Below are 43,114 nucleotides of genomic sequence, written 5' to 3'. Positions count from 1 at the left end.
ACGCGCAATCTGATGAGCCGCGACGAAGGCCGGGTCCAGGTCGAGCATGAAGGCCAGCAGGGTCATGACTTCCAGCCCTCCGGGCGCATAGGCAAGCATGGCCTGGCCGAAAGGTATGTGCACCAATTCGGCGACGATCCATGCACCGCAGAGCGACGTCAGGAAAGCCGCCCCGAAGGCCGCAATTGAAGCTCCGAGCACGCTGACGAACTGGCGCGGTGTCATGGAACCGAAGCGGCAACCGATGTGTGCCCCCATCATGACAAAACACGGCAGGACAACATAGGGCGGCAAGGACAGCGTCAGCAGTCCGGAAGCATTCAGGCCGGCGCTCATGAAAAACGCCCCGGTCATCCAGCCGCCCGGGATCTTGATCTTCACCGCCAGCCAGCTCGCGGCCAGACACAATGGTATGCCGATCAGGAAATCTGTTGGGCTCGAGATCATTCTCGCATCCTCCACTCCGGGAACCGTGCCGTTGGAGGAAACAACGGCAAAGGGCAGGATCGCCACCAGCACGAGCAGGCGGAGCGACTGGTTGGAAGCAATCCGCGGCAGGTCGGCGCCCCGGTCGCTGGCGAGCGCGATCACATAGGAGAGAGCGCCTGGGATCGCACCGAAATAGGCGGTTTCCTTCGACCATTTCGCGCCGTAGTACAGAACGGCAAATCCGACAAACGTCACGCTCGCCGTTACGGCAAACAGCATGGCCATCGACACCGGCCACTCGCCAATGCGTTCCACGACATCCGGGCGCACGCCCGAGCCCATGGAGATACCGATCAGCGTGAAGAGCGCATCCCTGATGCGGACCGGCATGAGCGTCGGCACGCCCGCCAGTGTCGCAAAGGCCACGAACACCATGGCACCGGAAAGCCAGGCCGCAGGAAGCGCCAGGTAGTTGAAAACGGCTCCTCCGATAGTGGCAATAAGAAGTGTGACGGTGAGCCGCCCGGCGGCAGTTTCTGGAAGAAAAAAGGACATAGGGAACCATAGAGCAAAGCAAGACTTCATGGTCCTATAGATCCTTGCCGCGTCCGTTGCATGGTTGATTGCATCGATCAATATGATCAACTCATATGCAATCAGGCCGTCGTACCCGGCAGGAGCACCGGTCGGGGCGTGGTGAAGGGTGCGCCTTCGATCTGCTCCAGTTCACTTGCTTTCCTCACGGCCGGACGCTGTTCCAGGATCTCCAGCAGCTCAAACAGGCGAGGCGTTTCCGACAAGGTCCACCGTCCCTCGTTGCGGTAGATTTGTGCCCAGCGCGCGCAAGCCGCGAGATAATGGTCCGCGCAGGTCAGCTCCTGCCCCATCAAATAGGGACCACCCCGGCCGGCAAGCTCCTGTTCAAGAAAGCCGAATCCTTGCCCGATCCGCCGGGTCAATTCGTCATGAAAGCCCGCAAGCGCCGCTCCGGTCACGCCATACCGCTCCGGTTTGAAGGAGATCCTGAGGTCCGAATGGAGCGTGTTGGAAAGAAAGAAAAGCCACTTCAGGAAACGTCCCCGTTCAGGGGAAGCCGGAACCGGTGCAAGCGTTTCATGCGTATCCACGAGAAAAAGCAGGATCGCGCCGGTTTCGAACAAGGGCGCATCCTGGCCTGGCACCTCCAACACCGGAAGAAGTCCCTGCGGGTTGAGACGCCGGTACGCATCCGACTTGTGCTCTGAGGTCGACCGGTCGACCGGCACGGTCTCATAGGCAAGGCCGAGTTCTTCCAGAATCATGCGAACAACAAAGTTGGCGCTGTCCGGTGACCCATGCAACCTGTACCGCCCGGGGGTCCCGCTCGCGCCGTCTTGTGCATGTGTCTTGATAGGCCGATTGCACAAAACACACCTCCAAACTCGTTTCCGGCGACTTCACTTGAGCAATATCAAGGCAACCCGCCGCTGTTACGGAAAATATGCGCGCATGATGAAAGATCCGCTCTCCCATGCCATGCGCAACGTACCGCGCTACACCAGTTATCCGACCGCGCCGCATTTTCATGACGGCGTGACGGCTCAGACCTATGCGGACTGGCTCGACGCAATCACGCTTGAGGATTCGCTGTCGCTTTATCTGCATGTGCCCTTTTGCAAGGAGCTTTGCCATTATTGCGGCTGTCACACCAAGGCGACGCGTCAGGAAGCGCCGCTGGTGGCCTATGGTGCGACACTGGGCAAGGAAATCAACCTGGTCGCCAGGCACCTGAAAACCGCAGGTCCTGTCCGCCACATCCACTGGGGTGGTGGAACACCGAGCCTCTTGCCACGCCAGAGCCTGATCGACCTCGCCGGCTTGCTTCGGGTCAATTTTGACCTGGCACCCGACCTGGAACACGCCATCGAACTGGACCCCCGGCTTGTTACGGCACAGCTCGCAGACACACTTGCGACGATCGGGGTCAACCGGGCGAGCCTCGGAGTTCAGGACTTTGATCTGGCCGTTCAGAAAGCCATCGGCCGGGTTCAGCCCTATGAAGTGGTCGCAAGGGCGACGGATCATCTGCGTTCTGCAGGCCTGACGGCACTGAATTTCGACCTCATGTACGGTCTTCCGGGTCAGACACCCGCGACGATCCTGGACTCGGTCGAAAAGACCCTGTCGCTGGCCCCGGGGCGGATTGCCCTTTTCGGCTATGCGCATGTTCCCTGGATGCGCAAGCATCAGCGACTGATCGACGAAAGCGCGCTTCCCTCTGCGGCCGAGCGGCTTGAACTTGCCGATCTTGCCCGGACGGAACTGCAGAAGGCGGGCTATGTCGCAATCGGCCTCGACCATTTCGCCCGCCCCGACGACAGCATGGCGATCGCGCTCGCCGATGGCAGCCTGAAGCGCAACTTCCAGGGCTACACGACCGACCAGGGCGAACAACTGATCGGATTTGGCGTATCCTCCATCGGGAAACTGTCAAAGGGCTATATCCAGAACATGCTCGATGTCGGCAACTGGCGCCGCAGCATCGAAAATGGCGAACTGCCCGTCTCCAAGGGCCTTGCCCTTTCCGTGGATGACCGCGCACGCGGCCGGATCATCGAGGAACTGATGACCAACTATGCCTGTGACCTGGCCCCTGTTTGCCAGGCCTACGGCTTGTCCACGCAAGATCTTGCAGACGCCTTCCCGGCCCTTGAAGACCTGGCAGCCGACGGCCTCGTTCACCTCGACCGCAGCGCCAACGACAATGCGCGTGTCCGGGTCACCGAAGCCGGACGGCCCTATGTCCGGCTCGCCGCTGCCGCCTTCGACGCCTATCTGGCCGACAGTCAGGCAGCTGGCAAGGCAAGACATTCAGCAGCCGTGTAACGCCCCGCGAACTCGCCATCAAATCGGGCGCGGCGATACCGTTGCATGTTGAAGGAACCGGGCAACCGGAACGACAAAAAGGCCGCGAGCTTCTCGCGGCCTTTCAACGTCTTGCGGTTTGGGAAATCCCGCTGCGGTCAAAACCCGCGGTCAATACCCCTTGACATAACGCACCCGCCAATCCCTTGGCCGGGAACGAAAAAAGGCCGCGTCAGATGCGCGGCCTTTTCGGAAAACACTCTGTCTCTAGTGAATGCCAGTCATCTGGCAAAGGCTGCAGACCCGGTTGAGGTGGATCTTGTCAGCCTTGTCGACACGGATGACACCCCGGCGTTTCAGGTCGGAGACCACCCGGCTGACCGTTTCGATGGTCAGTCCAAGATAGTCCGCAATTTCCTGCCGGGTCATGTAAAGCTGCAGATCGCAGCTGTCGTCGCTCTCATGAAAGGGGCCGACACATCCGACGCCGCCACGGTCGGGGACCAGGTGCATCAGGAAGCTGGCAACCCGCTCGACCGCGGATTTTCGGCCCAGCAACACTGCATGCTCGTGCAGAACACGCATCTGGTTGGTCAGGCAGCGCGTCAGGGTGCGTTGCAGCTTGTCCGACATTTCGACCTGTTTCAGATCGATCTCCTGGATTTCGCTGCTGGTCAGCGTTTCCGCGGTGCAATCGTTTTCCTCGCTGCCGGCCAGTCCGAAGATATCGCCGGGCCGCAGAACCTCCACCACCTGACGGCGTCCGTCGGGCAGCAGTTTGTAGAGCATCACCGATCCCTTCACCAGCTCGTAAAGCCGCTTGGCGGGATCGCCCTCATAGTAGATGACCGAATGCGTATCGTATTGGGCCGTCTTGCCGCCAAAATCGGACAGCGCGGTCCTGTTGGTCTCACAAACAGGCGCACCACCCCGTGGTGCGGCAGCACCTTGGCTCGCAGTGCCAGCGTCGAAATAAGCCATTTGTCCCTCCTTCGCGCATCATTGCACGGCCTGAATTGCAAAGTCGGCTGCACTATCTGCCACCCGTCCGTCCACGTCTACACGCTATACGGGTACCAGGTGCGGCCGCTGCCGGACATCCCGTCCGATGTCCGTTGCTTGCATTTCAATCTTTAAACAGTTCAATGCGTTATGGGAATTCGGTCGACTGCGTAAGATAAACTACATATGGGTTGTAATGACGCAGAGACTAAAGTCGAAAAGACCAGGCCTACAACCGCATTCCCGCTCCGGGGCATTACTTATGCCAGCGCGGCAAAGAGCATTTCGATCGAAAGGGGCTTGCGCAGAATCGTCAGGCCCGGAAGGTCACGCAACAGGCGCACCAGGCTGACATAGGGTTTGCCGGTGATGGCAACGACCCTCGGAGGATCAGGTTGCTCCTTCAGCTGCCGGACAAGATCCGACCCGCTGATGCCGGGCAGACCAAGATCCACAATGACCCAATCCCCTGCGCTCCAACTAGCACAGGAGAGGAAGGTTTCGCCATCGGAGTAGGTCTTGGGATGATGATCCATATTCTCAAGAGCGATAGCCAACGCATCCGCCACCGCGTCATCATCCTCAACGATATGAACGACCACCTCAGTACATCCTCAAGGCCGGCGGCATTGCCGGATCCGTCGATAAAAGATAATCGAGAAACCGCCTTTCGGATGTACGCAGTAATACTGTTTCAGGAAACAACTTTTCGCGACATCAGCCGGCGTTGCATCACCCGGTCGTCAGCCCGCCTGAGCGCCGCCCAAAACGATCCGGACCAGATCGGCTGCGTTGCGCGCACCCAGCTTTTCCATGATGCGGGCACGGTGGACTTCAACCGTTCGCGGACTTATGCCGAGCGTTCTGCCGGCCTCCTTGTTGGAAGCACCGTCGGTGATTTCCTTCAGGACTTCCAGTTCCCGCCGCGTGAGCATGTCCGCCCCCTGGAACGCCGGCAAAGACGCCTCCGGGGATTGGCGCTGCTTCATGGCGGAAATGCCTTCCTTGACGCGCTCGAGAACGACGTCGGCCGAAAACGGCTTTTCGACGAAATCAAAGGCGCCGTTGCGAATGGCCTCGACTGCCATGGGAATATCGCCCTGGCCCGAGATGATGAAGATGGGCGCCGGGTAATTTTCCGCGTTCAGGGCCTTGAGGATCTCGATACCCGACCGGCCCGGCATATGAACATCGAGCATGACGCAGGCGGGGACCGCCTTGCTGGCGGAACTGATGAAGGCATCGCCGTCGGAAAAGGTTTCGACGACATAGCCTTCCATGTTGAACAGAACTGACAGCGCATCGCGCACCGCAGGGTCATCATCGACGATGTAAATGGCCTCCGCGTCAGTCATCATTTGCGTCTATTCCTCACCTGTATCTTCTTCGGCTGCAGACCTGTCTGTCCAGGCCTCATACTCTTTCGTCAGCTCAACCGGCAAGGTAAGCAAAAAGGATGCCCCGCCCTCCTCCGGTCTGGGTTCGAGTTTCAGGTCGCCGCCGTGGTTTTGCGCAATGGACCTGGATATCGCCAGCCCCAGTCCGACGCCTTTCTGTTTCTTGCCCGAGAAGGCTTTGAACAGGCTGTCGGTGACATCGTCAGGAACCCCAGGCCCGTTGTCCGTCACGCGGAACTCCAGCACGTTGCGGTCCCTGCGGACGGACAGGGTAACTTTCTTGTTTTCGACATCCGCGACCGCTTCACGCGCATTGCGCAGGAGATTGATCAACACCTGGCGGATCTGCACGGGGTCGGCCGCAAGCGAAGGCAGATTGTCGGCAACGTCGCCTTTCAGGAAGGACGCGCCCTCGCCGCTGCCCAGCTCGGCCATTTCCAGGCAATTCCTGACCAGGTCAGCAACATTGATCGTCTCGCGCGCCGGCGCCTTCTTCTCAACCAGTTGCCGCATGCGCTGGATGATTTCACCGGCCCTTTCCGCCTCGCGGACGGCCTTTTCGATCACACCCAGAATATTGGGCTCAACGGACCCATCCGTTTTTGCCTTGCGGGACACTGATTGCAGATAGAGGAGCACGGCGGTCAGAGGCTGATTGAGCTCATGGGCGATTGCCGCGCCCATCTCGTCCATGGCGCTCATGCGTGTCATGTGCAGAAGCTGTGCCTGCGCCTTCGAAAGCCTCTCTTCGATCTGCTTGCGTGGTCGCAGATCCCGGAGAATGCCGATGAACTGGCGCCCGGCCGGCGTTGCTGCCTCGCCCACGGACAGTTCGATCGGGAAAACCGTCCCGTCCTTGTGCCGCCCCTGCACTTCCCGGCCGATACCGATGATCTTCTTCTCGCCCGTATCCAGATAGTTCTGCACGTAGCTGTCATGCTCTCTGGCATAGTCCGCGGGCATGATACGGCTGACGTTCCGGCCGAGCAGGTCGATTGCTTCGTAGCCGAACAGCTTTTCGCAGGCCTTGTTGAAGGCAAGAACCTGACCCCGGTCGTTGATCACAACGATACCGTCTACCGCCGTATCGAAAACGCTTGCCAGGCGTGCTTCCGACTCGGCCGCGGTTCCTTCGTCATGATCAATGGACCCTTCACGCGACATACTGGCAACCCAATTGAACTAATCTTCAGATTAGGTTTAAGGGGTTTCACGTATGCCAGCAACCCATCAACGTCTAAATCTCTGGCAACCAAGTGCTTATTCGGTGAATTGCGTCTTCCAGATGGTCCTGCCGCCTTGCGTAGCAAAGCCGCAGGTAGTTCTCCCCCCCCTTGCCGAAGGCTGTCCCCGGTGCCAGCCCGACCCCGGTGTGGCGCACGAGATCAAGGGCAAAGCGTCGTGTATCGCTAATTCCGTCGATGGCAAAAAACAGGTAGAACGCGCCTTCCGGCGGGGACAGCCTGACCCGGTTCAGTGCCCCCAGCCCTTGCAGGACGCAGGCCCGGCCCTGTCTGGCCCGTTCGACTTGTTTTTCAAGAAAGGCTCCGCCTTCCGTGAGGGCGGCCACAGCGCCCCATTGCGAGAAGGACGGCACGCCGGAGGTGGAATACTGGATCAGGTTTTCAAACACCTGGCCAAGAGCTGGCGGCGCCGAGATCCAGCCGATACGCCAGCCGGTCATCGCCCAGTTCTTCGACATGGAATTGACGAAGACGATCTGGTCCTCTTCATCGGCGATATCGTAGAAGGAAGGCGCGCGCGGCCCGTCACCGTAATAAAAGAGGGCGTAGATCTCATCCGCGACGATCCACAGGCCGCGCCTGCGCGCAAGTGACAGCACGTCCTTAAGATCTTCCAGACCCGCAACCCAACCTGTCGGATTGCAGGGGGAATTCAGAAAAATCGCGGTGGTATCCGGCGTGATGGCCGCTTCGATATCCTCCGCGTGCAACCGCCAACCGCCACTGTCCTCGCGCAGGGGCACGGAAACCGCCCGGGCGCCGTGCACTTCGATGGCCGCGGTAATGTTCGGCCATGCCGGCGTCGGCACGATCATTTCCTTGCCACAGCCGACGACCGCCTGGACAGCCAGCTGAATGGCCTGCATGCCTGAACCGGTCACGTAGAATCGTTCCGAGGAAAAATCCTTGCCGTAAAGCTGGCGATGATAGCCGGCAAGAGCCTCTCTCAACTGCGGTATGCCGCGTTGATAGGTATAGAAGGTTTCGCCCCTGTCGAGGGAGGCTTTGGCCGCGTCGCAGATGAATTGCGGCGTCGGCAGATCCCCTTCCCCGGCCCAGAGCGGAATGAGATCGTTCCGGCCCTGTCCGGCGTTGAACACTTCAACGATTCCACTTTCCGGCGCCTGTTTCGCTTCCAGGCTCAGTCGATCAATCAGGCTGGTCACCAGATATGTCCCTCGGTTCCATAGTCACACGCTGACACAAATCATATCGGGTTAGGCAGTGGAAGTTTCATGAAAGGATTTGAAGGCAACTTCACCAACTGTGATCGATTGCCCGCTCAAGTCCGGTCTGCGCAGCCATGCCGCTTTCGACTTGTCCGCATGGCGAATAGACAGATAGTTTCAGCTGTGGTCGGATTTGGCATGGCGGCCGACGGCCAGCCAAAGCCGGAACGTGCCCGTCAAGAGGCACGGCAATAGCCTTCAGGGAGGACGGTACGCCGTTTTGTGATGCACGGTTGGATCGTGATTTTGGCCGCAGCGGCCTATATCCTGCTTTTGTTCGCGATCGCCAGCTACGGCGACCGGACGCCCCGGCGCTACTCCTCCCGGAACGGCGGACGGCCCTTTATCTATGCGCTGTCCCTGTCGGTCTACTGCACATCCTGGACCTTTTTCGGCTCGGTCGGCAACGCCAGCCGGAACGGTGCGGAATTCCTGACGATCTACCTCGGGCCTTTCCTGGTCTTTGCGCTCGGATACCCGCTGATCAACCGGATCATTCAAATCTCCAAGACCGAAAGCATCACGTCGATCGCCGACTTCATCGGAGCACGTTACGGCAAGAGCCAGTCGGTCGCGGCCCTCGCAACACTGATCGCCGTGATCGGAATCATTCCCTATATCGCTCTTCAGCTCAAAGCCGTTTCGCTGTCGATCACCACCATGATCGGCCCGCTGATCGGGCCGGGAGACAACTTCAATCTCGTTTTCGACGACGTCACGCTGCTGATCGCGCTCGGCATGGCCATTTTCAGCTGGGCCTTCGGCACCCGCCATATTGACGCCACCGAACACCAGGAAGGCCTGATGCTGGCGATTGCCGCAGAGGCTATCGTCAAGCTTGTCGCCTTCATCGCAGTCGGTGTTTGGGTCACCTTCTTCCTGTTCGACGGCCCCTTCGACATGTTCCGGGCGATCACGGAAGCTCCGGAAGTCGCCGCTGTATTTCAACGCCCCTTCAATATCGACAACTGGGTGGTGATGTCGGTTCTGTCGGCCTTCGCGGTGATTTTGCTGCCGCGCCAGTTCCACGTCACGGTGACGGAAAACAACTCGGACGAGGAAGTGCGCCGGGCCAGATGGATGTTTCCGCTATACCTGGTGCTCATCAACCTGTTCGTCATTCCGATCGCGGCCGCCGGGCTGCATCGCTTCGGCCAGGACGTCAACCCGGACACTTTCGTTCTCGCCCTGCCGATCGACGCCCAGCAACACTGGCTGGCACTCTTTGCCTTCATCGGCGGCCTGTCGGCGGCAACCGCCATGGTGATCGTTGCGACGGTCGCCCTCTCCATCATGATTTCCAACGACATCGTGGTGCCGCTGCTGCTGCGCCGCCACGGCGAAGATGAGATCATCAATTCCAGCGGCCGGGACATGAGCAGCCAGCTCCTGACCATCCGGCGCCTGGCGATCTTCGCGATCCTGCTCCTGGCCTATGCCTACTACAAGGCCGCGGGCGATACCGCCGCGCTTGTTTCCATCGGCCTTCTGTCCTTTGCCGCCATCGCCCAGTTCGCCCCCGCCTTCGTCGGCGCCCTGTTCTGGCGGCGAGCCACCTCGCTGGGTGCCCTTGCCGGCCTCAGCGGCGGCTTCCTCACCTGGGGCTACACGCTGCTGCTGCCAACCTTCGCTCAATCCGGGCTGATTTCCTCCGGGTTCCTGGACACCGGCCCGTTCGGCATCGGTCTTCTGAAACCGCAAGCGCTTCTCGGCCTCAGCGTCGATCCGTTCATTCACGGAACGCTGTGGAGCCTCTTCATCAATATCGTGCTCTTCGCAGGTTTCTCCTTCTTGAGAAAACCGCTGCCGGCCGAGACCCTTCAGGCCAATGTCTTCGTACCGGCCGAACTTTCTCCCGCCCCCAATCTGCGCTACTGGCGCACTTCGGTGACCGCCGGCGACCTGCAGGCCACAGTCGCCCGCTATCTCGGGGAAGAACGCACGGAAAGATCGTTCCACCGCTTTGCCAGCGAACGGGGCATTCAGCTCGACCCCAATACGCTCGCCGATGCCAACCTGCTGCGGTTTTCCGAACAGCTCCTGGCAAGCGCCATCGGTGCCGCCTCTTCCAGGCTGGTCCTGACCCTGATGCTGAAGCGGCACGACCCCTCGACGAAGGGAGCGGTAAAACTGCTGGACGATGCCTCGATCGCCATCCAGTACAACCGCGACCTTCTGCAGACGGCGCTCAATCAGGTTCGCCAGGGCATCGGCGTTTTCGACCGGGATCTCCGCCTCATCTGCTGGAACCGGCAGTTCCGCGACCTCCTCGGCTTGCCTGCCGAATATGGCCAGGTAGGCACGACCCTGGACACGATCCTGAGGTTCAACGCCGAACGCGGTGAACACGGTCCCGGCCCCGTGGAAACCCTCGTCGCCGACCGGATCGAAAAACTCGTCATGATCCAGGAAACCTATCAGGAGCGGCTGGCCTCCAGCGGCTCGGTTCTGGAAGTCAGAATCAGCCCGATGCCGGATGGCGGTATCGTGACCACCTACACCGACATCACCGAACGCGTCATGGCGGAAGAAGCGCTGGCGCGGGCGAACGAAACGCTTGAGAGGCGCGTGCGCGAGCGCACGGAGGAACTGACCCACGTCAACGAACGTCTCGTCGAGGCCACCCGCGCCGCTGAAGAGGCCAACATCGGCAAGACCCGTTTCCTGGCTGCAGCCGGCCACGACATCCTGCAGCCCCTGAATGCGGCCCGCCTTTATGCCTCGGTGCTGGTCGACAAGCTCAAGGAAGGCAACGACGGCTCTCTCGTCCGGAATGTGGAATCCGCTCTGGAATCGGTCGAGGACATCCTGGGCGCCGTGCTCGACATCTCCCGCCTGGACACCGGGGCGCTGAAGCCGGAACCAACGGTCTTCCGCCTGGATGAAATGTTCCGCGGGCTGGCGCTGGACTTTAAGCCCGTTGCCGAGGATAAGGGCCTTGAACTCAGGATCGTCCCGACATCCGTCTCCGTGCGCACCGACCGGCGGCTCTTACGCCGCCTCCTGCAGAATCTGGTCTCCAATGCGCTCAAATACACCCAGCAGGGCAAGGTTCTGATCGGGTGCCGGCGGCGGGGGAATCGGGTTCTGGTCGAAGTTCACGACACCGGAATGGGCATTCCGAAAAACAAGCAGAAGGCGATCTTCCAGGAATTTCACCGTCTGGACGACGGCATGCGCATGGCCAAGGGCCTGGGGCTGGGCCTGTCCATCGTCGAGCGGATCAGCCACGTCCTCAAGCACCCGGTCGAACTGCGCTCCGAGGACAATCGCGGCTCGTGCTTTTCTGTTGAACTGCCGCGCTCCGCGGCCATGCCGGATCTCGTACCGGTACAGCAAACGCCGGCATCCGTCGGCCATCTGGACGGCCTCGTCGTCGTCGCGCTCGACAATGAGCCGGACATCCTGAGCGGCATGCGGCACCTGCTTGCCAACTGGAACTGCAAGGTATTCACCGCGGCCGACGACATCGAAGCCGCTGCGGTCCTGCACGAGGCGGGAATGGTGCCGGACGTGATTCTCGCCGACTATCACCTGGATGACGGCACCGGGATCGAGGCTATCGTGAAACTGAGATGGAAGTTCGGCCGCCAGATACCGGCCATTCTGATCACGGCGGACAGGAGCCGCGCGGTACGCACCGAAGCGGAGGAAAAAGACATCGCCTTTTTCAACAAGCCGGTCAAACCCGCCGCCTTGCGGGCACATCTGGCCCGCTGCCAGGCCGGCCAGGCAGCAGAATGACCTGCTACCTGGCGAAGACGGTCAGGAAACGGACTTCAGGGAGCCGGAAGTCGCCGAATCCGGCTTGGTTTCCGTGTCCTGCCAATGGGTAGGGCCAAGCGAGGTGATGTTCATCGGGTTTGGATCGGGCCTGCCGAAAAAGTACCCCTGCATGGTATCGCAGCCGAGCGTCCTCAGCGCGTCGACCTGGAACTTGCGCTCGACCCCTTCCGCCGTCACTTCCAGGCCGAGATTATGCGCAAGGGCGATGATCGCGGAAATGATGGCAAGCCCGTCGCTGCGCTCGCCGATTTCGTCCACGAAGGACTTGTCGATCTTGATTTTGTCGAACTTGTACTTGCGCAGGTACGACAGCGACGAATAACCCGTGCCGAAATCGTCCAGCGCGACCCGGATTCCTAGGTCCCGGAGTTTTTCAAGTTTCCGCGATGCACTTCCCTGATCGCGCAGGAAAACAGACTCGGTGATTTCCAGCACCAGCCGTTCCGGCGGGAAACCGGTCTCCGCCAGGATTCCGGAAACGACGCCGACCAGATTGGGGTCCATGAACTGCACGGGAGACAGATTGACCGCTATACTGTCGAGTTCCGGGCATTGCGCCGCCGCCGCGCAGGCTTTTCGGAGCACCCAGTTGCCAAGCGGCAGGATCAACCCGGCATGTTCGGCAATCGGAATGAAAGTATCGGGCGGAACTTCACCGCGTACCGGGTGCAGCCAGCGCAGCAGCACCTCGCTCGAGACGACCTTGCCGCTGCGGGAATCGACGATCGGCTGAAAGTCGACATTCAACCTGCCGTATTCGAACGCTTCGCGAAGATCGGCTTCCAGCTCCCGCTTTTCTCTCACTTCGCGTTCCATCTCGGTCTCGAACGCGAGTGCCCGGCCACGACCGCTCTCCTTGGCCTTGTAGAGCGCGATATCGGCCTTGCGCATCAGGTCGTCGACGGTGTCCAACCTGTCGCGCAAACGGGTAAAGCCGACGGTTGCGCCGATCGCGAAGTCCCGGCTGCCAATCGTGAACGGTTTGCGGGTCACGTTGACGAGATCCTCGGCAAACGCGGTGGCGGCCTGATCACTGACGAACTTGCCGAGGGCGGCGAATTCATCGCCGCCAAAGCGGGCAAGCACGGTTCGTCCTTCGCTGAGGGCGGTGAACCTGTCGGCGACCTGCCGCAACAGCTCGTCGCCCGCCGGATGGCCACAGGTGTCGTTCACGACCTTGAAATTGTCGAGATCGATGAGGAACAGCGTGAGCGTTGCGTGTCCCTCGCGCTTCTGGTCCTCCAGCAGCAATTCCGCCTGTTTCAGAAACCAGCTCCGATTGCCGATGCCGGTCAGGGAATCATGTTCGGCAAGATGGGAGACGAGTGCGCTGGCACGTTTGGATTCGGTAATGTCGGACGCCACGCCGCGATAACCGGCAAACCCGCCCCTGTGATCGTGGACGGGCCGGGCCGCCAGCGACCACCAGCGTTCCTCCCCGTTCACCTCGACGCCGACAACGATGTCCCGGAACGCCGCGCGGCTGCGCGTCACCGTTTCCAGTTCAACCGCCCCGGTCTGCGCATCCTCGTGATCGAGCGAACAGGCCAGGTCAATCATGCCCATGGTGTGCAGTTCCATGTGCGTTCGCCCGCTGGCGGCGAGAAACCGTTCCGAAACGTTGCGCAGGTTGCCCCTGCTGTCGGCTTCCCACACCCAGTCGCTGTCCTTTTCCTCGAACTCGTTCATCAGAAGCGCTATGAGCTCGTCCCGCTGTTCAAGCTCGGCCTCGGCCAGGAAGTGGCTGGCAAAAAGCCAGCCAGTGGAGGCGACGCTGCCGATCACCACTGCGGTGTAGCTTGCCAACAGGAACAGGAGCAGCCAGGAGGCCTCAACCGGATTGATGATCAGGGCGCCCGCCGATGCCACAAAAAGGATGGCCACCCACCGGAACGCGGCCTGGGGAACGGTGGCGAGCGCAAATCCACCGCCGCAAATCATGGCGGTCGTTACACACGAAGCAATCCATATGCCGGCCGTATCTCCCCCCGCGAATGCGCCGAGAGGAACGGCAGCCCAAAGCAGACTGAATCCTGTAGCGTACAATACCGCCTTTGCAGGTCCCCTAGGGGAAGTTTCCAGAATCGGACACTGCCTGTTCCTCAACCAGTTCCTGACAGTCAGGCCAAGAAGCACCGTGATAGCCGCCAGCCAGAGCGTCACGTAGGAAACGGGCTGGAACCTCATGAACACCGGTGCGACGACAATGGCATTGATGAAATTTGCAGCGACAACGAAAGGCGTCAGGCGGGCGATTCCGGCAATCTGCGCGGCACGTACCTTGCGCGCAAGATGCTCCTCCACCACCGGATAGCCGAATGCCAGGAGAAATGCTCGCAGAGTTCCACCATCTCCCTGCACCATTTCAGGCGGGATAATTTTCCTGGCACTTGAAGTCGTACTGTACCCTGGAGACAGGATGGCCATGCAGACGACACGCAGGACCAGTTTCCATTTGGCTTCAAGCCGCATCTCGTCTCCGAACTCATTACACCTAAAACGCGCTTGCAGACGGCGCGCATGGTTCCGCAATAAGCCAATTCCCTGAAATTACAGTAAAAGCGGCAACCTAAAAGTCACCAGTTGGCCGGAGGAAAACTGCCGGTGCGACTCGCGGCGGCAACAGGCGCGCACGAATGCCCAGGCGTCCGGCACTCCGTGCGCCACGGTCAGAGTGAAATCCATGGAAGGCGGAGAGAAAATGCGCCGTGGGGTCCCGGCGCCGTTTCCCGTTCCTATTGGGCTTCAGCGGTTTCCTGGTCTTCGCCGCCGAGCTGCCATTGACCCGCTTCGATTTTCGACGCGGCAATCACCGCCTGTGTCCGGCTTTCAACGCCAAGCTTCTGCAGGATGGCGGACACGTGAGCCTTCACGGTCGCTTCGGACACGGAGAGCTCGTAGGCAATCTGCTTGTTCAGGAGCCCTTCGGACAGCATCATCAAAACGCGGACCTGCTGGGGTGTCAGGGTTGCCAGCCGCTGCACCAGATCGCCACTGCCGTCATCCGCGCTCAGGTCCACATCCGGCGGTGTCCACATATTGCCGGCCATGACTTCGGAAATGGCCTGCCGGATCACGTCGATCCCGTGGGACTTCGGGATAAAGCCCGACGCCCCGAATTCGACGGCCCTGCGGATAGCCTGCGGATCCTCATTTGCCGAGACAACCACGACCGGAACACCGGAATATTGTGCCCGAAGATACATCAGGCCGGAGAAGCCACGCATGCCGGGCATGGTCAGATCCAGGAGAATCAGGTCGATATCGCCGTCCTTCTCCAGACGCGCGGTTACGTCTTCCAGAGCGCCGGCTTCCTCGATAAGCGCGTCGGGATACTGGGTTTCGAGTGTTTGGCGCAGGGCTCCGCGGAACAAGGGATGATCATCCGCGATGATAAACCGATATGTTGTCGCCGACACGTTGCTTTTCCTCCCTCAACGGTCATCTTTCCGCTTCAAGACACTTCATTGCCGGGCGCATCGCTGTCCGCGCGCTCCATTCGTTATCGGTTTTTTGGGCAACGAAACCTGTGTTGCGGCTTTCGGAAAGTATGTTTGCATTACCGATTGCACGCAAGTCAAACCATGCTTTTGACCAACGCGGCCGCTCCGGGCCGCTTCATCGCCGTTCGGGGAGCTTCCGCGACCGCAACCTGACAACAAATCGGGGCATTATTGAATAATTCAACTTGAAGTAAACTTAAAAAACTCCAACAACAATTACGATTCAGTTAGACAATTGAATCAGAAGCGGTATCCCCGAAAACATATTGAATTTATTGTTGAAACTTAACGCAAAGTCGGCAAAAAATGTACTATTCAAAAAACTCTCAACAACACCATAACTGGCACCGAAATTAAAGAAAATGACAATTCAGGAAACTTTATATTCATTTGTTAATCGCTGGGAATGTGACGAAAACGATCACCTCAACGTTCAGTTTTATTTCAGCCGGTTCGATGAGGCGGACCGGCAGTTCCGCCTGATATCGGGTCTGAACGAAACCCTGGTCGGGGCCCGCCGTGTGCGGCACGTCCGCTACCACCGGGAACTTAGAACCGGCGACCTGATCACCGTTCAATCCTGCATAGCCTTCGACGGACCGCACATGCTGACGGTCGTGCACGAGATGCGCAATGCAGGCGCCGGTACGCTGGTTGCGACAGCTGTGGACGGGTACGAACCGAGCGCCAATTCCGCCAAGGTGCTGCGTCAGAGGTTCAAGGACTTTCAATGCCCGATGATAGCGGAAGCAACGCCGCGCGGCATCCCTTCCAGTCCGTTTGCACTGCGCACCAATCTGGCGGGCCTGTTGTCGAATGGCGCCGAAATCTGCTTTCGGGGCACCGTGCTGCCGCGTGACATCGGCGTCGACGGCAAGGCTGATGACCGCTACGCCCTTTCCTGCTGCACGGACGGCGTTGCACATGTCTGGCAGCGCACGCCGATGACACACGCTTTTCTGACTGAAAACGGTTACGGCCGCGTCGCAGTCGAAATGAAACTGACCTGGGCAACCCCGCTCAAGTCGGGAGATACCGTTGTGGTCGCAACCGGGTTCACCGGCGCGGGGTCCAGGACCTTCAACATGCGGCACCACGTGTTCGAAAGCCGGACCGGGCGGCTGGCGGCCACCCTGGACGTGGTGGCGCTGACCATGAATCTGACAACACGCAAGGCGGTCGAATTGCCGGCAGACGCGCAACAGCGCATCAACAAGATGCTGATCGACTAGGGTACGGACTCATAAAATTGTTCTTTCAGGCACCAATCGGGGGCAGAAAAGCAAGGAAAAGCCTTCAGAACCATGCTGGCGCATGGTGCAAAGGTTTTGACGCCGCAGTTCAAAACCCGATTTGGCGTCTTTCGGATCGATCTGGAAAGAACCGCCTCCTGCGTTGAGAAAGCTTGGAAACCAGCCATGTTTCCGTGCGCTTCCCCGCCTTGGATGCTGTCCTTTACAGATCGACCTGAAGGTAGAATTTTATGGGTCCGCGCCCTGAGCTACGGGATCACGCAGATGGCGGTTGTCGTCATTGGTGCCAGCCGCCAGCGGCGCTGTGTGGATCAGTTCCCGGTCTCGTCGTCAAATTCCTTCTGCAACTCCCGAACCATACCGAAAAACCTGCGCATGGCGCTTTCCGTGAAGGTCAGAACCTTTTCCAGTTCCTCTTCCTCCTTGTCGAGCAATCTGGGTTTGCCGGACGGTTTCTCACCGTCCCCCGGAGAACTTTCGGACCGGCCGGTTTCCGTTTCCGGAGCCGGTCCAGTTCCATCCGCATCGCTTTCCAGCTCTGCGAGCCGCGCCTTCAGCCGGTCCACTTCTGCGGCCAGATCGTTGATTTCGGCCAGATAGGCGTCCTCGGCGAGCGGCACCGGATTGCAGCGCCAGGCGTCGCTCTGCTCCATGCAGATTGTGACGGTTCCGTTTTGCCGGTCGACCCTCAGAATGCCACCGTCGACGGCAACGAGCGAAAACCGGTCCGGGTCGCCATCGGTAACCTTCACCGTAACTTCCGGACTGACCTTGTCCTGTGCAGCACCTGCGCTCACGGCAATTAGCAGAGCGGCAGAACCTCCAAGAAGGGTCGCAAACAAGGACTTGCGGATCGACATGCTGTTTCTCCGGTTGCCGGCAGGAAAAATGCCGGATTTCTTTCACAACTAGGTGCCACGATTCCGTGGCCAAAGCACGGCTGGCAGCCGATTTTTCAATAACTATTCCTCTTCAACCGCTCTTCTTGTCCGGGTTTGGCAGCAGTTTTTCCAGAAATTCGATCCGATCCGCTTCCGACGGCGGCTTGTCCCACCTCAGTCTGGAGATCCTCGGAAACCGCATCGCAACACCGGACTTGTGCCGTCCCGATCGGTTCAGCCCCTCGAAAGCGACTTCAAGCACCAGTCCCCTGCCGGGTTCATGCGCGACTTCCCGAACCGGACCGAAGCGATTGACCGTATGGCTGCGCACGAAACGGTCGATTTCCCGAAGCTCTTCGTCGGTGAAACCAAAGTAGGCCTTGCCCACCGGAACCAGCTCCGCGCCCGTTTCCCCTTCCTTCCAGACACCGAATGTGTAATCGGAATAAAAGGACGATCGTTTGCCATGACCGCGCTGAGCGTACATCAGCACCGCATCCACGAGAAACGGCTCCCGTTTCCACTTGTACCACAACCCCTTCGGACGGCCCGTGACATACGCCGAGTCGCGGCGTTTCAGCATCACCCCCTCGACGGCCTCCGCAACGGCCGGGTCCAGATGTGCATGCGGATCGGAGCGTGCCGCCGCGATACCCTCCCAGGTATCGGCCGCAACCAGCGGCGACAGGTCGATCCTGGACGTTTTCAGCTCCGCGATGAAACGCTCCAGCCGTTTCCGCCTTTCTGCGAAGGGAAGACCACGCAGGTCTTCGCCCTCCAGGTGAAGCAGGTCGTAGGCCCGGATGGCGGCAGGGTATTCCCGCAAGAGCTTTGGACCGGCGGTCTTGCGGTTCAACCGTTTCTGAAGATCGGAGAAGGGCCTTACCTTGCCTTCCGACAGGATCAGCAGTTCACCGTCGAGACATGCATCGAAGGAAAGCGCCTCGACGATATCGGGAAACGCGCGGGAAATGTCCTCCCCTGTCCGGCTGTAGAGGCGTTGCACCGTTTCGCCCGAACCCGTTTTTCCGGCGGAAGCCTGAACGCGGATTCCGTCCCACTTCCATTCGACCGCAAAGTCAGCGGCGGCGAGTTGATGCGGGTCCCTGTCCTCTTCCAGTGGGTGAGCCAGCATCACCGGACGAAAGGGGGCCGGATTCTCGCACTCGGGCGGTCCGGCCCGCCCTTCCGCCCAGGCAAACAGTGCCTGAGAAGGGACCTCCAGCCCGTGCCAGACTTCCTCGACCGCCGAAACGTCAAGCCCGCCCAACCGGGCCACCGCCGTCTTGGCGAGGCGTGCGGAGACACCAACGCGCAAACCTCCGGTTACCAGTTTCAGCAGCGCCCAGCGGCCGGTCTCGTCCAGCCGGTCCAGCCAGCCCGACAGCAGGCGCGGCACATCCGTCCTGCCCGCGCCGTCAAGCTCGCCGACGATGCCGGAGAGACTGGGCTCCGGGGTGCTCTCCGCGCCGGCACAACAATTGGCCTGCGGCCACATCAGGGCGATGGTTTCGGAAAGGTCGCCGACGAAGTCATAGGACAACGCGAAAAGATGCGGATCGGCCCGTTCGCCGATCAGCTCCCGAAGCAGCGCCGGCTTGGCGTGTTTGAAATCGAGTTCGCCTGTCAGCGCCGCCAATGCATAGCCCCGGTCGGGATCCGGGACTTCCTGAAAATAACGAACCAGAAGCCTTTCCTTGGCAAGCCGGCGCGGCTCCAGCGAAAGGCGGTCCAACAGGTGAGAAAAAGCACGCATTGCTAAAGAAAACCGGGAAAGCGGGCTGCGCACAAGCCCTGCCGGAACAACCGGGATGGACGCCAGCCGCTTTTGCCTGTATAAGCCGCGGCCATCCATGGGCCGAGGACTGGTTGGCCCGATCCGGTAGACTGCTGACTGGCACGCAGATGATCCGGAGCAGTTGAAAGATTCCTATGACTGATTTGACTTCCGTCGCCCCGGCCCTGTCGGCCGCGCTGGCGAAACGGGGCTATGAAAGCCTCACTCCCGTTCAGGAAAGCGTCCTGAAGGATGCCCCCGCAGAAGCCGACCTTCTCGTTTCCGCGCAAACCGGATCCGGCAAGACCGTCGCCTTCGGCCTGGCTCTCGCCCCCACCTTGTTGCGCGGCGAGGAGCATATGGGCAAGGCGGCGGCTCCCGTCGCCCTTGCCATCGCGCCGACTCGCGAACTCGCTCTTCAGGTAAAGGAAGAGCTGACCTGGCTTTACGAGGAAGCCGGTGCGGTCACCACGTCCTGCGTTGGCGGCATGGACCCGCGCTCGGAGCGGCGCGCACTGGAACGCGGTGCCCATATTGTCGTGGGCACACCCGGCCGTCTGCGCGACCACATCGAACGCGGCGCGCTCGATCTCTCCGAACTGCGCGCCGTCGTGCTCGACGAAGCCGACGAGATGCTCGACATGGGCTTCCGCGAAGATCTGGAGTTCATTCTGGACGCGGCTCCCGAAACCCGCCGGACGCTGATGTTCTCGGCCACCGTGCCGAAGCCGATCGCGGAACTGGCCAAGCGGTTCCAGAAGGACGCCGTGCGCCTCAGCACCATCAATGCCCGCGAACAGCATGGCGACATCGACTACGTCGCTCATCCGGTTGCGCCGAACGAGCGCGAAAACGCCATCATCAACGTGCTGCGCCTGCATGAAGCGGAAAAGGCAATCGTCTTCTGCTCCACCCGCGAAGCCGTCAGCCGCCTGACCTCCCGTCTTGCCAACCGCGGTTTTTCCATCGTGTCGCTCTCCGGCGAACTCAGCCAGGAACAACGCTCCAGCGCGCTGGCGGCCATGAAGGACGGCCGGGCCCGTGTGTGTGTCGCCACCGACGTTGCCGCCCGCGGCATCGACCTGCCCAATCTGGATCTCGTCATCCACGCGGATCTTCCGACCGGCAAGGCCGCCCTTCTGCACCGCTCCGGCCGGACCGGCCGCGCCGGGCGCAAGGGCACCTGCGTACTCATGGTTCCCTTCCCGCGCCGACGCCAGGCCGAACGGGTGCTGCATTTTGCGGGCATCAAGGCGACCTGGACCGGTGCTCCGACCGCCGACGATATCCGGGCCAAGGACAAGGAGCGCCTGCTGGCCGATCCGGCACTTGCCGTGGAGTTGGAGGAAGAGGACAGGGCCATTGCCATGGAACTGCTCGCCCTTCACAGCGCCGAACAGCTGGCATCCGCCTTCGTGAAGCTGCGCCAGTCCCGACTGCCTGCGCCGGAAGATGTCTCCGAACTCGACGAAACCTCGCTCAAGGGCCGCGACGCCGGAGCGCGCGGCGGCCGCAGCGCGGAAATCACCGGAAAATTCGAGGACGGCATCTGGTTCTCGCTCTCCCTCGGCCACCGCCAACGCGCGGAACCGCGCTGGATCCTGCCGATGATCTGCCGGGCCGGTCATGTGACCAAAAGGGAAGTCGGCGCGATCAAGATCTTCCAGAACCAGCTGTACTTCGAAATTGCCGGCAGCCACGGCAAGCGCTTCTCGGAGGTGATCAAGCGCGAGGGTACGGGTGAGGACAACGTCGTCATCGAGCTTCTGGATGCGCGCGGCGGCAAGGTGCCGGCTCCTCCGAAGGAAGACTTCGGCCGCCGGGAACGCAGCGGGCCTCCCAAGCGCCGTTTCAACAAGGCTGATGCCCCGGACTACGAGAGCCTCGGCCCGGAGGACACGCTGAAGCAGGACCGGCCGAAGCGTGGCCCAAAGAGGGACTTCGACGCGCCGCGCGGCAAGAAGAAACGCCGCTTCGGCGACGACGAGGCTGCCCCTCATCACCCGGCCTATGAGCCGCTCGACATGAAGGCGCTCGCCAAGGATCTCGAGGGCGGTGATCGCGCGTCTCCCAGAAAACCCCGCACATCGAACCGGCAGGACAGCGGCGAGGACCACGAGCCACGCAAACACGCCGGGGCAAAACCCGTCCAGGGGAAAAAGAAGCCCGCAAAGAAGAACAAACCGTCCCGTTCCGAACGCAAGGCGGTCAAGGCAGGGAAATAAGCAAGAAGCCGGTAGCAGAGACTACCGGCTTTTTTTCGAAATGATGGCAATACACAGCCCGTGTTGCGGCCTGGCTCGTACCCGCACACTGCGGACGACGACCGCCCTACCCGGCGGCGATGGGTTCCGACCGGTTTCAGGGTTTTGCCGCCTCGTACCAAAGTGAATTGGTTAGCTCCCGTTTGATGGACCATTCCTGCCTGCCGGACGGTGTTGCGCCGCCAGCACGGTCAACCAGACCCCGCTGCGCAAGGCGCCTCGCCGTGATCCATCAAATGAGTCCTCATCAACTCTCTTTGCTATTGTCCTCCAGACCGGCCTTGCGCAGCCCCTCGAGCAGATGGGCAAGATCATGGTCGGAGACATTCCATTTGCGCATCTCCTCGACCGGCGACAAGCCGCTTTTCAGGCTGCCGATCCGTGCCAGCGAAACCGCAGCCTCCGGCCGTCCGAGCTGCCCCTGTGCAGCAGCGTTCAGAATGTGAACCCAGTAGAACCCCGGCATTCCGATCCGTGCCACGTCGACCAGGACGCGTTCATATTCGCACTGGTTGTAATGATACCGCGCCGCGCTGAAATGATACCAGCCGGGATGCAGCGGATTCAGTTGCTGCGCTCTCTGCGACAGCTCCACGCCCCGATCATAGTCCCCCATGAACGACAGGTAATGGCCCGCCTCGGCAAGTATCTCGGGGTCGTTCGGGTTGAGGTCGAGCGCCCGCTGCATTTCGGCCTGGAATTTGTCGTTGTCCTTGCGGAAGAAATGCGTGATCGCGAGCCAGCAGCGCGCGTAGGCGCTCTGCGGATCGAGTTCTGTCGCCCGTTGGGCGGTCGCCAGCGCACGGTCGAGCGGATCCGGACGCGGGTTGGCCCCGAAGCGGTATTCGGCAAGATAGACATTGGCCAGAAGCGCATGGGCCTCCGCGTAGGCCGGATCCAGCATGACGGCCCGTTCCAGAAGATCACGTGCCTCGGCATGAACGCTGTCATCCAGCGTGCTGGTATAGCGCCGGGCCCGCAGGAGGCAGTCATAGGCATTGAATTCCGGCCAGCTTTTCTGCAGGGCACGCGACAATGTGGTGTCCTGCACCTGGATCCCCAGGGATGCGGCGACCATGCGGGTCATCTCATCCTGAACGGCGAAGATATCCGCTGCCTGGCGGTCGTACCGCCCCGCCCAGAGCACGACCCCGGAGGCCGCGTCGACCAGTTGGACCGAGATCCTCAGGCGGCCCGCCTCGTTCCATGCACTCCCTGTTACGATGAAATCGGCCCCGAGCGTCCGGGCAATATCGAGAGGCGACATGTCACTGGCGCTGAAGTGGAACGACGTTCCGCCGGCGATAACCCGAAGCTCGCGAAACCGTGTCAGATTTGCAATCACGTCTCCGGTCAGACCGTCGCAGATGTATTTGTCGGTTCCGGCGCTGGCAGGCTTGAAGGGAAGCACCAGCAGTTTGGGAGGGTGGGCGACGAGAGTTGCAGGCTGATCGCTTCTGTGCTGCCCGCCGGCTTGATCATCGCCGGTCACCGCGGAGTGCTGAGCTCCCCCGCTGCAGAAGACCTCCGCCACGAAACGAAAACCGCGGCGCGGTATCGTCCGGACATAAGACTGTTCCGTGCCGGTGTCGCCAAGCACCTGACGCAGGGCGAAAATCCGGCTGCTGATTGTCGTGTCCGCGACCGCCCGCCCCTGCCAGACGGCATCGATGAGTTCGTCCCGCGTGACAATCCTGCCGTGGTTCTGAAGAAGACAGAGAAGAATATTGAACACCAGCGGTTCAACAGTCAGCACATCGCCATCCCTGCTCAGTTCAAACAGGTCGGAATTGGCCGTGAACGGGCCGAATGTGTAAATCATTGCAAGCGTTCGTCCATTCCGTGACCGAAAAAGGATGAAATCCGAATAGTTTCAGCATGCGGGCGACAAGCGGCAATGTCGAGACAGAACTATCGTCAGCACCAGTGGACATCCTGATGAAAGGAAATTTCAGATGACCTGGTCACTTGCCGGAACCTACTTCGAAAGCTGCAACTGCGACACGGCATGCCCCTGCCTGTTCCTGAGCCCCCCGACGCAGGACGACTGCACCGCGCTTGTCGGCTGGCACATCGAGCGGGGTGAACATGACGGCGTCTCTCTTTCCGGGCTGAACGTCGCGCTGGCCGTCCATTCCGAAGGCCATATGGCAACGACGAAATGGACGGTCTCGGTCTATGTCGACGACCGCGCCGACGAGAGGCAGAACGCAGCCCTGATGCAGATCTTCGGCGGTCAGGCGGGAGGCCACCCTGCACGATTGGCGTCACATATCGGCGCGATCACCGGAGTGCGCTCCGTTCCGATAAGGTTTTCCGTCGAAGGCGGCCGGCACCGGCTGGAAATCCCGGAAATCGCGGATGTCGAAATCGAACCGGTGACGGGCCAGGGTGACGGTCCGGTCACCCTGCAGGGTCATCCGCTATGCATCGCGCCGGGTTTTCCCGGAACCATTTCGAAGAGCAATCACCTGACCTATTCGGATCATGGCATGTCGTGGTCCCTGACCGACAAGTCCGGCCTCTTTTCGCCCTTCGAATATTCGGACCGGACATGATGAGGACCGCCGGGTCTTTGCAGGGCCGACCGGAACCTCTCCGGCCGGTCCGGCTTTCGCTGCTTGTCGCCGCACCTGTGGCAGCGACAATCGGTTCATGGGCCTGGCTAGGCCTGATGATCGGGGATATGTCCAATATCCCCGGCATGGCGTCCATGATGATGGCCCCTCGCCTGGTCACGCCCGAAATGCTTTTCGGCCTGTTCATCATGTGGGCGGTCATGATGGCCGCGATGATGCTCCCGACGGCAGCCCCGATGGTCCTGGCCTTCGCGCGCATGGAAGGAAGCGGCCCGACACCTGGAAAGGGCTGGGTTCCGGTCACGGCGTTTTCTGCAGGCTACGTGATCGTCTGGGGCGGCTTCAGTATCGCCGCTGCCGGGTTGCAGGCGGCACTGACCAATCTCGCGCTGATGTCGCCCATGATGATGAAGACGGCCGGACCGGTCTCGGGCGCCATCCTGATCCTCGCCGGTCTCTATCAGTTCAGCCCGCTCAAGCGATCCTGCCTGAACCTGTGCCGCTCGCCGATGAGCTTCCTGATGACACGGTGGCGCAACGGCCCGCTCGGGGCTCTCAGGATGGGCCTGAGCCACGGCGCTTATTGCGTCGGGTGTTGCTGGGCACTGATGGGGGTCCTGTTTGCCGTCGGCGTCATGAACACCGCCTGGATTATGGCAATCACGGCCTATGTCCTGCTTGAAAAAACCGTCCCGCACGGCGAGCTGATCTCGAAAGGCACGGGAGGCTGTCTGATCGGACTTGGCCTCTGGATCATTGCCGGGCCGATTGCTCTTTAACGGGATTCATTCCCGCGGGAACCAGCGGTGTTCAGGTGACTATCAGCCTGAACAGGCAGGAAGAACGACAGGAGACCTGCCACGACTTCCGCTGGGGAACTTACCGTCGACGTGATAATGTAGCTGTGCCGCAAGGGTCGGCGGGTGTCGTTTTGGCAACCAGATAACGGCCGGAGAAGGAAACACCATGAAAAGTCTTTGCATTCTGTCAGTCGCATTGGTGCTCGGTACTGGCTCAGCCACAATAGCGTTCGCCGACGACTACGATCTGGACGCGCTGCGAGCCGCAACCGAAAAATACAAAGACGTGAATGTCGCCCTCGCCGAGGGCTTCATCCAGGATCCAACCGGGCATTGCGTGACCGCAGGCGCGGAAGGTCTGCCCGCGGAATGGGGCGGAATGGGCATTCATTATCTCAGGCCGGATCTCCTGAAACTCGCCGCCCCGTCGGAAAGGGTCGATGGCACCGGCACCCATACGGATTTCACACAGCCGGCGATCCTGCTCTACGAACCGCAGGCGGACGGATCCCTGGAACTGGTCGCAATCGAAAATCTGGTCTTCAAAAAGGCCTGGGACGCGGCGGGACATGGCGGGCCGCCGATGATAAACGGCCGATCCTGGGATCACATGGCCGACAACCCCGACACGGACGCGGATGAAGCGCACAATTTCATGCCGCATTATGACCAGCACGTCTGGCTATTCCGGAAAAATCCATCCGGCGACCTGATGCCGTTCAATCCGGCCGTGAACTGCGATCACCACAGCAAGTGACCTTTGGCGGTTAAATCTAGCTGTCGCGCATTCCCCCGGGTTCCGGGCTCTCAGGCCGGAACCCGGGCCGAAAAGCCCGACACCCCGGTTGATGGAGGAAAGTTGTGTCGGAGTCCTTTTTCTTGCCATTCAACTACGTGGATCATCTCACCAGTCCGGGTCTTCATACCAGTGCCGGTCCTGTCAGGCTGTGCCAGTACCTGTGCAAGGACCGCGGCAACGGCGGCAATGACAGCGCCAACAGTTTTTACAAGAATTTCCGCTGGATCAAGGATGCGAACGGCATCACCCTGAACCAGCATGTCGGCGGCCGGGAGATCGACCTTGCCCTGAAGGGACAGGGGAACGACAAGACTTTCGTCAAGATCTGGAACTTCATGCTGAAGAACAAGGACCTTCTGGACAAATACAAGGTCGAGGTCTGCGGCCGAGCCAAGAAGGACGGCTCCAAGGATGTGGATCAGAAGGGCAAGATCAAACAGATCTACTTCGACAAGATGTCGGATCAGGCGGCTCTGCAGCAAATGGTTCTGGACCGCTTCTTCGGCATGGACTGCATCGGCTTCATCGCCAATTTCCTGATCTTTTGCGGAGAGTGGGACAAGTATTACGGCGTCTCGCCGAAACGTTATCCGGACCGTGTCGCCAAGATCAACATCGACGATGTATCCGAAGTCAAACCGCTCGATTTCATGGTCTGGAACGGCCACGTGGCAATTGTCGACTGGGTCTGGGAGCAGGTCGACGACAAGCGCGCGCGCATCGACATGTGCCAGAGCTCAAGCGGCGGCCCGCAATGCAACGAATATGTCATCCTGCGCGAGACGGGCGGCAAGGGCATCAACGGTGGCAGGGAGTTTACCATTGACGGCGGCACCCCGGCCCCACCCGTCCGGGGGCACTTCACGATCTGGCGCCGCGAAGGGTTCTGGTACTGACGGGAACCTACGCTTGGCTGGCAACCATCCACATTGCACCGGACAGGAGAACACTCTGCCCCTGAACGTATGGGGTCAAGGCCTCACGCATCGACGCCACCGCGGCGGCATGGGTTTCCTCGGGCTGATCGCGCAGCCAACTGTTGATGGCCCCGATCTTGGTCAGTTGCGTCAAGGCTTCATCAATCCCGCCACCTGCCGCGATATCGAAGGTAACATCGAGCCGTTCAAGGCGTGGTTGTTTCCATCCTGCTTCCGTCAGAAATTCCGTGACGTGATCCGGCTCCGCAAAAGCGAACATTCCGGGTGCGCGCGGGTCTCCCTTCGGACGTGGCGGAATATGCGGCAGGACGGCCTGCATCGGCACCCCGATCCACGGGTTTTCGTCAAGGCCCCGCCAGCAGACGAACACCATGCGGGCACCGGGTGCAGCCGCACGATGCAGGTTCACGAACGCCGGCACCGGGTCACCGAAAAACATCAGGCCGCAGTTTGAAACCAGCAAATCGTATTCATCCAGTTCCGCAGTCGCCGCGTCAGCTTCCAGCCAGTCGATATGCGCAAGACCACGGGCTTCCGCACGCGCCGCCGCCTCAGCAAGCATCGGCACGGAGATGTCGAGTGCCCGCACGCGACCCGAAGGGCCGACGGCGCGTGCCACCTCCAGGGTGGAAGCCCCGCAACCGCATCCGACATCCAGAACCCTTTCGCCGGGGCGCGGCGCGGCAAACGACAGCAGTTTTCTGGTGACCGGCTCCAGGACACGATCGGTGTGGTCCTGCCGCTCCACCCAGGTCCGGCCACCGACGCCATTCCAGAAGGCAAGTTGATCGGCATTGACGCGCGTCGGATCAGGCATGTTCGACATCCTTCATGGCACCTGGAAGCATCCTGCGCCAACTCCGGGTGCAAGAATACAAATTTCGCGTTTGGCCGCGCGCGCCCTGACCGCGCGGGGCACCAGTCAGATTTGCGGTGAAGTCACTCGTTGACCACGCAGGCAATCAGCCATTCGGCACCGTCCTGGATCAGCTGATAGTGGCAGGTAAACTCCAGAACCGCCTCGCCGGTGTCGGTTTCCTGCACCCAGTCGAGCGTGACAAGTGCCGCCGATCCCGAAACGTGACTGGAAACGACCTGGAAGTCGGAATGAGTCACGCCTTCCTTTTCCAGGGCGTTCAAAAGCGCCTCGATGTTTTCGATCAGCTCGTCCTCATCGTTGAAGACATGCCCCTTGTCGTGCTGCCAGATGACGGCAGGCAGGGCGAAGCAATCGCAGATCTGCTCTACATCGTAGTCGTTGAAGCCGGTTTGATAGTCATCGAAGAGCTGGGCGATCGCCTCTTCGGCATCGCCGTTCAGTCCCGATCCGGAACCGTTGTTCCTGTCGTTGCCAGTGCTGGCAATTCCACCGTCGTCCGCCATGGCCGCCTCCTTGAAGACTGTGGACCATCGACCGGTCATTCGGCCTTCCGTCGGACGTCACTCCGGAACGTCAGGCTCCTGTTTCCGGTGCGAGGTCCGCATCCTCGCCATCGTCATAGCCTATCATATTGAGAGGACGGGCCTTTCGTCCATTTAATTCGCACCAGTGGACAAGCGCCTCCTCCGCACCATGGGTCACCCAGATCCGCCCGGCCCCCGTTTCCAGTATCGTGCGGCAGAGATCATCCCAGTCCGCATGGTCGGAGAGGATCAGCGGCAGCTCCGCACCGCGCTGGCGCGCCCGCGCCCGCACGCGCATCCAGCCGGAGGCCATTGCTGTTACAGGATCTCCGAACCGGCGCGCCCAGCGGTCGTTCAACTGTCCCGGCGGGCACATCACGATCTCGCCCTGAAGCTCCTTGCCGCGCTCGCCGACCGTCTTCACTTCCCCCAGATCGACGCCCTGGTTCCGGTAATAGGCAGTCAGCTTCTCCAGTGCGCCATGAAGATAAATGGTCTTGCCGTATCCGGCAGCCCGGAGCTCCGCGATTACCCGCTGCGCTTTTCCGAGAGCATAGGCACCGACCAGATGTGTCTGTTCCGGAAAAAGCTCCAGCGATGTGAGCAGCTTGGCGATCTCCTGCCCCGCCGGCGGATGGCGGAAGACAGGCAGGCCGAAGGTCGCCTCGGTCACGAAGGTATCGCAGGCAACCAGCTCAAACGGCGCGCAGGTCGGATCCGCCTGCCGTTTATAATCACCCGATACCACTGTCCGCCCGCTGTCCGCGGCGACAAGCACTTGCGCAGACCCGAGAACATGACCGGCCGGGTGAAGGGAAATCGCGGCATCGCCGACCTTCACAACCTCGCCATAGGCGGCCGCCTGCGCCGATCCGCAAAACCCGTCGCCGTAACGGATGGCCATGATGTCCAGCGTCTGCCGGGTGGCCAGCACGGCGCCGTGACCCGCGCGCGCGTGGTCGGCGTGGCCATGGGTGATGATGGCTTTATCGACCGGCCGCACCGGGTCGATATGCACATCGGCCCGCGGGCAGAAAAGGCCTTCGGGTGTCAGCGTGAGGAGTTCGGTCATCAGCTCTGGTTAGGGTCTCGCAAAACTCGGACTGGTTGCTTGAACGTGTACTCAAGGAAAGCAGCAAATCCGCCTGTTGCAAACCGTGTTTCACCAACAGGAACACAATGAGAACATTTTAAGTGTCCTCCTCTCGCCTTTTTGCGGGTCCTATCCTAAAAAGGGGCCATGGATGCAGCGCTTTTACCCAATCGGTTTCAAAGCTGGTTCGCCTCACGGGGCTGGACCGCGCGCCCGCATCAGCTGCAGCTCATCGATCATCTCGCGGCCAGCCATTCCACGCTGCTGATCGCTCCGACCGGGGCCGGCAAGACGCTGGCCGGCTTTCTGCCGAGCCTGGTGGAGCTGGAGGCACGGGGCAAACGCAGACCCGGCGCGGCGTTCGAGGGCATTCACACGCTCTACATCTCTCCCCTAAAGGCGCTCGCCGTCGATATCGCCCGAAATCTCGAGGCCCCGGTCTCCGAAATGGGCCTGCCGGTCAGGCTGGAAACCCGTACCGGCGACACGCCCTCCCACAAGCGCCAGCGGCAAAAGCTCAATCCGCCGGACATTCTACTGACGACACCGGAACAGATCGCCTTGCTGCTGTCAGATCCGGCCTCGGCGCGTCTGTTCGCTTCGCTCAAGACCGTCATCCTCGATGAACTGCACGCACTGGTCACCTCCAAACGGGGGGATCTTCTGGCACTCGGCCTGGCACGATTGCGCCGCCTTGCGCCAGACTTGAGAACTGTCGGCCTGTCGGCGACGGTGGCCGAGCCGGATGACCTCAGAGCCTATCTGGTGGACCAGCCCGACCCGGAACGCCGCGCCCTTTCTCATGTCGTCGAGGTCTCGGGCGGGGCGCAACCGGACATTTCCATCCTCGATTCCGAGGAACGCCTGCCCTGGTCCGGTCACTCCTCGCGCTACGCGATCCCCGACATCTACCGGATGATCAAGGACCACAACGTATCCCTGCTCTTCGTGAACACGCGCAGCCAGGCGGAACTGGTGTTTCAGGAACTGTGGCGGATCAACGAGGACACGCTGCCGATCGCGCTGCATCACGGTTCGCTCGATGTCGGCCAGCGCCGCAAGGTTGAAGCGGCCATGGCGTCAGGCGCCTTGCGTGCCGTTGTGGCGACTTCCTCGCTCGACATGGGCATCGACTGGGGCGACATCGATCTGGTGGTCAACATCGGCGCCCCCAAGGGCGCGAGCCGCCTGGCGCAGCGGATCGGACGCGCCAATCACCGCATGGACGAACCCTCCAAGGCCATTCTCATCCCCTCCAACCGGTTCGAAGTGCTGGAATGCCAGGCGGCGCTTGCCGCTTCCCGGCGCGGCGACCAGGACACGCCGCCCTTGCGCAAGGGCGCGCTCGACGTGCTTGCCCAGCATATCCTTGGGCTCGCCTGCGCCGATCCGCTGGATGCGCTCGCCACCTTCGACGAGATCCGCTCCACCGAGACCTATCGTCATCTCGACTGGGAGACCTTTGAGCGTGTGCTCGATTTTGTCGCCACAGGTGGCTATGCGCTGAAGAGCTATGAACAATACGCCAAACTGCGCAAGGCCAAGGACGGGCTCTGGCGCATTTCGCACCCGAAGATCGCCCAGCAATACCGGCTGAATGTCGGCACCATCGTCGAGGCGCCCAAATTGAAGGTGCGGCTGGTTCGCTCCAAAGCCGACGGCCGGCGCACGCCGGTCGGGCGCGGTGGCCGCATGCTGGGCGAGATCGAGGAGTATTTCATCGACCAGATGACGCCCGGCGACACCTTCCTCTTCGGCGGTGAGGTGGTGCGCTTCGAGGGCCTTCGGGAAAACGAGGCATATGTCTCAAGGGCCAAGAGCGACAACCCGATGATCCCTGCCTATATGGGCGGCAAGTTCCCGCTGTCCACCTATCTCGCCGAGGGCGTCCGCTCGACGCTTGCGAACCGGTCGTCCTGGAAGGATCTGCCCGTGCAGGTGCGCGACTGGCTGGAACTTCAAAGGGACAAGTCCGTGCTGCCGGCAAAGGACGGTCTTCTGGTCGAGACCTTTCCCCGCGCAGGCAAGCACTACATGGTCTGCTATCCCTTCGAGGGACGCCTCGCCCACCAGACACTCGGCATGCTTCTGACGAAGCGGCTGGAGCGCATGGGGGCGCAACCGATGGGATTTGTCGCCAATGATTATGCTCTTTCGGTCTGGGGGCTCCGTGACCTGTCGATGCTCTTCTCCTCCGGCCGTATCCCGCTGGACCAGCTCTTCGAGGAGGACATCCTCGGCGACGACCTCGACGCCTGGCTGGCCGAATCCAGCCTGATGAAGCGAACCTTCCGGAACTGTGCTGTCATCGCCGGGCTGATCGAGCGCCGCCATCCGGGACAGGAAAAATCCGGACGTCAGATTACCGTCTCGACCGACCTGATCTATGACGTCCTGCGCTCCCACGAACCGGACCACATTCTTCTGAAAGCCACCTGGAACGATGCCGCGGAAGGACTTCTGGATATCTCGCGATTAGGGGAACTTCTGACGCGAATCCGGGGACGAATCACGCATAGTGAGCTTCCGCACGTTTCTCCCCTCGCCGTTCCGATCCTCCTGGAAATCGGAAAAGAACCGGTTTACGGAGAGGCCATGGATTCGATCCTGGCCGTGGCGGCCCAAGAGCTGGTTCTGGAGGCAATGGAATGAATGCACTCACGTCACATTTGCGCAAATATACCGCTGCGCCGGTGTGTCATGACATTCAGGTCAACGGCCAGCTTGTCGGTCTGCACGACAGCGGCGTGCTCTGGTGGCCGGACGAGGCTACCCTCATCGTCGCCGATCTCCATCTGGAAAAGGGCTCCAGCTATGCCCGGCGCGGCGTACTGCTGCCGCCCTACGACACCGGCGCGACACTGGAAAAACTTGCCGGCGTGATGGACGCCTTCGACCCGGCGCGGGTCATCTGCCTTGGCGACAGTTTTCACGACACCAACGGGTCCGACCGGCTGCCCGCACACTACCGTGCCATGCTGACCACTCTGCAACTCGGCCGGGAGTGGATCTGGGTGACCGGCAACCACGATCCAATCGCCCCGGTCCGGCTGTGCGGCGAGACCGTCGACGAAGTGTCCATCGGCCCGCTCACCTTCCGCCACGAACCGGTGGAGAAAATCGGCGCCGAGGACGCCGCGGGCGAAATCTGCGGCCACCTGCATCCGGCTGCGCGCGTGCGCCGCTTCGGCCGCTCGATCCGCCGGTCCTGTTTTGCCACCGACGGCACCCGCCTCGTCCTGCCGGCCTTCGGCGCCCTGACCGGCGGGTTGAACGTCACCGACGAGGCCTACGGCCTGATCTTCCGCCGCCGCCAGTTCTCCGTCTTCCTGCTCGGCAACGACCGCCTGTTCCCCTTCACGGCCAGCCGGCTGGTCGGGGACTGAGGCCCCAGGGGTGGCATGCTTGTGAAAGCAGCCGCAGTTGGCTAAGCCTGAAAGATGCCGACAGTCCCGATCCCCGCCCAGCGAGAAGCCCCCGCCTCTGAAAGAGAGCCGCATATCGGCGCATTGGCCGACGCCCTGAAGGAATTTGCGCCGGCTAACGGTGTCACCCCCTCTCCGATCGGCTCGGTCTGGGCCCTGCGTGTATCCAATTGCCTTCCTTATCATCGTGGCCGCAATAGGGGGCTGTCGGTGACCGTCGCAGTCACTGGCCGAAAGATCGTCACGCTTGGCGACCGGCAGATCCTCAACGACCGGGGTCATGTCATCGCCATACATGGCGATACCGCCTACCAGGCGGCCGTCCAGGCCAGTCCCGCAGAGCCATACCTGGCCCTGAAGTTGCAGCTACCGCTGGAACTGATTGCTCAAACTCTTGTCAGGTTTGCGGAAACCGGTATCCAACCGCCAGCTACAGGCAGCTCCACGGTTCTCTCCTGCGAACCGCTGGAGAAAACCCTTGCGGCTCCACTGCTGCGCCTTCTGGAGTGTTTTCGCGATCCGGCCGACTGCCACATGCTGGCCCCGCTCCATCTGCAGGAGATCAGTTACCGCCTCCTCCGTTCGGAAGCGTTTGGTGTCCTGAAATCGCTGGTGACTGGCGCGGAAACCCGACTTGTCGGGGCGCTTCGGTATATTGAGGCCGAGGCGCACCGGTCTGATCTCACCGTGTCGGAAATCGCCTCGGAAGTAGCCATGAGCCCGTCAAACTTCGCCCATCGCTTCACGACGCTTTTCGGCCAATCACCCATGCAGTACCGGAAACACGTGCGCCTCGACCTTGCCCGGCAGCAATTGCTGTCCACCGGCTGGAGCGTCGCCGCCGTGGCGCAGGCGGCCGGTTATGCCAGCACGTCGCACTTCACCCGTGACTTCAAAACCGCCTTCGGCCTGGCCCCGCGCCGCTATGCCGAGGCCATGCGGACTGCCGGGTTTGCCGCCAGCTGACGCACCTTCGCAGGATCGGGCAGGTCTTTGACAGAATTGGATCTGTCACGCTGCAGTAGGCACGCTTATTCCTTCACGCATACCGAAGACAAACTCGTGGAAGGATTAGCACATGGCCGTGAAAGTCGTCGTTCAATTCAAGGTTCGCGAAGACAGCCAAGCCGCATTCGAGAGCATCATGCGATCCGTTGCAACCGACCTGCCCGCCGTTGCCGGATGCACCAACGTCGAAGTGCTTCAGCAGAGCGACGACGCCGGCCGCTTTGTTTTGGTGGAGACCTGGGACAGTCGTGAAGTCCACCAGTCCCATGTCAACGGTCTGGTCGCCGACGGCACCTGGGCCTCGCTTGCCACTCATCTTGCCGAGGACCCGGTCACCGGATATTTCCGGAGTATCTAACCGGGTCCCCCCTCCTCCCGCACCTTCACCCAGGCGATCACCAGCTCATAAAATACCGCCAGGATGACCGGCCCGAGAAACAGGCCGATCATGCCGTAGGCGATGGTGCCGCCAAGGACACCGATCAGGATGACAAGCATCGGCACGTCGAGTCCTCGCGACATCAAGATGGGCTTCAGCACGTTGTCGATCAGCATCACCGGCACCATCAGCACGGTGAAAAGAAGCGCGGGCATCACGTCCCAGGAGCTCCAGGCCCAGATGATCGTGGGCACGATCACCAGCGCCGGTCCGATCTGGATGATGCACAGGAACAGGGCGACAAAGGTGAGAACGCCTGCAAGCGGCACGGAGAAGGCAATCAGTACGACGCCGGTAAGCAGCCCCTGGATGACGGCAACGCCGATCACGCCGCGCGAGACACCGCGGATGGTGGCGCCGGCCAGGTCAACGAACTCGGCGCCGCGCGGGGCGATGATGCGGTCGGCGAAACGTTTCGCGCCCATGGCCAGTTTCGGCCCGGGCACAAACAGGAACCCGGACAGGATGATAGAGACAACGAAGAACAGCACGCTGCCGCTCAACGAGGCAAGCGTGGCGAGAATGCGTCCGCCAGCCGGAACCAGCATTGGCGCGATCTTTGTAAAGACCAGCTCCAGACTGCTACTTGTCAGATGCCAGAGATCGGAAATCTTGTCGCCAACCACGGGCAGGGAGGCGAGTTTCGGGGGCAGCTCGGGCAACTTGAGCGCGCCATCTGCAAGGCCGTGGTACCAGCCGGTCAGCGTTTCAACGAGGCTGACGACCAGAACCGCGACGGGCCCGATGACGATTGCAAGGCACACAAGGGTCACCAGAACCGCCGACAGGGTCTTGCGTCCGCCGAGCCTGGCGGCAAGCCAGCAATAGACCGGATAGAGCGCCGCGGTCAGCACCACCGCCCACAGCAGGAACAGGACAAACGGCGCGATCAGTTGCAGTGAGAAATAGGCGAAGATCCCGAGCACTCCGAGCCGGATGGCGATGTCGATCACCCTGGCGTCGAGCGTGGTATCCGCTCGGGCCGGCTTGCTTTCCGAAGATGCTGAAGAAGACTGATCGCTCATGCTGCCCCGCCGCTGCTTTCAAGAATTGCACCTGAACCGAGAGTAGCGGCGGCGGCGGAGAGTTCCAGCGGAAAGTGTGCCCCGTGCCGTGCGGGCAAGAGGGCGGCGGCGTGCGCTTGCTTCAATCACGCCTGAAGATCACACCGGCCAGCCAGCCGGTGAAGATGGCAAGCGACACGGCAAGCAGGCCGTAGAACAGCGGATAGTTCTGGGCCAATTGAAAAGTGAATTGCTCGAAACCGATCTTGGCGACCGCAAGCGTGGCTTCTGTCCGGGCGATGACCTCTCCATGATGGAAGAGGAAGCTCTTCACCTTGTAGTCCCCGACCGGGATGTTGGCGGGCAGCGGGATCTTGGTCCGGAACATGGTTTCGGTCAGAAACTCGATCGACGTCTGCTGTTCCGAATAGAGCCCCATTTCCTCGCGCAGCCGGACGAATGCCTTGCGGAAATCGTCCCGGTCTGAAAGGGCAACGTTGGACACGCCCGAGACCGCCAGATTGAGGTGATTGAGGCCGATACCCAGTTCGTCGAGAAGCGCCCGGTCGGCCATGCTGCCGATATTGACGGTGCTGGCCACCGCATAAAAGGACGGCACATTCTGAAAACGTTCGGCCTCCCTGTTCACCCAGACACCGAGAAACCGCCCCTTGCGCCGCGTGGTGATGTCCTGCGGCGGCCCTTCCACGACAATGGCGAGTTCATAGCTGCCCTGATCGTCCGGCTGGCGTTCGATATCGCTGGCCTGCCCGAAAATCACGATCTCCGTGCCGGTGAAATTCGACTGGATCGAAATCATGTCCGACGACAGTGCCGTTACGAGATCGCTGCTGTCCTGCGCCCGAACCGCGCTGCCGGCGGCGAGCATGAGGAGGCAGGCAAGGGCGGCCCGGAGCGTCATGAACCGGCCCCCTTGCGGATGGCGATGGAATAGAGGTCGTCCGGCACCAGCAGCAGGTCGACCGCGAAGCGCATACCGACGGCCAGCACAAGCAAAGCCAGGAGCAGGCGCAGCTGGTCGCCGCGCAGGTTCTGGCCCATGCGTGCACCGAACTGGGCGCCGATCACCCCGCCGATCATCAGCGTCATGGCGAGCACTATATCGACGGTTTTCGTACCCATGGAATGAAACACGGTTGCCGCGGCCATGGTGAAGAGAATCTGGAAAAGCGACGTACCGATGACGATGCCTGTCGGCACCCTGAGCAGATAGATCAGCGCCGGGACCATCATGAAGCCGCCGCCAATACCGAGGACCGTCCCGAGAAAGCCGATGATGGCGCCAAGTCCCACCACGGGAATGACGCTGACATAGAGCTTGGAGCGGCGGAAGCGGATCTTCAGCGGCAGGCCATGGATCCAGTTGTGCTGCCCCGGTTTGCGGGCTTGCGGCGCTGCACCCGCTTTCCGTCGCCGGATCGCTCTGACCGATTCAAACAGCATCAGGCCGCCGATCGTTCCGAGGAAGGTGACGTAGGAAAGAGAGATGACCACATCGAGTTGGCCGAGGGACTGAAGCACCTGGAACAGGACGACGCCGATCAGGGAACCAAGAACACCGCCCATAAGAAGGACGACGGCCAATTTGAGGTCGATCGCCTTCCGCCGCCAGTAGGTGACCACGGCCGAAGCCGAGGAAGCGACCACCTGGGTGGTGACGGTAGCCACGGAAACAGCAGGGGGAATGCCTGAGAAGATCAGCAAGGGTGTCAGAAGAAATCCGCCGCCGATCCCGAAGAGCCCGGAAAGGAACCCCACAGCTCCGCCCATGCCCAGAAGCACAAAGATGTTCACCGGGAGTTCGGCTATGGGCAGGTATAATTGCACAGGATCACGCCGGAACAGACAGCAGGTAAGACTGCGAAAAGACTACATTAAAATTGTTAAAGACCCGTGCCCGCTGGGTGTCAACCAGCGGGCGGGTCAGTTTGGTTCGGTTCGGCGGTTTTATGACGGGATAAGGCGCTTTTCGGTCAGATCGCCTGGCTGTTGAGCTCGTCGATCAGGCGCTTGTCGACTTCCCCGGTTTCCGGCAGCCCAAGGCTGCGCTGGAACGCACGGATGGCACTGCGGGTACGCGGTCCCATCTGACCGTCCGGGGTTCCGGTGTCGAAGCCGAGATAATTCAGCTTGTCCTGGGCCTCGCGGATCATGTCGGTGTTCTCCATGATCTTGACCGCTGCCTTTTCCGCAGGCAGGGAGGCGCTGTCCGACCAGCCCGGCTCCAGCGACACCTTGTTGGCGGCGGCATCCGGCGTCTTCAACTTGAAGGTTTCCACCGCAAGACGTGCGTTGGCGAGCATTGCCTGATCCATCATGTTGGCAACGTCGTCCCGCCGTTTGGCCGCTTCCGGGTCCCCCTGGTCGGCGGCAATCGCGAACCACTTGTAGCTGGCCACAAGGTCCTTATCGACACCGATACCTCCGGCGTAGAGAATGCCGAGATTGAACAGGCTGTCCTTCACGCCGAAGTTTGCGGCCTGTTCAAACCATTTTGCAGCCGCCGCGTAATCGGGCTGTTCGCCGCCACCCTCGGCATAGAGCACGGCCAGATTGTGCATGGCCTTGGCATTGCCGGCCTGGGCAGCCTTCGTATACCAGGCCTTGGCCTTGGAGATGTCCTTTTCGACACCCCTGCCCTTTTCATAAAGGCTCGCGAGACGGTACTGCGCCGGGCCCAGTCCCTTCTCGGCCGCTTTATGATACCAGACGGCAGCCTTGGCGAGATCAGCGGGAACCCCCTTGCCTTCCGTGTATTTCACACCGACCAGGAATTCCGCTGCCGGATTGCCGCCTGCTGCGGCAGACCTCAGAGCCATCGGGCCGATGCCTTCAGGCGGAAGATTGGCAATGATGTCGGAGGGAGCTGTCCCTGCACCGGCGTCGGTGCCGGACGGGGTAAGACCTGGTGCGACACCGGCAGGCTTTGTGCCGAACCCGTTGGCGACACCGGCCGGCGGTGCGAAGGCCAGTTCCGTATCCGGTGCCAGCGAACCGGAAGCCGAAGCTTCCTGGACTGCTTTACCAGCCCCCACGGGCTCCACGCGCTGCTCGGCGACCTGAGGAGCTGGCATTACCGTTTCGGCTGCCGGTTCGGCCTTGTTCGAAGCGGCAGGCGATACCGGCGGAGCGGTCTCCTCCGACTGTCCAGATGGCTGGGTTTCCGCGGCGGCGACCTGCATTTCCGCCGATACTGCGGCCTTGCCGGCCTCGGCATCCTTCGATCCGGGCACCGCTTCGGCGGTTTTCACCGCTTGTTGCGGCAGGGACACGAGATTTTCAGCGTCCTGCGAGGGACCTGATGCCATCCGGTAGACCTGCAGCGTTCCGATCGCCAGAACCACGGCGGCCGCTGCGTAAAGAATGGCACGTTTGCGCCCGCCCGATGCGGGCGCGGTTTCCGGAGCCGGGCGGTCTCCAGGCAGAACCTTTGCATCCTCGGCTTCAAAAATTTTGTCGGCAATGTCCTCTGTGCCGAGTTCCAGGGTGTCTTCCGTCTCACCCGTTTCCAGGACGTCCTCGGTCTCGGCGGACTTGTCCCGCTTCAGAACATTGCGCAGCCAGCCCACGCGTGCCTTGCCGCGTTCCGCATTCGCACGGCCCGACTTTTCGTTCTTTTCCTGCTCCGCCGCTTCGGCGGCGGCGGCTTGCGCTGCCCGGCGCGCGGCGGCAATGAAGTCTGCCTTCCGGTCCCGCGCCCGGTCCTCCGGCCGCTGCGGTTCGGCCGCCGGTTCCGCAGGCCTGGAAGGCTCTAGCGGTGCCTCGGCAACCTCTGGCCGGGAGAGGTACGGAGAGCTTTCCGTGGCCCGGACCGGGGAATAGGGTTCCACCACAGGCCCCGGAGCTGGCGCCGGTTCGGATGCAGCTGACAGGATGGGAGACGCCGCGTCGACTGGTCTTGCCCCAAGCTTTTCCGACTTTTCCAGGTTGTCCAGGCGCTCCGTCAGGTTCCCCAGAACGGATTTCACGCCGTCAAACGTGTTGCGGGTCCGTTCCTCGCTGCCTTCGGCTGTATCCAGCAAACGTTTCAGGTCGCCCTGAAGGGCGGTAATCGCCTCGTCATACTGGCTTCCGCCCGCCGCCGGAGTTTTTGCAACGACTTCCTGAGCTGCCTTTTTTGCGATTCCGGAAACGTCCGCCCTGGTCTGTAGCAGGTTCTGTTCGATCCGCCTCAGAACCGGCGTGATCTGCTCCACGCTGAGCGCTTTCGACGATGTGGCCTCGATCTGCTCGGCAAGGGCCGCGACCTTCTCGCCAAGCTGCTCGAAGCGGCTGTCGTCGGTGACTTCCGCGCCCTTGGAAACGATCCGGGCAAGATCCTCGATCCGCTGTTCCAGAACTTCCGTCGACCCGGGCGAACCCACGCTCGCGCGCATCGAGCCGATTTCCTCGCGCAGCTTGTCGAGATCCGCCGTTGTGACGCTGTCCCTGGGTTGCTCCAGACGGGTCGTCAGGTCGTTCAGCCGCTCCTGCAACTGAGCCAGGAACTTGGTGTCCGCACCGGCACCGGCCCGCGTGTTTGCGGCGTCCAGGATGGGCACCGGACGGGAGGCTTTCTTTTCGATTGCATCGATCTTGCCGGAGATTTTTTCCAGCCGGGTTTCCAGCGCCGCGAAGGCGCCCGCATCCGCGGCCGGCAAGGGGCCGGTCTGTTCCATGCGCTCCAGACGGTCGACAATATCATCCAGACGGCGATCGACCTGAGACAGGTGCGCGTTGTCCTGCGGCGCGGCCCGGTCGTCGGCCATCATGCCGACGATATCCTCAAGCCTGCCCTGCAACCGGCTGATCGTCTCCGGCTCGGGCATGCGCTCTTCCATGGCCGACAGGCGGCTGTCGAGGCCGCGCTGCTCGCGCGCCAGCACTTCCAGGTCGTCCAGGCGGCTGGAGACGAATTTCATCCGGTCGTCGATCCCTTCGACCAGCCCCTTGATGTCGATCTGCTCGACAAAGCCGCGCACTTCCCGCAGTTCCGCCCGAAGCGGCTCGATTTCAGCGTGCCCCTTGCGCTCCAGCAGTTCTTCCATGCGCTCGGCAATGGTCACGACGCGGTCTTCCAGCACCATCATGTGCTCGGACCGCGGCAGGGCCGCGAAAGCGTCCTCGATTTCGTTGAGCCGAGCGGTCACACCGCGCAGGACGCGCGGGTCGACCGAGGCACGGGACAATTCGTCCAGCCGCTGGAGAATATGGGAGTAGCCGTGTTCGAGGGTCTGCAGCGCGCCTTCCACATTGGTGCGCCCCACCATTGCCTTCAGATCGGCCACTTCCCTGCGGATTTCCTTGGCGAACTGATCGTTCTTCTTGTCGACCCGCAGACGCTCCACCATATCGGCGAGGCGGCGAAGCTCGGCGTTCTGCCGGCTGACGGTCTCATTGGTGCCCCGGGAGATCCCGCCAAGTGCCTCACGCAGGGAACCGAGTTCCTCACGCACCTGGTTGAGGGCCTTTTCCTGCGGAGCCCTCAGGGCGTCAATGCGCCGGCCTAGATCCTTGTAGACATGCATGGACGCGTCGCGGCGTGCACGGGCGCCACGCTGACGCTGCGGCGGATAGTCATCATATTCGCCATAGCCGTAACCGTCGTCGCCTTCGCCGTCGAAGTAGTCGTGGTCCAGCGGATCGTGTGTCTCGTCCTGCAGGGCGTCGATGGCATAGCGGCCGGGGCGGCGCCTGGACGGCGCGGCGGCGGCGTACTCGTCGTCTTCGCGCCCGGACAGTCCCTGCACCTGCTGGTCAAGGCGGTCCAGAGCTCCCAGAACGTCCTCCATCGTGCTCCCGCCTGACGGTGCACGGCGCTGCCGGACGGGACGGCGCCCCCGCGAAGCACGTACCGGTTCCGCCTCGCCGTTGTCCGTCAGGAGCCTGTCCAGTTCGTCCGCGACAGCGTCCAGATCCTCATCCCGGTCTTCGGCATAGCGGGCGGCGGAGCCCCCGCCGAGCGCAGTCGCGGTGCGTGTCAGCCGCTCGATACGATTGCGCGCCGGTTCCTGGCGTGGGGCATCGTAATAATCGGCGCCTTCAAACGCATCCCGATCGCGGCGTCCTGCCTCGTGTTTCTTCCAAGCCGGCATATCTTGACCCTGGGCTTACGGCCGTGAAGGACCGCTGTGGTGCAGGCTGCACTCACTTTCCGGCAAAAGCGGGAAATGGCGCAGCGTTTTGATAGACTTTCGAGGTTTAGGGTAAACAGGCCGTTAATTGGCCTTGCCAAATGCAAAATATGGCTGAATTCGAAAGGGAATCAGCCGTTTGCGCTGTGCGCATCGCGCGAATCGCTTTTCACGTGTTTACGAAGTTTTAAGTCGGCACCTTACGTGACTGGACCTTAACGCAAACGTAAGCTAAAAGAGCCTCACGAAACCGCCCGGTAACTGTGCCCGGGATTGCACCGGAAGCGTTTACGCGCACGTCGTCCGCTTCGGCGCCGGTTTCGGAAGAACCTTAAAGACTTCAACAATGAGCCGAAAAACGGCTGATAAAGACGAGTACGACTGCAATGAGCGAAGCGCTTTCGATCCTCAATGAGGACGACCTGGTGGATGTTGTTTCTGCAAATGACGACGGCACCAAGAAAACCCAGTTCTCGATCGGCGACCTGGCCAAGGAATTCAACTGCACGCTACGGACGCTGCGGTTCTATGAAGACAAGGGTCTGCTGAACCCGAAACGCGACGGTCTCAACCGGATCTACAACCGCCGGGATCGGGCCCGTCTCAAGCTGGTTCTGATGGGCAAACGCGTCGGCTTTTCGCTTTCCGAAATCCGCGACATGCTCGACCTTTACGACCTGCGCGACGGTCAGGTGACCCAGCTGCGCGTCGCGCTGTCGAAATTCAACGAACAGATTGCCGTGCTGGAAGACCAGCGCAAGGATATCGAGCAGGCGATCGAGGAACTTTCCCGCACGGTCCAGATCGTTTCCGGCATGCTGAAGCACAAGGAAGCAGAGGAAGGCAACTAAGCCCTCCCCCCGGGGCCTTTCGGCCCGACTGACGAACCGACATCGCTGCCGGCGGGAAGTATCTCCTGAAGCGCCTCCAACAGGATGGAGGCCAGGTATTCTCCCGTTCGGCCGATGTTTTCACTGCCGCGCAGCAACTGCAATCCTATTCCCGGAAGCACGGGCAATCCGTGCGCCTCGGCCTCCAGAACCTTCACCCCCGCCGGAAGACCTATGGGTGTACGCACGGTTATCCCGAGACCCGCGGAGACCGCGGCCCCCAGGCCTGCCAATCCGGGGCTCGCAAAGGAAAGGCGCCAGGAGCGTCCCTGCCGGTCAAGACTGTCGCAGGCGATGGTTCTGAAAAGGCACGGGGCCTCGAGAGCCGCGAGTGCCACCGTATCCCCGCTCCCCGCCACGGCCGCAAACGTTTCCCCGTTATCAGCGCCAAGCCAGCACATCGGCACATCCGCGACATGACGCGCAAAGGGAAGGATCTCATCTCCGGCCCAGGCGATTGCCAGATCAAGTTCGCCTGACGAAATCTTCGAGATCAATTCACTGTTGCGGCCGATGCGACCCTCGATCTGAACTTTCGGATGCGACCGAGCAAACCTGCCGAGAACCCGAGGCAGCAGCGCCGCGCCGAAATCCTCCTGCAGCCCGAGCCGCACCCAGCCATGAAGGTCCGCACCGCGCAGGGCCTCCACCGCCTCGTCGTTGAGCGCCAGAATCCGCCGGGCATAAGACAACAGAAGTTCACCGTTCGGTGTTGGAACAAGTCCCCGCCCCACCTTTTCGACAAGCCGCGCCCCTGCCTGGTCCTCCAGCTTTTTCAGCTGCGCACTCACCGCCGACGTAGACCGCCCCAGCCGGGCCGCGGCGCGCGTGAATGACCCGAGGTCGATCCCTGTCGCAAAGGTGCGCAGGGCATCCATGTCGAAATTTGTCAGCCGCATATAATCTTCCTGAATTTACGGACTTAATGTCAAATATTTCCTGATTTTCAGAACTATCCTTGCCGGATAGCGTGACGCCGTCAATCGACTCCG

33 protein-coding genes are annotated in these 43,114 nt (G+C 61.3%); 13 read left to right on the top strand and 20 right to left on the bottom strand.

The annotated features are described in order from the left end of the window. Positions 1–984, bottom strand: a 984-nt coding sequence (locus tag ACQY7U_RS09535; protein WP_428643845.1) for an AbrB family transcriptional regulator, incomplete at its 3' end; no start/stop codon positions are given. Between the two features lie 101 nt (positions 985–1,085). Then, the gene (locus tag ACQY7U_RS09530) at positions 1,086–1,769 is read right to left on the bottom strand and encodes a glutathione S-transferase family protein (protein ID WP_428643844.1); all 684 of its coding nucleotides are present in this window, start codon (positions 1,767–1,769) and stop codon (positions 1,086–1,088) included. Positions 1,770–1,917: 148 nt separating this feature from the next. On the opposite strand from ACQY7U_RS09530, the gene hemN reads away from it, so the two are divergent. Then, the gene (gene hemN, locus ACQY7U_RS09525) at positions 1,918–3,294 is read left to right on the top strand and encodes an oxygen-independent coproporphyrinogen III oxidase (RefSeq protein WP_428643846.1); all 1,377 of its coding nucleotides are present in this window, start codon (positions 1,918–1,920) and stop codon (positions 3,292–3,294) included. Between the two features lie 246 nt (positions 3,295–3,540). Here the strand turns inward: hemN and ACQY7U_RS09520 are convergent, their stop codons facing one another. The 5 genes from ACQY7U_RS09520 to ACQY7U_RS09500 form a co-directional block, all read right to left on the bottom strand. Next, positions 3,541–4,254: a Crp/Fnr family transcriptional regulator gene (locus tag ACQY7U_RS09520; protein ID WP_428643841.1), complete on the bottom strand. Its 714-nt coding sequence runs from the start codon at positions 4,252–4,254 to the stop codon at positions 3,541–3,543. A gap of 281 nt (positions 4,255–4,535) precedes the next feature. Further along, the gene (locus tag ACQY7U_RS09515; protein ID WP_428643839.1) at positions 4,536–4,877 is read right to left on the bottom strand and encodes a response regulator; all 342 of its coding nucleotides are present in this window, start codon (positions 4,875–4,877) and stop codon (positions 4,536–4,538) included. Between the two features lie 141 nt (positions 4,878–5,018). Then, on the bottom strand, positions 5,019–5,633 hold the full coding sequence (locus ACQY7U_RS09510; protein ID WP_428643838.1) for a response regulator transcription factor: 615 nt from the start codon (positions 5,631–5,633) through the stop codon (positions 5,019–5,021). A gap of 6 nt (positions 5,634–5,639) precedes the next feature. Then, positions 5,640–6,836, bottom strand: a complete 1,197-nt coding sequence (locus tag ACQY7U_RS09505) for a two-component system sensor histidine kinase NtrB (protein ID WP_428643836.1) — start codon at positions 6,834–6,836, stop codon at positions 5,640–5,642. Positions 6,837–6,909: 73 nt separating this feature from the next. Next, positions 6,910–8,082, bottom strand: a complete 1,173-nt coding sequence (locus ACQY7U_RS09500; protein ID WP_428643834.1) for a pyridoxal phosphate-dependent aminotransferase — start codon at positions 8,080–8,082, stop codon at positions 6,910–6,912. Between the two features lie 285 nt (positions 8,083–8,367). Between ACQY7U_RS09500 and ACQY7U_RS09495 the strand changes: the two genes are divergently transcribed. Continuing rightward, positions 8,368–11,889: a hybrid sensor histidine kinase/response regulator gene (locus tag ACQY7U_RS09495; protein WP_428643833.1), complete on the top strand. Its 3,522-nt coding sequence runs from the start codon at positions 8,368–8,370 to the stop codon at positions 11,887–11,889. A gap of 21 nt (positions 11,890–11,910) precedes the next feature. Here the strand turns inward: ACQY7U_RS09495 and ACQY7U_RS09490 are convergent, their stop codons facing one another. Further along, positions 11,911–14,403, bottom strand: a complete 2,493-nt coding sequence (locus tag ACQY7U_RS09490; protein WP_428643830.1) for a putative bifunctional diguanylate cyclase/phosphodiesterase — start codon at positions 14,401–14,403, stop codon at positions 11,911–11,913. Between the two features lie 263 nt (positions 14,404–14,666). Continuing rightward, entirely contained in the window at positions 14,667–15,350 is a 684-nt protein-coding gene (locus ACQY7U_RS09485) for a response regulator (protein ID WP_428643829.1), read from the bottom strand. Positions 15,351–15,796: 446 nt separating this feature from the next. Between ACQY7U_RS09485 and ACQY7U_RS09480 the strand changes: the two genes are divergently transcribed. Next, positions 15,797–16,666: a thioesterase family protein gene (locus ACQY7U_RS09480; protein WP_428643827.1), complete on the top strand. Its 870-nt coding sequence runs from the start codon at positions 15,797–15,799 to the stop codon at positions 16,664–16,666. A gap of 332 nt (positions 16,667–16,998) precedes the next feature. On the opposite strand, the gene ACQY7U_RS09475 is transcribed toward ACQY7U_RS09480, so the two are convergent. Both ACQY7U_RS09475 and ACQY7U_RS09470 read right to left on the bottom strand, forming a co-directional pair. Then, positions 16,999–17,547 carry a hypothetical protein gene (locus ACQY7U_RS09475; RefSeq protein WP_428643826.1) on the bottom strand — a complete coding sequence of 183 codons (549 nt, stop codon included), beginning with the start codon at positions 17,545–17,547 and terminating at the stop codon, positions 16,999–17,001. 112 nt (positions 17,548–17,659) lie between these two features. Next, on the bottom strand, positions 17,660–19,324 hold the full coding sequence (locus ACQY7U_RS09470; RefSeq protein WP_428643824.1) for a cisplatin damage response ATP-dependent DNA ligase: 1,665 nt from the start codon (positions 19,322–19,324) through the stop codon (positions 17,660–17,662). A 176-nt stretch (positions 19,325–19,500) separates the two neighbouring features. Between ACQY7U_RS09470 and ACQY7U_RS09465 the strand changes: the two genes are divergently transcribed. Next, entirely contained in the window at positions 19,501–21,570 is a 2,070-nt protein-coding gene (locus ACQY7U_RS09465) for a DEAD/DEAH box helicase (protein ID WP_428643822.1), read from the top strand. Positions 21,571–21,856: 286 nt separating this feature from the next. Here ACQY7U_RS09465 and ACQY7U_RS09460 read toward each other — a convergent pair whose 3' ends face one another. Next, positions 21,857–23,431, bottom strand: coding sequence for a winged helix-turn-helix domain-containing tetratricopeptide repeat protein (locus ACQY7U_RS09460; protein WP_428643820.1), 1,575 nt, complete (start codon positions 23,429–23,431; stop codon positions 21,857–21,859). Between the two features lie 133 nt (positions 23,432–23,564). Between ACQY7U_RS09460 and ACQY7U_RS09455 the strand changes: the two genes are divergently transcribed. From ACQY7U_RS09455 to ACQY7U_RS09440, 4 genes are all read left to right on the top strand, one after another. Beyond that, entirely contained in the window at positions 23,565–24,167 is a 603-nt protein-coding gene (locus ACQY7U_RS09455) for a DUF1326 domain-containing protein (protein ID WP_428643819.1), read from the top strand. A 128-nt stretch (positions 24,168–24,295) separates the two neighbouring features. Further along, a complete protein-coding gene (locus ACQY7U_RS09450; RefSeq protein WP_428643816.1) occupies positions 24,296–24,967 on the top strand; it encodes a DUF2182 domain-containing protein in 672 nt (223 codons plus the stop codon). Positions 24,968–25,154: 187 nt separating this feature from the next. Further along, positions 25,155–25,745 carry a hypothetical protein gene (locus ACQY7U_RS09445; protein ID WP_428643813.1) on the top strand — a complete coding sequence of 197 codons (591 nt, stop codon included), beginning with the start codon at positions 25,155–25,157 and terminating at the stop codon, positions 25,743–25,745. Positions 25,746–25,867: 122 nt separating this feature from the next. Beyond that, a complete protein-coding gene (locus ACQY7U_RS09440) occupies positions 25,868–26,683 on the top strand; it encodes a hypothetical protein (RefSeq protein ID WP_428643811.1) in 816 nt (271 codons plus the stop codon). 7 nt (positions 26,684–26,690) lie between these two features. Here the strand turns inward: ACQY7U_RS09440 and ACQY7U_RS09435 are convergent, their stop codons facing one another. The 3 genes from ACQY7U_RS09435 to ACQY7U_RS09425 form a co-directional block, all read right to left on the bottom strand. Further along, a complete protein-coding gene (locus ACQY7U_RS09435; protein ID WP_428643810.1) occupies positions 26,691–27,542 on the bottom strand; it encodes a class I SAM-dependent methyltransferase in 852 nt (283 codons plus the stop codon). A 122-nt stretch (positions 27,543–27,664) separates the two neighbouring features. Then, the gene (locus ACQY7U_RS09430) at positions 27,665–28,147 is read right to left on the bottom strand and encodes a DUF4440 domain-containing protein (protein WP_428643808.1); all 483 of its coding nucleotides are present in this window, start codon (positions 28,145–28,147) and stop codon (positions 27,665–27,667) included. A gap of 31 nt (positions 28,148–28,178) precedes the next feature. Continuing rightward, complete coding sequence (locus ACQY7U_RS09425) at positions 28,179–29,201, bottom strand: ligase-associated DNA damage response exonuclease (RefSeq protein WP_428643807.1); 1,023 nt, start codon at positions 29,199–29,201, stop codon at positions 28,179–28,181. 168 nt (positions 29,202–29,369) lie between these two features. On the opposite strand from ACQY7U_RS09425, the gene ACQY7U_RS09420 reads away from it, so the two are divergent. The 4 genes from ACQY7U_RS09420 (at position 29,370) to ACQY7U_RS09405 (ending at position 34,013) form a co-directional block, all read left to right on the top strand. Next, the gene (locus ACQY7U_RS09420) at positions 29,370–31,874 is read left to right on the top strand and encodes a ligase-associated DNA damage response DEXH box helicase (RefSeq protein ID WP_428643805.1); all 2,505 of its coding nucleotides are present in this window, start codon (positions 29,370–29,372) and stop codon (positions 31,872–31,874) included. Next, complete coding sequence (gene pdeM / locus ACQY7U_RS09415; RefSeq protein ID WP_428643803.1) at positions 31,871–32,608, top strand: ligase-associated DNA damage response endonuclease PdeM; 738 nt, start codon at positions 31,871–31,873, stop codon at positions 32,606–32,608. Before ACQY7U_RS09420 ends, pdeM begins: the two co-directional genes overlap by 4 nt. Positions 32,609–32,662: 54 nt before the next feature. Then, positions 32,663–33,613: an AraC family transcriptional regulator gene (locus ACQY7U_RS09410; protein WP_428643800.1), complete on the top strand. Its 951-nt coding sequence runs from the start codon at positions 32,663–32,665 to the stop codon at positions 33,611–33,613. Positions 33,614–33,725: 112 nt separating this feature from the next. After that, positions 33,726–34,013, top strand: a complete 288-nt coding sequence (locus ACQY7U_RS09405) for a putative quinol monooxygenase (RefSeq protein WP_428643797.1) — start codon at positions 33,726–33,728, stop codon at positions 34,011–34,013. On the opposite strand, the gene ACQY7U_RS09400 is transcribed toward ACQY7U_RS09405, so the two are convergent. From ACQY7U_RS09400 to ACQY7U_RS09385, 4 genes are all read right to left on the bottom strand, one after another. Beyond that, positions 34,010–35,119, bottom strand: a complete 1,110-nt coding sequence (locus ACQY7U_RS09400) for an AI-2E family transporter (RefSeq protein ID WP_428643796.1) — start codon at positions 35,117–35,119, stop codon at positions 34,010–34,012. The two genes, ACQY7U_RS09405 and ACQY7U_RS09400, sit on opposite strands and share 4 nt — an antisense overlap. Positions 35,120–35,240: 121 nt before the next feature. After that, positions 35,241–36,020, bottom strand: coding sequence for a TIGR02186 family protein (locus ACQY7U_RS09395; protein WP_428643794.1), 780 nt, complete (start codon positions 36,018–36,020; stop codon positions 35,241–35,243). Then, positions 36,017–36,946, bottom strand: coding sequence for a sulfite exporter TauE/SafE family protein (locus ACQY7U_RS09390; RefSeq protein WP_428643793.1), 930 nt, complete (start codon positions 36,944–36,946; stop codon positions 36,017–36,019). Before ACQY7U_RS09390 ends, ACQY7U_RS09395 begins: the two co-directional genes overlap by 4 nt. Before the next feature lie 146 nt (positions 36,947–37,092). Next, positions 37,093–41,193 carry a peptidoglycan-binding protein gene (locus tag ACQY7U_RS09385; protein ID WP_428643792.1) on the bottom strand — a complete coding sequence of 1,367 codons (4,101 nt, stop codon included), beginning with the start codon at positions 41,191–41,193 and terminating at the stop codon, positions 37,093–37,095. A gap of 425 nt (positions 41,194–41,618) precedes the next feature. On the opposite strand from ACQY7U_RS09385, the gene ACQY7U_RS09380 reads away from it, so the two are divergent. After that, positions 41,619–42,083 carry a MerR family transcriptional regulator gene (locus ACQY7U_RS09380; protein WP_428643790.1) on the top strand — a complete coding sequence of 155 codons (465 nt, stop codon included), beginning with the start codon at positions 41,619–41,621 and terminating at the stop codon, positions 42,081–42,083. Here the strand turns inward: ACQY7U_RS09380 and ACQY7U_RS09375 are convergent. After that, the gene (locus ACQY7U_RS09375) at positions 42,080–43,021 is read right to left on the bottom strand and encodes a LysR family transcriptional regulator (protein ID WP_428643787.1); all 942 of its coding nucleotides are present in this window, start codon (positions 43,019–43,021) and stop codon (positions 42,080–42,082) included. The two genes, ACQY7U_RS09380 and ACQY7U_RS09375, sit on opposite strands and share 4 nt — an antisense overlap. Between the last annotated feature and the right edge of the window lie 93 nt (positions 43,022–43,114).

Origin of the sequence: Roseibium sp., from assembly GCF_050301095.1 — a bacterium.
Lineage (GTDB): Bacteria > Pseudomonadota > Alphaproteobacteria > Rhizobiales > Stappiaceae > Roseibium.
Note: the sequence above shows the minus strand (reverse complement) of the source record. Positions and strands in the feature narration are given on the sequence as shown.

Coding starts and splice junctions, on each gene's coding strand:
- hemN (WP_428643846.1), top strand. CDS start 1,918: ATGATGAAAGATCCGCTCTCCCATGCCATGCGCAACGTACCGCGCTAC.
- ACQY7U_RS09520 (WP_428643841.1), bottom strand. CDS start 4,254: ATGGCTTATTTCGACGCTGGCACTGCGAGCCAAGGTGCTGCCGCACCA.
- ACQY7U_RS09510 (WP_428643838.1), bottom strand. CDS start 5,633: ATGATGACTGACGCGGAGGCCATTTACATCGTCGATGATGACCCTGCG.
- ACQY7U_RS09505 (WP_428643836.1), bottom strand. CDS start 6,836: ATGTCGCGTGAAGGGTCCATTGATCATGACGAAGGAACCGCGGCCGAG.
- ACQY7U_RS09490 (WP_428643830.1), bottom strand. CDS start 14,403: ATGCGGCTTGAAGCCAAATGGAAACTGGTCCTGCGTGTCGTCTGCATG.
- ACQY7U_RS09480 (WP_428643827.1), top strand. CDS start 15,797: ATGACAATTCAGGAAACTTTATATTCATTTGTTAATCGCTGGGAATGT.
- ACQY7U_RS09475 (WP_428643826.1), bottom strand. CDS start 17,547: ATGTCGATCCGCAAGTCCTTGTTTGCGACCCTTCTTGGAGGTTCTGCC.
- ACQY7U_RS09470 (WP_428643824.1), bottom strand. CDS start 19,324: ATGCGTGCTTTTTCTCACCTGTTGGACCGCCTTTCGCTGGAGCCGCGC.
- ACQY7U_RS09465 (WP_428643822.1), top strand. CDS start 19,501: ATGACTGATTTGACTTCCGTCGCCCCGGCCCTGTCGGCCGCGCTGGCG.
- ACQY7U_RS09460 (WP_428643820.1), bottom strand. CDS start 23,431: ATGATTTACACATTCGGCCCGTTCACGGCCAATTCCGACCTGTTTGAA.
- ACQY7U_RS09455 (WP_428643819.1), top strand. CDS start 23,565: ATGACCTGGTCACTTGCCGGAACCTACTTCGAAAGCTGCAACTGCGAC.
- ACQY7U_RS09450 (WP_428643816.1), top strand. CDS start 24,296: ATGTCCAATATCCCCGGCATGGCGTCCATGATGATGGCCCCTCGCCTG.
- ACQY7U_RS09445 (WP_428643813.1), top strand. CDS start 25,155: ATGAAAAGTCTTTGCATTCTGTCAGTCGCATTGGTGCTCGGTACTGGC.
- ACQY7U_RS09435 (WP_428643810.1), bottom strand. CDS start 27,542: ATGCCTGATCCGACGCGCGTCAATGCCGATCAACTTGCCTTCTGGAAT.
- ACQY7U_RS09430 (WP_428643808.1), bottom strand. CDS start 28,147: ATGACCGGTCGATGGTCCACAGTCTTCAAGGAGGCGGCCATGGCGGAC.
- ACQY7U_RS09425 (WP_428643807.1), bottom strand. CDS start 29,201: ATGACCGAACTCCTCACGCTGACACCCGAAGGCCTTTTCTGCCCGCGG.
- ACQY7U_RS09420 (WP_428643805.1), top strand. CDS start 29,370: ATGGATGCAGCGCTTTTACCCAATCGGTTTCAAAGCTGGTTCGCCTCA.
- pdeM (WP_428643803.1), top strand. CDS start 31,871: ATGAATGCACTCACGTCACATTTGCGCAAATATACCGCTGCGCCGGTG.
- ACQY7U_RS09410 (WP_428643800.1), top strand. CDS start 32,663: ATGCCGACAGTCCCGATCCCCGCCCAGCGAGAAGCCCCCGCCTCTGAA.
- ACQY7U_RS09405 (WP_428643797.1), top strand. CDS start 33,726: ATGGCCGTGAAAGTCGTCGTTCAATTCAAGGTTCGCGAAGACAGCCAA.
- ACQY7U_RS09400 (WP_428643796.1), bottom strand. CDS start 35,119: ATGAGCGATCAGTCTTCTTCAGCATCTTCGGAAAGCAAGCCGGCCCGA.
- ACQY7U_RS09395 (WP_428643794.1), bottom strand. CDS start 36,020: ATGACGCTCCGGGCCGCCCTTGCCTGCCTCCTCATGCTCGCCGCCGGC.
- ACQY7U_RS09385 (WP_428643792.1), bottom strand. CDS start 41,193: ATGCCGGCTTGGAAGAAACACGAGGCAGGACGCCGCGATCGGGATGCG.
- ACQY7U_RS09380 (WP_428643790.1), top strand. CDS start 41,619: ATGAGCGAAGCGCTTTCGATCCTCAATGAGGACGACCTGGTGGATGTT.
- ACQY7U_RS09375 (WP_428643787.1), bottom strand. CDS start 43,021: ATGCGGCTGACAAATTTCGACATGGATGCCCTGCGCACCTTTGCGACA.